We start from the raw sequence: 57,671 nt of genomic DNA, 5'->3' as shown, positions 1-57,671 counted from the left end.
CCAGGCCAGACGCCGATCGACCTCCGAAGGCGCCGGCGACGCTTTTTGGGGCGGCGCATCGTCGGCGATCACCGCCCGGTCTCCCGCGACCAGACGCATCGGAGGCTCGGCCCCGCCCTCGCGCCAGGCCTCGACCACGCCTTCGGTGACGAGCACCTCCGCGCCGTCGGGATGTCGCCGCACGGAGAAGGCCGTCCCGACTGCCCTCACCCGCGCCGGTCCCGCGGAAACGATGAAGGGCCGGGAAGCGTCCTTGGCCACCTGGAACCAGGCCTCGCCTTGATCGACGGACACCGCTCGCTCCCTATCAGCCAGCGCGACCTTGATGCGGCTATCGGTGTTGATGGCGGCGACGGATCCATCCTTCAGAGGCACCCGTCGGATCTCGCCGAGCGCGGTGTGATAGTCGTCGCCGCGCCCCAGCCAGAAGAAACCTGCCCCCAGGCTGGCCGCCAGAAGGCCTCCGGCGCCCGCCAGCAGACGACGACGCGGCATGCCGCGGGACGGCAGCGGCGAGGCCTCGGGTTCAGGAGACGCTCCCGCATCCTCCAGGGCTCCGATGCTGCATACGGGGTCCAGCAAGGCCCAGGCGGCTTCCGCCTGCAGGAATGCGCCGCGCCGCCGGGCGTCGCCATCCAGCCAATCCTCCAGGGCTTGGCGGGTTTCCGCCGCGCCGCCGTCGGCGTCCAGACGCAGCACCCAACGGGCGGCGTCCGCCTCGATTTCATCGGCTGTTTCGCGCTTGCTCATCAGCATAGTCCTTGTCCTGGCGCGAATGCTCGGCTTGGCGCAGGCCCTTCAGGATCAATCGAAGGCCCTTCGCGCCGTCGTTCTCGACCACGCTCTCTGTGACGCCCAGACGGGCGGCGATTTCTTTTTGTGACAGACCGTGAATCTTCCTCAGCTCGAAGATCCGACGACATCGCTCCGGCAGGCCGGAGATCAAGCCCTGGACCCGTTCGAGTTCGCGCCGGCCCGCGGTGATCCGCTCCGGCGAAGCGTGGTCGTCGTCCGACAGGTTTTCGAGGGCGGCGGCGGTCTCGAAACGGATGATCCGGGATCGCCTCACCTGCTCGATCAACAGATTGCGCGCGATCTGGAAGAAGTAGGAGTCCGGCCTGGCGATATGATCGACGCTGTCGAGCGCGGACATGCGGCAGTAGGCTTCCTGAATCAAGTCATCGACATCGCCTTCGGGCACGCCGGATCGCGTAAGCCAAAGACGGACGCCACGCTCATGGGGCATGACCTCCGTCCCCACCCAACGCACGATCTTGCGGCGGTGATCATCCATCATCGGCCTCGCCGTCCGGCTCCGGCCGAACTCTGTCAAAGCTTAGACGAACGGCAGACGAGTCTCCTTAGGCCGCCGCACATTTTTCTGCGGGCTGAGCGGGACGAACTGTCTCGTGCTCATGACATTCAACAGAAGGATGCTCCATGATTGCTCACCGAAAACGCTCATGGCAGGGAAACAACGCCGCAGGGAAGTTCGCACCGCCACAAGGCGCGTCATCGCCGCCAGACGGATGTGACCTCCGTCGTTCGGGGCGGCGGCCTTATAGTTGAAATGGCAGTCTGCATCGCTTCTGGCGAGCGGGAACATCGCTTGACCCACCTGGCCTTGCCGTTCGGGTCGCAGGCCTCGCCCCACCGTGAGCGTTCAAATCCGAGCGACCCCAACGTCCCCAAGGGCAAGTTAGACCGGCGGCTTCCCATTGTTGCTCTAGCACCCCCTGGCGGCCTGTGTCCGACGGCGCGTTTTCAAATTTGTAGAGACGGAAAAAGCACCGTTATGTTGACGGCCGGGGAAGGCGTGCAATCTGGGGGACGGCGTGACGGAAGACGAGGTTCGGGTCGCCATCGGCGCCATTCACAGCGCGGGCTTTGGCGAAACGCCGTGGATCGACGCGCTGATAACCCTTGCCGAAGTAACCGGATCGATGGGTGCACAACTGGTCGGTTTCGGAAACGACGCCGCCGTACCCTTCAACTGGATGGTCGGATTGGCACCAGAAGCGGCCGATGAGTTCGTCCTCTCCGGTGGGGGAGATCCGCGCATAAACTCGCGCGTTCGCGTAGGTGCCTCGGCGCCCGAACTGGCTGTGTTCGATGAGACGGCCTTCTCCAGCGCGCTTGATGCCCGCCTTTATCCTGAGTACGGTCAGTGGTTAGATCGATACGATCTGGCTTTTTGCTGCCTATCGCCGCTGCGCAGACAAGACGAGGTGCTGATCGGGCTGGCCTTGATGCGGAACACCGCGAACGGCAACGTTAGCAGCGAACAGAAGCGGGCCTTCGCCAAGATCACCCTTCACGCCAGAACTGCTGTGCGAACCCAGTTGGCCATAGGCGCGCAGAGCTGGCGCTTGGCCTCGGGATTATTGGATGCCCTGTCCCTGGTCGTCATCGTCTGTAATAGGCATGGCCGCGTGCTCGATCAATCAGGCGCGGCTGATGATTTTCTGAGCGGCGATTCCCGTCTTCTGGTTCGACGCGGCTCCTTGACCGCCGCGAGGGATGGGGACGCCGTTCGACTTCAGGCGGCGCTTGGTGTTGCGGCGAACGTCGGTCTCGACGGCCCGCCCCAGCGGCCGGTGGTCCTGCGAAACCGGGACGGAAAGGACCCGCTGCTGGTCGAGGTGCATCCCGCTCCTGCCGCCTACGCCCTGCATCACCGGGGCGCGGCCATGGTCATAGTTCGCGCGGCGCCGGAACGTGAGAGCCGATGCGTGGCGGCAGGCCGGGACCTGTTCGGCCTCACCCCCGCCGAGGCGGTCGTGGCCGCGCGCCTGGCCGATGGCCAGGGCCCGCAGGCCATCGCCGAGGGCCTGCAGGTGCGGGTCGGCACGGTGCGCACCCACATCCGTCGAATCTACGAGAAGTGCGAGGTGAACAGCCAGATCGAGCTGGTCGCCTTGCTGGCGCGACTGTGAGTTCTGGACAGGAGCCGCAAAGTCTTGCGTAGTTCAAGGCTGTTGGGCGAAGCGCCCGGATGATCGGGGAACGGCGGGATAATCTTGGCTTTGGGACTGGCGGAGCCCGATCTGGTCTGCTCAACGTCGATACCCGACAGATCTCGCCGCCACGGGGGCGGTCAAGGACCTGGCCCATCTGATCCGCTTCTTCCAGGGGGGGCGAGACACGGCCTTATCAGCCGAACGGATGGCGGAGGAGGCGGGGGCCCGACAGGACAGCTTGGACGCGCGGTCGCCTTGGGACGCTTAAAGCGGCCGGCAGAAGCCATCGCCGTGATGGAGTCCTAGTTGGTTCCAGCAAAGACCTGTCAGGGGCGGAAATCAATCGGCCTGATAAAACCCGCATCTGTGTCATGTCCAAGGTTTCGGGCCGCCGCATGGCGGCAGCCCGCAATCCGATTACCAGCCGTATTTGAGCCCGACCATCCCGCCGTGGCTGGTGCTGGCGTCACCCAGCATGCCGCGATAGCCGAGGCTCAGCATCAGGCGGTCGCTCAGCGACCATTCCGCGCCGAGGTCAAGGTTGAGAGCGTCGCGCGACCAGCCGTCCAGCGGGACCAGATAGGTCGGACTGGCGGCCCAGTCGGCGTAGCGGATGCCCTGAGTCTCGATGTCCTCCAGTTCGTGCGACCATTCCAGACGCGCGGTCGGCCTCAGGACGCCGAAGCGGCGGCTTTCGATCGTCCAGCGCCACGACGCGCCCAGATTGACCGACAGGCCGCTCTGATCCAGCGCATCCCAGGTCAGGGCCGACAAGCCGCCGCTGGTTTCGGTGAAAGCGTCCAGAGCGATGTCGCGGCCCTCCATGCGGACATAGAGGTCGGCGGCCAGGCCCTGACGGCGCAAGGTGCGTCCGACCGAGGCCGAGGCGAAGCGCACGTCGCCCGACCGCTCGCCTTCGGCATAGCCGTTCGTCTGACCCAGCAGGCCCACGACCCAGCGACGGGTGTCGAAATCGAGCCGGGACAGCCCAACCACGCCGTCGACGAACCAGCCCTCGGCCGGTCGCCAGCTGGCGTAGAGGGCGCCGGTCGTGGCCTTGCCTCTGGAGGTCGATCCGTTGTCGCCGATCCTTGTCTTGTCCTCGCTATAGCCCAGGCCGCCGCCCACGATCAGGGTGTCGTTCAGGCGAATATCGAGGCCCGCCGTCACGCCTTGCGTCGTGAACCGGCTGTCACGCAGGCCCTTGGCGTCCTGACGACCCCAATCGACCGAACCCGAGGTCCAGACCCCGACGGGTCCACCGCCTTGGGTCGCGCCCTGCCCGGCCGACGCCGCGTTCAGCTGGCCGCCCGGGCGCGCCGCCGGCTCGGCCGGCGGTGCGCGATCGGACCCGAAGTTCAAGCCCAGCATGTCGCGATCGCGATCATCGCCCAGCGCGCCGGGATCCAGACGCTGATCCTGGCCCAGCTGACGCCTCAGGGCGACGCGGGGGTCGCGGTCGTCCTGACCGCCGACGCCGCCGACGTTCAGGCTAAGACCGTTGCGCGATTCGTTCGACCCGTCGCGTAGGCCTTCCAGACGGCGCTGGAAGTTGTCGACCTGCGCATCGGAGAACCGGCGAGCGGCCGTGACCTGAGCCGAGGCGACGCCCCGAACGTCGGGATCCAGCGACGGATCCGGACGCGCCGCGACCGTCACCGTCAGGGTTCCGGTCGAGGTTCCGTTGGCGTTGGTCAGGGTGAAGCTGATGACCGCCTGGCCCGAGAACGTCCCTTGCGGCGTGAATGTCAGGTCATAGATTCCGCCCGTTCCGGTGATCGCCGCCGATCCGGCCGAGGTCGGTGAGATCGAAGCGACCGCCGCGCCGGTGAAGGGACCGCCGGCCGCATTGCTGATGCGCACCGTGACCGGATGGCCCTGGACCGTGTCGGCGACCAGCGCCTGAGACGCCGGGACCTGGCCGACCGTGAGATCGAGCCGGCCCGCCGCCGAAGAACCGAACGGCAGGTCGATGACATAGTCCAGCGAGGTCGATCCACCGTTGGCGACGCCGGGCGTGAAGACGATGTTCAACCCCTGGACCGTCGCCGCGCCGAAGGTCGGCTGGCGTGTGATCCGCAACGCCTGGAACGGGCCGCCGACCAGGGTCGCCGTGGGCGACACGGTCAGGGTTGCGCTGGAAGCAATGCTGTTCGACAGATCCGGCGCCTTACCCGCCACCTGGAAGGTGAAGGTCGCTGGCGCAGAATCGCCGCCCGGACCGAAGGCCACTACTGTCACAGTGTCCGTGCCGATGAAGTTAGCGGCGGGCGTATAGACCAACAGGAAGGTCTCCGTCGCCTGCGATCCGGCCGCGCTGGACCCAACCGACTGCGATGTCGTCGTGGCGCTGGACGAACGGATCACGCCAGACCCGAACCGGGCGTCGACCGTGATGCGATAGCCGTCCGTCACCCCTTGTGTGCGAGCGCCCAGATCAACCGAGATCGGCGCCGTGTCGCCGCCGCTCGCAGGCGGCACGATGATCGCAGCCGGAGGCGTGACGGCGGGCGGTGCCGGCGTCGCCACCGTCAGCGACACGGTCGCTGCGCTGGACGTCCCGCCCGGACCCGTCGCCGTATAGGTGAAGCTGTCCGCGCCATAGTAGCCCGGCGCCGGCGTATAGGTCACGACCGAGCCGGACACGCCGACCGTCCCGTGGGCCGGAGCCGTCGCCACCGAGATCGACCCGTAGACGCCGCTGATCGAGGCCGACAGATCGATGGCTTGACCGGAGCTGTCATAGGCCACCGCCACGCCGGAACGGTTCGACGCCGTCGGAGCCGAAGGCGTCGCCACCGTCAGCGACACGGTCGCTGCGCTGGACGTCCCGCCCGGACCCGTCGCCGTATAGGTGAAGCTGTCCGCGCCATAGTAGCCCGGCGCCGGCGTATAGGTCACGACCGAGCCGGACACGCCGACCGTCCCGTGGGCCGGAGCCGTCGCCACCGAGATCGACCCGTAGACGCCGCTGATCGAGGCCGACAGATCGATGGCTTGACCGGAGCTGTCATAGGCCACCGCCACGCCGGAACGGTTCGACGCCGTCGGAGCCGAAGGCGTCGCCACCGTCAGCGACACGGTCGCTGCGCTGGACGTCCCGCCCGGACCCGTCGCCGTATAGGTGAAGCTGTCCGCGCCATAGTAGCCCGGCGCCGGCGTATAGGTCACGACCGAGCCGGACACGCCGACCGTCCCGTGGGCCGGAGCCGTCGCCACCGAGATCGACCCGTAGACGCCGCTGATCGAGGCCGACAGATCGATGGCTTGACCGGGGCTGTCATAGGCCACCGCCACGCCGGAACGGTTCGACGCCGTCGGAGCCGAAGGCGTCGCCACCGTCAGCGACACGGTCGCTGCGCTGGACGTCCCGCCCGGACCCGTCGCCGTATAGGTGAAGCTGTCCGCGCCATAGTAGCCCGGCGCCGGCGTATAGGTCACGACCGAGCCGGACACGCCGACCGTCCCGTGGGCCGGAGCCGTCGCCACCGAGATCGACCCGTAGACGCCGCTGATCGAGGCCGACAGATCGATGGCTTGACCGGAGCTGTCATAGGCCACCGCCACGCCGGAACGGTTCGACGCCGTCGGAGCCGAAGGCGTCGCCACCGTCAGCGACACGGTCGCTGCGCTGGACGTCCCGCCCGGACCCGTCGCCGTATAGGTGAAGCTGTCCGCGCCATAGTAGCCCGGCGCCGGCGTATAGGTCACGACCGAGCCGGACACGCCGACCGTCCCGTGGGCCGGAGCCGTCGCCACCGAGATCGACCCGTAGACGCCGCTGATCGAGGCCGACAGATCGATGGCTTGACCGGGGCTGTCATAGGCCACCGCCACGCCGGAACGGTTCGACGCCGTCGGAGCCGAAGGCGTCGCCACCGTCAGCGACACGGTCGCTGCGCTGGACGTCCCGCCCGGACCCGTCGCCGTATAGGTGAAGCTGTCCGCGCCATAGTAGCCCGGCGCCGGCGTATAGGTCACGACCGAGCCGGACACGCCGACCGTCCCGTGGGCCGGAGCCGTCGCCACCGAGATCGACCCGTAGACGCCGCTGATCGAGGCCGACAGATCGATGGCTTGACCGGGGCTGTCATAGGCCACCGCCACGCCGGAACGGTTCGACGCCGTCGGAGCCGAAGGCGTCGCCACCGTCAGCGACACGGTCGCTGCGCTGGACGTCCCGCCCGGACCCGTCGCCGTATAGGTGAAGCTGTCCGCGCCATAGTAGCCCGGCGCCGGCGTATAGGTCACGACCGAGCCGGACACGCCGACCGTCCCGTGGGCCGGAGCCGTCGCCACCGAGATCGACCCGTAGACGCCGCTGATCGAGGCCGACAGATCGATGGCTTGACCGGAGCTGTCATAGGCCACCGCCACGCCGGAACGGTTCGACGCCGTCGGAGCCGAAGGCGTCGCCACCGTCAGCGACACGGTCGCTGCGCTGGACGTCCCGCCCGGACCCGTCGCCGTATAGGTGAAGCTGTCCGCGCCATAGTAGCCCGGCGCCGGCGTATAGGTCACGACCGAGCCGGACACGCCGACCGTCCCGTGGGCCGGAGCCGTCGCCACCGAGATCGACCCGTAGACGCCGCTGATCGAGGCCGACAGATCGATGGCTTGACCGGGGCTGTCATAGGCCACCGCCACGCCGGAACGGTTCGACGCCGTCGGAGCCGAAGGCGTCGCCACCGTCAGCGACACGGTCGCTGCGCTGGACGTCCCGCCCGGACCCGTCGCCGTATAGGTGAAGCTGTCCGCGCCATAGTAGCCCGGCGCCGGCGTATAGGTCACGACCGAGCCGGACACGCCGACCGTCCCGTGGGCCGGAGCCGTCGCCACCGAGATCGACCCGTAGACGCCGCTGATCGAGGCCGACAGATCGATGGCTTGACCGGGGCTGTCATAGGCCACCGCCACGCCGGAACGGTTCGACGCCGTCGGAGCGGTGCTCTGGATCGTGAAGACATTGGCGGCAGAAGCAGGCGACACATTGCCGGCAGCATCGGTCGCGGTGGCCGTAACCGTGTGAGCGCCGACGCCAAGCGCGACGGGCAGCGTGAACGACCACGCTCCGCTCGCGTTCGCCGTCGTCGCTCCGATCCACGAATTATCGATCAAAACCGTGACTGTAGAGTTGGCTTCAGCCATCCCCGTCACGGCGGGCGACGGATTTGTCGTCGTTGAACCGTTCGCCGGCGCCGTCACGACCGGGGCCGAGGGCGCAGTCGTATCAACGGTCCATGTATAGATCGTGCTCTGACTGCTCACGCCGCGGTCGGAGGATCGGAACGCCACCGTATAGGTGCCCTCGGCAAAGCCCGTGTAGGTGATGGGGCTGGTCACCTCCACAAATGCGCCCGCGCCTCGTTGTGCGATAAGCGTCGTGCCCGGCGCCGGATTGACCGTGAAGGTCGCCGAGGTCGAGTTGGTCACCAGGGGCGGCCCGGACACGATGGTCGGCGGCGCAGGCGTAGCGATATAGGTGTAGAGGTTGGCGGACGCCACAGCACTGACCCCATAGGGGTTGTGAACCGTGACATTGACTGAACCCGGCGTGCCGGCCGGCGCGATGACCCGCATCGACGTCGCAGAGTCTACGGCCACGATCGTCGCCGGCGTCGAGCCGAAATAAGCAGCCGTGACGCCTGTGAAGTTTGTACCCGCCAAGTAGATCGTCGCTCCGCCGGCGACGGGCCCTTGGCTTGGGTAGATACTGGTCACTGTCGGCCCGCCGGAGGCGATGGTCAGGGTCGCCTGGGCGGATCCGGTATAGGCTCCCGCCCCGGTTGAACTGTCTGTCGCCTGTACGCTGACGTTGAAGCTTCCCGCTTGGGTGGGCGTGCCCGAGATCACGCCGGAGGCGCTCATGCTCAGGCCCGCCGGCAATCCCGTTGCAGAGAAGCCTGAATAGGGCGGCATCCCGCCCTCCATATGCACAGGTTGCGCGCCGACATTGTAGGCTTGGCCGGCGGCGCCGGTGTAAGCGGGCAAGGTCACGAAGTAGCTGGGGCTACCGATCATCACGGTCGCCGTAGCGCGAGCGGACGTGCCAGCGGCGTTGGCGGCGGTCCAGGTGAAGCTGTCGTTGGCGCCGCGAAAACCGACGGGCGGCGTATAGGTCGCCTGCCCCGTTGCATTGACGCTGACAGATCCGCCCTGCGCCGTAGTGGTGTTGCCGACCCCATAAACTGTCGTCGATCCAGTCGTCGCGACCGACAGATCGAGCAGGGTCGGGACGTTGCCGCCGTCGTTGTAAGCGACGATCGAGCCGTAGGTGAAGCTGCTGGCATCCGGCGGAGCGATGAAGGTGTAGCCATTTGCCAGGGTCGCGGTCCCGCCAGGGGTAGTAACGGCCACGTTCACAACGCCCACGGCGTGTGCCGGCGTCGTCGCGGTGATCTGTGTCGCGCTGTTGACCGTGAAGCTCGCTGCCGTACCGCCGAAGATAACCCCTGTTGCGCCGGTGAAGTTCGTGCCGCTCAGGACGACATAAGCGCCCCCATCCATACTCCCCTCAGCGGGTGAGATCCCTGAAATCGTCGGTGATTGAGCCAGCGCCGCCGACGCGCCGAAGAGCATCACGAAAAGACCCAAGACGAACGACGACCTCGACCAAGCGCCTCTTGCGTCAAATGCGGCCGCCCAACGTTTGAAGTTCGCGCAACGCAACGCCGGCGCCTTGGGTGCGCGCATTCCTAGGCTGATCAGAAACCCTCTCATATCCCACACGTCCCCCCTCGCGTGGCCCATTCATTAGGACCTCGGCCGAAGACAGAGCTAGCCTGAGCCGTCCTCGTCGCGCGTCATCAATATTGTATAGAATGCCTATTGCGCCAAACGACGACGGCCGCCCTATACACACTTTGTAAGCTAGCAGGCGTGATTCCCACACCGAACAACGGAGAAGTCTCGGGATGTTCGGATACGACCTTATTCGGGCTGTTTGTGCAGGCCCCTAGGCTCAAGACACATTGATGTGAGGCGCTCGATCTGATTCAGATTCCTGAGGAGTTTGGATATGAGTGACCTGTACTGGCTGACGGACGAGCAGATGGCTCGGCTGACCTTGTTCTCTTCCGCCGTCTCCCCTCACAAATCGTCTGGAGCGCCGTCGGCATAGTCCTCGAACGCATAGTCATTGAGAAACTGCCGTCGCCATAGGAACGTCCGGTCGACCTCGCTCAACTCCGCCTCTTCACAAACCTCGCCCCACCCGGCCCGAATGCCCGCGATCTGGCTCGCAATCACATCGCGTGCGTCCGCATCACCCAGCAGGAAAGACGAAGCCGAGAGTCGGCAATTCTCCAGCAGGCTACGGCGATCCTCACCATGAACCGCCATCGCCTGGTTCGTCTCGCGGCCGGTTCGGGCCTGCGGGCAGAGGTCATAGGCGGGGGTTAGAGTCAGATTCGCGCCGTCCCAGAAGGCGGCATGGTTGCGGGCGTGATCGTCGCTGTTGCCGGTCAGCACATTGAACACCATGCGCGCGAAAAGTTCGCGCAGGGTCGCTTGCGCATCGGTGAAGCGCGCACGCACGATCTCGGCCAGCTCGATATAGCTGGCGTAACGCGCCTGCATCTCGCTGAGGCCGAGCATGGTCAGGGCGGAGACCATGCCGCGACGTCGCCAGGCGCCCTCGCGATATTCGCGATCGAAGCGCTGCACAAGCAAGACGTCCTTGCCGTTCGCCTTGGCCAGTCGCACCGGCGCGACCTGCAATCCCACCTGCGAGGCCAGACGCATCGCGACATATTCGGCCTTCACGACCGCATAGGTGTCGTTGGTCGCCGAGAACTTGGCGATGAACCTAGTGTCGCCGTCCTGGATCAACGCCTTGGGCCGTGCGCCGCCGATCGAACTGCCGTGGAACAGCGCCCTGTCGAGTGCGGGCGGAACGGGCTCTCCCCGTTCGACCCGCTCGGCGGCCTCAAGCAGTTCCTCAAGCGTCGCATTCTCCGGCTCGCGCGCGACATAGCGCTCCGCCGACGCCTGGAAATCGAGCGCGCCGATCCGGTCGGAACCGGAGTGGAGCATGAAGGTCAGTTCGTCGAACTCGACGTTCTGCGCCGCGGCGCCGCCAAGCCCGGTCAGGCGATTGATGATGACGCGCCGTCCCCAGGCATCAGGCGCCCCGTCGCGCAGGCAACTGGCCATGTCGAGCGGCGGCGTGGGCGTGATCGCACCCCGCCCAAGGGGAAGCTCGGGCAGATAGATCGGGACTGCGTCGGCCCGCTCCAGGTAGGAACGGCCATAGTTGAAGGCATATAGACTGCCTTCCGGCGCGATCCGGCCAGCCACGACCGGCTCGACCGCTCCGGGCAACCATATCCATACATAGGCTTCATCCGCCGGGCGCCCTTGTCCGGCAGGCTTCGGTTCAGAAGTCATCCTTCACCTCCGAGCGGCGCCGGCGAACGGCCTGGGGCAACAAGGCCAACTTGTCCTCTATCCGCTCGATCTGGGCGGTGAGCCGAGACGGCTCGGAGACGAACAGCGGCACGCCCACGAGCGTCGCGGCTTCGAACACCAGACCGATCTCCACCTTCGCATGACCTTTTTCGATCAGTTGTAGCGTGCTGCGCGAGATGCCGATGCGCCCCGCCAGATCGGCCTCGGACATCTTGCGCTGTTTACGCGCCAGACGGATTTGCCCTCCCATCAGGATGAGCGCCTCCCGGGTCGTGCGCGAATAGGTGCGAATATGCGTTCCCATACTCAAATCGCCTGTTCTGGCGGTCACAAATTCAATTCATGACCGTTATATCGGTCATCTTACATGTCTGGCCTTAATGATCAACAAACTGACCGACAGGGCAGCGCTGAAGGCCTTAAGGCCGGCCATAATGGTCAAGTGATTATTTCAACTTCAGTGATTACGGAAGCTTCGAAGGCAGTGGGTCCGTCGCCGAAAAGCCAGACAAGGGCGTTGTCAGGGCAACTTTCTTAAGTTGACCGTACTTCCCTTACGGCCTTCCCAACTGGCGAATATTCTAGGCATTGTCCGTGTTGCGACGCACAATGGATGGCGTACGCACGGGGGCGTTCGGCATGAGGGCGGCAGGAGATCGGGCACGCTGGTTGGCGCGAGAAATCCTGCCCCACGAACGCAGCCTGCGCTCCTGGCTCGGCAGACGCATGCCCGCCACCGACGTCGATGACATTGTGCAGGAGGCCTATGCCATACTCGTCGGCATCGCCTCCGTCGATCATATCCAGAGCCCCAAGAACTATCTCTTTCAGACCGCACGGTCACTTGTGCTTCAACGCGCGCGCCGGGAGCGGGTCGTCCGCTTCGAGGCCTTGGGACCCAGCGACTTCGAGGCTGTGTCCGACAGCGCATCACCGGAAGACGTGTCGCTCCTGCGCGACGAACTGCGTCGTGCGGACCGCCTTCTGGCGGCCATGCCGTGCCGGGTCCGCGAAGCCTTCATGCTGCGCCGCGTCGAGGCTCTGAGCCAGCGCGAGATCGCACGACGGATGCAGGTGTCCGAAAACACGGTCGAAAAGCACATCGGCAAGGCGCTCAAAATCATCATGCAGGCCGTAAGTGCGCAGGGCGATGGCGGAAACGCGGGCCTTCACGTATCTACGGAAGAAGAAGACACCCGTCGTCGGCCGAATGGCGGTGTTACTGGGAACCGGCGCGGAAGTTCAGGCGAATGAACGCAATCGACGAAGCGGCCGCCGAATGGGCGGCCCGCACCGACGGCGCGACCCTGGCGCCGGACGAGACGGCTGAACTCGAGGCTTGGCTGGCCGATGATCCACGTCATGCTGGAGCCTATGCGCGCGCCCAGGCTCTTGCCCTCGCCTATGCCGACGCCATCGGAGCGGCCCAGCTCCCGCATCGGAACTCGCGGGTTGTATCGCGTCGGTCGCTGCTCTGGGGCGGCGGGATCGCGGCCGGCGTCGGCCTCGCCGCCACAACCGGCTTCTGGTTCTCCGGGGCCGACACGGCCTACGCCACCACACGCGGAGAGACGCGCACCATCACCTTCGGCGACGGGCTTGAAGCGCGCCTCAACACGGAGACCCGCGTCGAGGTCGGACGGAGCGGTCGCCTTCCGCGCCTGCGGCTCATCGACGGAGAAATCGCTGCAAAGGGTTTGGGCGAGCCTTATGTGGTTCAGGTGGGCGATGTCCGTCTGTCGACCGACATGTCACGTTTCTGCCTTCGCAAGACGAACGGGGGAGCCCTGCTGACGGTGGAACGCGGCCGCCTGATCGTGGTCGAGGGAACGGGCGAAGGCCAATCTGTCGGGCCTGCGGAACAGGCGGTCCTGTCCGACGCCCGCATCGTCTCCATCCGCAAGCTGAGCGCCGAGCAGATCGAGAACGCTACGGCCTGGACGTCGGGACTGATTGCTTTCGAGAACGCCACCCTGTCGGAGGCCGCCGCCGAATTCGCGCGGTACAATGCGGTTCCCATCGTCATCGGCGATCAGCGCGCCCAGGAGCGTCGCATCACCGGCCTTTTCGACGCCCGTGATCCCGCCGGCTTCGCCCGGTCGGTGGCGGTGACTTCCGGACTGAAAGCCCAGATCGCGAGCGACAGGATCGTGCTGTCCTCCGCCTTGCGGTGACGTCGCACGCCGGCTCTCGCCACGCCGGTTAAGTTTTTTTGACGGAGAGATGGCGGAACCGGGGCGTCCCCGCATCCGGGTCTCCAGTCGCGGTCGCAATGGGCGGCGGCGATGAGGGGATTTCAGATGATCAAGTTCGCCAGTCGGCGCGCCCGCCTCTGTTGCGGCGCCGCCACCGCCTTCGTACTGCCTTTCGCCATTCCGCCCGCCTCGGCCCTGGCCCAGACGACGCCGTCCCAGGACGACGCCTCCGTGGTCGACGAGGTCGTGGTCACGGCCCTCAGGCGCGAGACCCGACTTCAGGACACGCCGATCTCGATCACAGCGGTCTCGGGTCAGACGCTCGAAAACATGGGCGCCTCGACCGTTCAGGACATCGTCAGTTCGGTGCCGGGCCTCAACCTCACTGAAGGCCAGACCGGCCAGCGCCGGATATCGGTGCGCGGCGTCCAGAGCGCCGGGGAAAGCACGGTCGGTCTTTATCTGGGCGACACCCCCATCACGGGCCCCAACTCCGCCACCTCCGATCCCAGCAGCATCACGCCGGACCTGAACATGTTCGATGTCAGCCGGGTCGAGGTCCTGCGCGGACCCCAGGGCACGCTCTTCGGGTCGGGCTCGATGAGCGGCACCTTCCGCGTCGTCTTCAACGAGGCTGACGCCTACGACTACGAGGGCGCCGTCGATCTGACCGCCAACACGGTCCGGAGCGGCGGCCAGGGCTACGCCGGGCGCGCCATGGTCAATGTGCCGCTGATGGAAGGCCGCCTGGGCGCCCGTCTGGTCGTCTACGACGAACTGCGCCCAGGCTATGTCGACAATGTGCGCCTGGGCCAGGAGGACATCAACGAGGCGCGCGCCTACGGCGGCCGACTGATGCTGAAGTTCACCCCGACCGAGAGCCTCAAGATCACCAGCCTGCTGACGATCCAGAAGCAGACGGCGAGCGACAACAGCGGCTGGTATCCGGCTCTGGGCGACTACAAGACCGACACCTATACCAAGCTGCCCTTCCCCAACGAATTCCGACTGTTCAACCTGGCGGCCGAGTGGGATCTGGGCTTTGCGACCCTCAACGCCTCGACCTCCTACTACGACTGGGACTCGACCAAATATATCGACGGCAGTCTGTCGGCGCTTCAGGTCCGGGCCGCAGGCACCTACTGCGCCCGCTACAACGGCATCACCGGTGCCTGCAACGCGACCCAACTCGCGGCCTATCGAGCCTATATCGACTCCGTCTTCCCGCTCAGCGGCTATCAGCCGATGATCGTGGAGTCCCGGGTCAACGAGGTCCGGCTGACTTCCAACGCCGACGGACCCCTGACCTGGACAGTGGGCGCCTTCCAGGAAAAACGCGAGGACGAGGCGACCAGCTCAACGGTCGAGGCCGATGCGGCGACCGGCGAGGTCTACTGGCCGATCGTCTACAACTTCTCTCGCTTCGTCGGCGTCGACCTGACCCAGACGGCCTTCTACGGCGAGGCCAGCTATAAGTTCCTCGAACGATTCACCCTGTCGCTCGGCGCCCGCGCCTACGAGTACGAAAAGACCTCCCGCTCCCAGGTCCTGTCGACCAGCTACATCAACGCCTCCGTCGCCGGGCCGTTGAGCACCTACGACAGCAGCGCCGACGGCTGGGTCGGGCGCGCGAACCTCAGCTACGACGTCACTCCCGACGCCATGGTCTACGCACAGTATTCCGAAGGCTTCCGCCCCGGCGGCATCAACAACACCCCAGGGCTGACCCCCGACCTGATCCCCTACACCTCCGACAGTCTGGAGAATTATGAAGTCGGGGCCAAGACCACCTGGTTGGGTGGCAGGCTGACCGCCAACCTCTCAGCCTATCAGATCAAGTGGTCGAACATGCAGATCGCGGCCAGCATTCCGAACTTCAGCTTCATCGCCAATGTCGGGGCCGCCACCATCAAGGGACTGGAGGTCGAACTGGCGGCCCGCCCGATCGCCGGCCTGTCTTTGACGGGGTCCATGGGTTTCGTGGACGGCAAGCTGGATGTCGATCAGACCACCGGCCTGATCGTCGCCGCCGGCAAGGCGGGCGACACCATTCCCAACGAGCCGGACTTCAAGGCGGCCTTCTCGGCGGAATACGTCTGGCCGATCGCCTCGGGCTTCGACGGCCTGGCGCGGCTGGACTACGCCTACACCGGCGAGTCGACCTCCACCTTCCGCCCGACCAGCCCCTACTACGAGACCATGGGGGACTTCGCCAACGTCAATCTCCGCCTGGGGATACAGGGCGAGACCTGGGGTGCCTTCGTCTTCGCCAACAACCTGTTCGACGTCGTGGGCAAGGTGAAGGTGGCGTCCCAAGCGACCTATGAGCAGCAGACCTACAGCATCCCGCCGCGCACCCTCGGCGTGAACGTCCGCCGCCGTTTCTGACCGCGCCTGAACCGGCGTCGCCTGCAGGCGACGCCGGCCTATCTCAACTCTCAGAGGGCTGACCCATGCAAGGCTTCACACGCAAGGACTTTCTCCGCTTCTCGGCCGCCTCCACGGCCGCCGTCTCCGCCGGCCTGGGCAACGCCACGGGCGCCCAGGCTGCTGCCGCGCCCCGACGAACCCAGAGCCGACGGATGCTCGTCAAGGGCGCCGATCTGCTGACCATGGATTCCCGGCTCGGCGAGATGACCGCCACCGACGTCCTGATCGAGAACGGCCAGATCGTCGCCATACAGCCGGGAATCGCCGCCGGCGACGCCGTGGTGATCGACGGGGCCGGGAAGATCCTGATGCCGGGGATGAATGACGGCCATCGTCACGTCTGGGAATGTATCGAGGCCGGACGCCTCGTGAAGACCCATCCGGCCGCCTACAGCACCTACCAGAGCTGGAAGATGAAGGTGATGGCGTGTCTGACGCCGGAAGACCATTACTGGGCCAACCATATCGGCGGGCTGCAGTGCATCGATTCCGGCGTCACCGGGGTGCTGGACTATGCACACGGCCAGCAGGATGAGGCCCGGGCCCTGGCCGCCGCGCGCGGCTTGAAGGATTCGGGCGTCTCGGGCTGGTTCGCCTACCAGGACTCGCACACCATCAACTACGGACCCGGCGACACCTTGCCCCTGGCCGATGCCGCCGCGGGACGCGAGGAGTTCACCACCGATCGGCATTGGCGCACGATCGAGAAGGTGATGTCCGATGTGCTCTCGGACGCCTCGGCCCCGCTGCAGATGGGGGTCGCCATGTCCAACTCCAGCTATGGTCGACCGATTGAACTGATCCGCGACAAGGAGATCGGTCGCGCCCGCAGCCTGGGCCTGAAGCTGATCGCCTGCCATGCGGGTCTGCCCAAGCGCCCGATCCCCGCCGGCTGCTACGGGCATCGCGGGAGCGGTATCGTCGACCTGCACGAGGCCGGGCTTCTGGGGGACGACTACCATGGCTCGCACGGCGCCCAGATCACCGACGAGGAGTTCGCCCTGATGGCGAGCGTCGGCGCGATGCATTGCTCATCCTCGATGGGGGAATTCCCGTACCGCGCCGCGGGGAACGGCCTGTCCAGCCACTGGCGAGCCAGCCGCGCCGGGGTCTCGACCGGCATCGGCATCGATGTCGGCGTCGCCCTGACCGAGGACTACTTTGAACATGTCCGCGCGTCGTTTTGGAGCATGTACCTGTCAGACGAAGGGGCGGCGGAGGCGGCGAAGTACACGTCCGAGGACGTCCTCGATTACGCCACTCGACTGGGCGCGCGCGGCATCAAGAGCGGCGACAAGACCGGAACGATCGCCGTCGGAAAACGGGCCAATCTGGTCTTGCTCTCCACCGGCCGTTTCAACTTCCCCCACATCGGCGGTCTTGCGGATCGGGTGGTCAACTTCGCCCGGATGTCGGACATCGACAGCGTGTGGGTCGCGGGCCGGCTGCTGAAGCATGACGGACAGATGGTCGGCATCGACTGGCCCGCCCTTAAGCGCAGGATGACCGAAATCCAGACCCGGGTCTGGGCCCAGGCCGAGACCATCACCTTCACCTGACGGGCGACTGTGGCCCGATGGTGACGTTCGGCCGAGCGCGAAGCTCCGCGCGCATCTCGCACTTGCGAGATGCGCGCGGTCTGCGACGATCCTATGACAGGGAGCGGTCGGCTTGCAGCGGGCTGTTCCGGGGATCGTGGGGACACGCGGGATGAGCCGCAGAGTCTGGAGGTCAGGCGTGAGGCTCGCCGCCGGCTTGGCGGCTGGGCTCGTCCTTTGCCTTCCGGACAGGAGCCACGCCGAAGTCCGGCACTTCTCCATTCCCGCCCTGCCGACGGCGCGCGCCCTGCCGATCTTCGCCCGCCAGGCGGGGATCCAGGTTCTCGCTCCCTCCGAAGGCCTCGGTCGCGCCCGTTCCCCCGCGCTGAACGGTCCCTTGGACGCACGGGTCGCCCTGGCCCGGCTGATCGACGGCAGCGGACTGGAGGTCGCGTCCGACGATGGACGGATCATTCTCTTGAGACCTGTCTCGGAGAGCCGCGAGCCGCCGGTTCGCCTCGTCGACGGCGAACCGGCCCTGGTGGATGAGGTCGTGGTCACGGCGCTCCGGCGTGAGACAACGGCGTCGCGCACGCCTATTTCCCTGGTTGTGATCGACGCCGACGATCCCGGCGCCTCTGGTCTATCCAGTCTGTCGCAACTCGGCGGTCTGGCCCCGGGGCTGATCCAAACCGAGCTCAATACGGGGCAGCGGCGCCTTTCCCTACGAGGGGTGCAGAGCGCCGGAGAAAATTCCGTCGCCCTCTACATTGGCGACACGCCGGTCTCGGGGCCGAACTCCGCCACCTCCGACCCCAGCAGCATCACCCCCGATCTCAGCCTCTTCGACACGCAGAGGCTTGAAGTCCTCAAGGGCCCTCAGGGCACGCTGTTTGGGTCCGGCGCCATGAGCGGCGCGGTGCGAATATTGTACAACCGGCCTGATCTCGAGAGGTCCGACATCCGGCTTCAGTCGTCCTGGGCCGCCGCGGCTGGAGGGGGATCTGCGGGGTCGGTCGCCGCCCTGGTCAACGCCCCCGTTTCCGACACTTTCGGCGGCCGACTGGCGGTGTGGTCGGAAGGCGTGCCCGGTTACATCGACAACCCGCGCCTGCGCCTCGAAGACGTCAACGCGGCCCGCAAGACCGGCGCGCGCGCCGCCTTGAGGTGGTTGCCCGGAGCCGGCGCCGTCTATGACGCCACGGTGATCGTCCAGGAGCAGAAGGTCGAGGACAGCGCCATCACCGATCCCGCGCTAGGGGGGCGACGGCTCGGTTCCTACGCCCGGCTGCCGTTCCCGAACCGCTTCCGGCTCGGAGCACTGACGGTCGAACAGGCGATGCCGAGCGCGCGCCTGACCGCCAGCCTGTCGCACTATGACTGGCGGGCGACCAAATATATCGACACCAGCCTGTCTGCGCTCACCGCCCGCCGAAACGGTCTTTATTGCCCCCGTTATGTGGGGGTCTCGACTACCTGTGACGCGGATCAACTGGCGGCCTATCAAGCCTATGTGGACTCCATCCTGCCGGTCGTCGGCTATCAGCCGATGGAGGTGAGTTCGACGGTCGCAGAGGCGAGGCTGGATTCCGCGCCCAACCCTCTTTTGAACTGGACGCTCGGCGTCTTCCGCGAGAATCGCCGCGACTATTCCGTCAGCAGCACCGTTCTGGCGACCGTCGAGGGCGGGGTTGCGCGGCCGCTGACCACCGTGTTCACACGCAGCACCGGCGTGGATCTGATCCAGACGGCCCTCTATGGCGAATTCGCTCTATCGCCCTGGTCGAATCTGACCCTGCGCCTGGGCGCGCGTCGATACGAATACGACAAGATTTCCCGGGCCCAGGTTCTTCAGACCAGTTACCTGAACGCCTCGGTTCAGGGCCCCGAAGCGGTGAACCATAATCATGAGTCGGGCTGGGTCCGTCGCGCCACCGCCGCCTATCGGTTCAACGCCCACGCCATGGTTTTCGCGCAGTACGCCGAGGGATTTCGTCCAGGCGGGGCGAACAACACCCCTGGACTGGCCGACGCCTATGTCGCCTATCGGCCGGACGGCGTCCGGAACTTCGAGCTCGGCCTGAAGACCACGGCCGGCAACGGACGCCTCCTGATCGACGCCGCCGTCTTCCAGGTGCTCTGGTCGGACATGCAGGTCGCGGCGCGCATTCCGAACTTCAACTTCATCACCAACGCCGGCGAAGCCGCCATCCGGGGATTCGAGGTGGAAGGCCGACTGGGACTGACATCCAATCTGCGGGTGCGCTGGTCCCTATCCCACACTGATGCAAGACTGACCAAGGCATCGACGTCCACGACGTTCGATGTCGCGGGAAAAGTCGGCGACCGCATACCCTATGAGCCGGATCTGCGAGCTTCAGCTGCTTTGATCGGCACGTTTCGCCTGCCGCGGGACCTTGAACTGAGTCCCCGGATCGAGTTCGTCCACCGGGGATATGCAGGGTCTGTTTTTGATCGCCTGGACCCCTACTACGAACATCTACCCGCCTCCACGCTCGTGAATGCGGGGATTGATCTGAAGAGCGGCGCGGGAGCGCTCGGCCTGCAGATCACCAACGCCCTGAATTCGAACGGGGTGACATGGGCGGCCTCTCGCGCCGAGTATGAGCGCTATGTCGTCGCTTATGCTCCCAGGACGCTACAGCTTACCCTACGCCATATTTTCTAAGCCGCAGCTTGCCCGATGGTGAAGGTGGTATTCCTCTAGATTGGCGCCGACACGACGGGCACCCTATCCAAGTAGGGCCTGCTGACTCAACCTCTCAACATCCTTGAGACTTTCGACCAATGCAACCGTCGGCGGGACGATGAAGGGGACGCCCGCTGCGAAGGTCTGCCGACGTCACCCCGCCATGCCTCCTTGCTGACGCTCTACATCATGACCACCGCGGGACGCTCCATCCATGTATGAGTGATGCCCTACAAGGCCCTAAGATCTGACATTGGCGGCACCGGGAGGGTTCAATCCGGATAAGCGGAATAGCTCCAGCGAGCGCCGGAACCCGGAAGACTGGACACGGCACAGAGTTCGAAACGCCTCCACGAAAGGGAGCCACTTCTCGGATTTAAGTTTTGATTTTCGTAGAAGATTTTCTTCCTAAATCAGAGCAACCCGCAAGGCCGCCTCCAAACGCGACGTCGCTCGGCGGGCTCATCCACAGGTTTTCAGCGGATTGTCGGATTGACCCGCCTGCTGAGACCGCGGCTGGGAAATGTCCCCAAGCGTCGCGCCAGCAGTCAGTCCGTCCCGCCGTTCCGGACGCCCTGCGTTCCCTGAGGTTTCGCCCCTCTTGCGTCGGCGGCCTCCATCATCGCCAGAGAGTTTGCGGCTCTCTTCCTCACTGTGCGCAGCGATCTCCTATGGCTTCGGTCACGCTCCCTCAGCCGCCAGCCATCTGGCGACTCCGCCGCGCCGCCCATCCGCATGGTCATACGCGCATGAACCTCGGGATAGACGACGTGCACAGCAGTTCCTAGAGGCACGCTCAGGGCTGGGCCGTTTCCCCGGCGGGACCGGCCAGGATGACCTCCAGGGCCAGGCCGGTCGCCTGTTTCGACATTTCGACCCAGACCTCGGCCCAAGCCTCGTTCTCCGGTGCCTCTAATGTGGCGAAGGCCACATCATTGATCTGTCTGCGGGCCCGGCATGAGGTGCGAACCCAGATCGTAGCGCCAAGTCCGGAACATGTTATCGGCCCGGCCTAGCGACACCGTCCAAGAAGACTTCGGCGAATGTGTCCAGGCCTTCGAACACAAACTCAATCACCTGCGCGACGTCGTTCCAGTGCGGCACCGTGAAAGCCGAGCGCAACTCCCATTCGCGATCGCGCACCCGGGCGGCGTCGGCTTCGTTGCGCTTTTCGAACGGGTGCTTCAAGCGACCGGCGGCGACGAGCACCTCATACACATCGCCCGGGGCGGAAATATTCATCCAGCCTGTGGCCGACTTCGACGGTTCCCGCTCGCCCGGATCGACGTCGTGAATCGGCGTTCGCCCGATCCCCGTCGGCCACGAAATAGTTGTGTCCGGCGTTTGTTTGATCCCATGGTTTGATGGTGTGTTTCGTTGGAATGGAAGGATGCCTTATGGGACAGGTTCGTCACGAGAGCGCCACGACCACGCACGCCGTCCGAGCAGCAATAAAGCGATCGCAGGCTTCGCTCTCGACGTTGAGCCGGGAGTTGGGGATCAACCCCAAGACGGTGGCGAAGTGGCGCAAGCGGACTTCGGTCGAAGATATGAAAACCGGGCCGCGGGAGCTGCGCTCGACCGTTCTGAGCGAAGCCGAGGAGCGATGGTGGTCGCGTTCCGGCGGCATACGCTCTTGCCGCTGGACGATTGCCTTTACGCCCTTCAGCCTTCCATTCCGCATCTCACCCGGTCAGCGCTGCACCGCTGCCTTCAGCGCCACTACATCTCGCGCCTGCCCGATATCGAAGGCGACAAGCCCAAACGGCAGCGCTTCAAGCGTTATCCGATTGGCTTCTTCCACATGGATATCGCCGAGGTTCAGACTGCGGAGGGCAAGCTCTATCTGTCGTCGCCATCGATCGAACCAGCAAGTTCGCCGTCACCCAACTGATCGACAAGGCCGACAGACGAACAGCGTGGCAGTTCCTGGAGTACCTGCTGCGGGCCGTGCCGTATAGGATCCACACAATCCTGACGGACAACGGCATCCAGTTCGCCGAGCAGCCCCGCAACCGCAACACCGCTTTACTCTCGTCAGATGCGCTTCGACATGATCTGCGACGCCAACGGCATAGAGCACCGGCTGACCAAGCCGAACCACCCGTGGACCAATGGCCAGGTCGAACGGATGAACCGCACCATCAAGGACGCCACCGTCAAGCGCTTCCATTACGACAGCCACGATCAACTGCGCACCCACCTCGCCGACTTTATGGCCGCTTACAACTTCGCCCGCAGGCTCAAGACCCTCAGCGGCCTCACACCCTACGAATACATCGCCAAAATCTGGACTCCAGAACCAGAGCGATTCATCCTCGATCCGATCCACCAGATGCCGGGACTGAACACCTAGACCGGCCCAGCGTAGCTGGCAGTCGCACGGGGCGATGCTGTTCAACACCTGGCCCTGCGCATCACGCACCATGATCGTCGGCGCATCGCCGGCGGTCTCTACGCCGCGCTGGATCGAATTAATCGAAACGATGCGCTGTACCGTCGGATCCAGCGCCAGGCCGCCATACGGGTGAAGCGTCTGGGGGGCGTCCGCCGCAACTGAAGTGGAGGCCAGCAGGCCAGCGGCGACAAGGGACACGAACATCGAAACGGCTCCGAAAGGACGATCTTGAACAGAGCCGGACAGAGGCGAACCGACAACTACAACACAAGCGCTCCGGTCAGATCCCCCGGCGGTGGACCGCCGCCGGCGATCATCGCCTGCTCGCGCTGCACCAGGCCGGGCAGAGTCTCCAGGTCGAACCGGCGGATCACGAAACGGGCGATCGAGCCCGTGTCGTAAAGGGTGTGATCGACCGCGCCACGGCGCGCGAAAGGCGAAACGATCAGGGCCGGGATGCGGCTGCCGGGGCCCCAACGGTCGCCTTTGGGCGGAGCGACGTGATCCCACCAGCCGCCGTTCTCGTCGAAGGTGACGACGATCAGCATCCGCGCCCATTGGGGGCTGTTTCGCAAGGCGTCGATTACGCGGGCGATATGTCGGTCGCCGGCGTCCACATCGGAATAGCCGGCGTGCATGTTGAGGTCGCCCTGGGGCTTGTAGAAACTGACGGACGGCAGACGACCGGCCTCGGCGTCGGCCAGGAAATGGTTGGTGCGCGCGGTGTCGCCGACGCCGCCGTCCTTCAAGTGCGCGCTCCGTTCGTCCGTGTCGGGCGCAAAGCGCGCAAAATAGTTCAGCGGCTGGTGATGCGGCTGAAAATTGGGCCTGGTGGGGAAGTCCCCGTTGGTTCCTTGTCCGGCCAGGGCCAGAGCCCAGCCGCCGGCGTACCAGGCCCAGGCGATCCCCTTGTCCGACAGCCGGTCGCCGATGGTGGCGTGGGTCTGTGGCGGCAGGGTGTGTGCGCTGGTCCAGTCGGCGTAGCCCGGCCGCGCCTTGTCCAGCTCATAGGTAGGCGCATAGGGCGGGGTCAGGGTATTCACCGCCCAAAAGTCGGGGGTGAGCGAACTCGGCACGAACTTCGGAGGGCCATCCAGGGCGCTAGCGGGCGAATCCGCCTTCAGACGAAGGCGAATTCCGGCGAGGTCGTCGCCCTCGACCCTGGCGATCCTGCCCTTCGCCGGGCTGTGGTCTGCGTCCGGATAGAAGGGCGGCCGGGCGGCCACGAGATACTGATGATTCAGGAAGGAGCCGCCGAAGGCTCCCATGAAGAAGTTGTCGCACAGGGTGAACTCGCGCGCGATCGACCACAGGCGCAGATTGGCCGCGCCGTCGGCGTAGCGGCCCATGACCAGAGCGCCGGAATCCCCCCAGGCGACGAAACCGTCGTTGCGCCCGCCGTTGATCTGCAACTGGTTCTGGTAGAAGGCGTGAACCAGATCGCGGGTCACGATGCCGTGGGGCAGCGGATCGCCCTCGGGCGTTTGCAGGGCGAAGGGGCCGTTGGCGATCTCAGGCAACTCGTCGGGCCCGATCTTCCAGGTGCGATGCTCGACTACCTGGCTGTCGGGAACCAGGCCTTCCCAGATTTTCGGCAGACGCGGCAGGATGCGACCGTCACGGTCCCGTTGCAGCAGGCGCTCCGCCGGCTCTGCGGACAAGGGCCGCTCCAGGCCGGGGAAGTCGGCGAACAGATTGTTGAAGCTGCGGTTCTCCGCATAGATCACCACCACCGTGTCGATGGCCTCGCGCAGGCGCGCGTCGGCGGCCGGTCCCGAGCCAAGCCCTGGGTTGGGCGCTGGGCCGGTCATGGACGAGGCTGCGGCGGCCCTTTCTCCCTGGACCGCCGCCGCACCGGCGACGAGCGCCAGGCCGCCGAGCAGCCGGCGGCGGTCGGGACTCCTGGGATCGTCGGCGTCGGGCTTGAGGCTCATGTCTCTCTCGTCCGCCTCAGCCGGCGGTTCGGTTGTTGTCGTCGCGATGGCTGTCGGGCAGGCGACGGTCAGGGTCCACGGTGGCGGACACCACCGCCCCATGGCCCGCGAAACGGAAGGCGTGGCTTGCACGCTGAAGCCAGGTCTCGACCGGAATTCTCTGGTCGATCTGCGAACCGTCTGCGAAGACGACCCTCAACATCGCCGGCAGCACGAGCTTGTCCCGGTTTTCGACCACCACGTCCGCGCCCTTGGCGGGATCGCCGTCGATAGGCGTGATCGCCGTGACCGCCAAATCGTGCTTCCAGTTATTCAGATACCAACCGCGCCAGAACCACGACATATCCTCGCCGCCTGCGCTCTCCATCGACCGGAAGAAGTCGCTCGGCTTGGGGTGTTTGAAGGCCCAGTCGGCGATGAATTTGCGGAAGGCCGGGTCGAACCGTTCGGGACCCAGAATGTCCTCGCGCAGCAGGGTCAGGCCGAAGGCGGATTTGAAGTAGGTTACTGGGTGCCGGTATTTTTCCTGGATGGCGTCGGCGCGCGTCATGACCGTCGGCGCGGCCGCGTCTTCCAGAAGGGCGGCGATCTGCTCTGCCGGAGTTCCTTGCCCCGGCGCATATTCTCCGTCGCGCTTGGGCCCATAGACGCCGCCCTCGAAGGCGTCGGATTCATAGACGTCGATGAAGGTGTTGAACCCTTCGTCCATCCAGGCGTCGCGGCGCTCGTCGAAACCGACGATCATCGGGAACCAACTGTGGCCGATCTCGTGGGCAGTGATCCAGAACAGGGTCTTGCCCTCGTCCTCCACCCCGTCGAAAACGATGCCCGGATATTCCATCCCCGCCGCCGGTCCGGCGACGTTGATCGCATTGGGCCAAGGATAGGGATACCAGGTCGAGAAGGTCTCGACCGCGTGTTTCAGATATTCGGTGGAGCGGCCCCAGCGGCCCGGGCCCACGCTCTCGATCGGATAGACCGACTGGGCCAGCGCTGTCTTGCCGCTCGGCAGATTGATGCGCGCGGCGTCCCAAACGAAGGCGCGCGAGGCGCTGAAGGCCACGTCGCGGGTGTTCTTCATGTGAAAGCGCCAGGTCTTGGTCGCTTGGCCCGCAGGCGCGGCCGACACCTCCTCCGGCGTTCGGATCATCACGGTGCGGTCGCTGGCGTGGGCCTGGGCCAGACGGCGACGCTGTTCGGCATCCAGCACCTGATCGGGATTGGTCAGTTCGCCGGAACCCGCCACCACCATGTCGGCCGGAACCGTCACGGTGTAATCGAAATCGCCGTACTCCAGATAGAATTCGTTGGCCAGGAACGGCAACGTGTCCCACCCCCGCACGTCGTCGTAGACGGCCAGGCGCGGATACCATTGAGCGATGCTGAAAATGTCGCCGTTGGCGCTGGACATCCAGCCGGTGCGGCCGCCGAATTCGTCGGACGGCACGACATAGCCATAAGTCACCCGCACTTCGACCTGACCGCCCTTGGGCGACAGGGCCGTCGGCAGGGTCACGCGCATGCGCGTGTCGTCGATCAGCGGTTGGACCTTAACCCAGCCGCCGTCCTGTTTCACCTCGACCCGCTCAATCCGGTAGCCATCGGTGGAACCGCGTCGTGGACGGGCCGAAAAGGCGACCGCTCGCGCATCGGTGCGATAAAGGTTCTGGTCCAGTTGCAGCCACAGCACGTCCAGAACGTCGGGGCTGTTGTTGGTGTAGCGGATGACCGCCTGGCCGTTCAGGACGCGGCTGACAGGATCGAGGCGGGCGTCGATCGAATAGTCGACCCTGTTCTGCCAATAGGCCGCGCCGGGTGCGCCGGAGCCCGACCGATAGGCGTTCGCCGGCGTCGGCAGGGTCAGGGGCGCGAACGTCTCCAGCGGCCGAAAGCCGTCATTCGCCTGGGCGAGCGCGGGGGTGGACGCAAGACTGACGGCCAAGGCGCCGAGCGCGAAGGTCAGACGCATGAAGGTCTCCACAATAGGCGCATGGGCGCGCACCGCCATCGCGGAGCGATCATTCGATGCGCTGAACGATGCGACCTTCTGCCGCATCCATGACGAAGAACAACCCCTTTTCGCCATTGTCCGCGAGTTGGAGCACGCCCGAGACCTCGACCAGGTGATAGCCGGCGGCGATGGGTCGGCGTAGGCGCACCTCGACGATTTCGTTCGGTTCGGCCGGTGGATGGAAGAAGCAGACCGGGGTGTAGGGCGAGATCAGGAAGTGGGCGGTCCGGTCGTCCGCCTCCAGCGGCAACATATAGCCGCGCAGGGTGAGCCGACGCCCCGCCAGGGCCCGAACCTCGGCCGGATGGGAGGCGTGGTAGAGCTGGGACTTCTCGTCGATCGATATCCGCGTCTTGCGCAGAATCGCCCAGATCGGACCGTCGGCGGTAGGCAGGTTACGCTGTGCGGCGCGTTCGGCCTTGACCTCGTCATCGAAACCGCCGACGGCCTGAGAGGCCATGGGACCGCCGCCCTGGTCGCCGCTTGTGGTTTGCGCCCACGTCCGGTCGAGCTCCGCCGGATCCGTCATCTGCAGACGGCCTTCCATGTCTGCATCGGGTTCAGCATCCAACGCCGCCTTCGTCTGATCCGCAGTCGGCTCCCCCTCCCCTCCTGCAACCGAGGTTTGAGGCGCCCTCTTTGTTGAGGAGGCCGCGGCGGAAACGTCTGGGGTGGCGGACCTTTCCGCGCCACGATCACCGCACGCCGCCAAAAGCAGCAGTACGACGAGGGCGGCGACGAGCCGTGTCATCGGCCGGACCGCATCAGCTCTGACGGCGCTCCGGTTCATCGATTTTCCGACCATGGCCCCTAGCTTCGGAAAGAAATGTTACTATATAACGTATATAGCTTAGCAGGGAGGCGAAACCATGGCGATACACAGGACCGGCGATGCGATGGGGATCAGTCTTTCGGGACTGTGCATGGTCCACTGTCTTGCCCTGCCGCTGTTGGTCTCTCTGTTTCCCCTGGCAGGCGCCTGGGCCGAGGCGCCGTGGGTGCACTGGGTCTTCGCCTTTATGGCCGGCCCCCTGGCCGCCTATGTGTTGAGCCGGCCCGATACTGCGGGGCGGCGCGATTGGCTCCTGATCGCCGCCGGCGCGCTTGGCGTGGCGCTGCTCTTTTTCGCCGCCGCCGAGTTGCCGACGCACGAAGCCGAGACGCCGATGACGGTCGCCGGGGGCCTGATCCTGGCCGGCGCCCATATCGTCAACTGGCGCAAGCGGAACCACGCCCACTAATCGGCGGCGGCCCGATGGCTTTGCGTCAATGAATAGCCATAATTCGTAATAATATAACGTTACACGTTTCTGTAGCCTCGCTGCTCTCGATCGATGATGACGCCTCCTATATGGTCCCTTGCGCTTGTCCTGGGTGCGGCCTTGTCGGCTGCGCCCGCGGCGGCGCGAAACCAGCCATTCAAAGCCATGACGCTCGGCGGACTTTCGGTGAGCGCCGACAGCCTAGGCGGCGCACCGGCTGTGGTTCTGCTATGGCGCAGCGATTGCGGCGCCTGTCTGGTCGAGTTGGACGGATTGGCTGGCCTCCGGACGGCGACGAGGAACGGGCGCCTGATCGCCCTGGCGCTGGAGGATCGCGCCTCCGCGGGAGCCGCAGTCCGAGCGCGCGGCTATCCCGAGGCCGCCGTATGGACATCGCCGGAAGCGCCGGCGGCGGTGTTGACCCGCCTGGGCGGCGCCCCGCCCCGGCTGCCGCTCGCAGTCGCGCTTAGGCCGGACGGGCGAATCTGCGCCGTCCATCACGGCATTCTTGGAGCCGACCGCGCCCGAAGGTGGATTCAGCAATGCTTATGACACGCGATCTGGCGGTCGGTCGAAACGGCGTAGCCGTCGCAACACCAGGCGATCTGCAGGTGGACGCCGGGGACAGCCTGTTGCTGCTCGGCCCCTCCGGCTCCGGCAAATCGACGCTTCTTTTCACGCTCGCCGGCCTCTTGACGCCCATCGCCGGCGAAGTCCTCCTGGATGGTGGTCCGTTCAGCATCCTGCCGGCCGGCCGACGTGATCGCGTGCGGGGCGAGCGACTGGGTCTGGTCTTCCAGGACGTCCACCTTCTGGCCGGCCTCAGCGTGTTGGACAATGTCTTGCTGGCCCCCTTCGCCGCAGGCGCCGCCCAGAACCCGGAGCGCGCCAGGACCCTGGTGGAGGAACTGGGACTCGGCTGGGCGCTGCGACGTCCTGCCGAGACGCTTAGCCGGGGCGAGGCCCAGCGGATCGCCATCGCCCGCGCCATGTTGATGAACCCTTCGGTGATCCTGGCCGACGAACCGACCGCCAGCCTGGACGACGACAACGCCGCGACCGTGGCGAGTCTCCTCCGGCGCGCCGCCGATGAAGCCGGCGCGGCCCTGGTCATCGCCACCCATGATCAACGCCTGAAGTCCGCCTTTCCCCGGCAAGTCCATCTGGCGGCGCGTCGGTCGGAGGCCGCATGACCCTGTTCAAACTGCTCGCCGCCTTCATCCGTCGTCGACCCGTCACATGGGGCTTCTATGCGGCGGTGCTGGCCATCGCCGTCTCCGTCACCGCTTCGGTCCTGCTGCTCGAACAAGCCGCCGGCGACCGGCTCCGGCGCGATCTTGGCGGGATCGATCTGGTGATCGGCGCGAAGGGCAGCCCGCTGCAACTGGTGATGTCGACCGTCTTCCAGGTCGATGCGCCGACTGGCAACATCGCCTTGGCCAAGGCGCAGCGGTTCGCCGCCAATCCCATGGTCCGCCAGGCCATTCCGATCTCCATGGGCGACAGTGTCGGCGGCCTGCGCATTGTCGGCAGCACCCTGGACTATCCGGCCCTCTATCAAGCGCGGTTGAGCGCGGGCGATTGGTGGTCGAAGCCGATGCAGGCGGTGCTCGGCGCTACGGCGGCCGAGCGCTTGAAGTTGAAGGTCGGCGACACCTTCGTGGGCGAACACGGCCTGATGGAGGGCGGCGAAAAGCACAGCGCCTCGCCCTATCGCGTCGTAGGAGTCCTGGCGGCGACGGGGGCCGTGGTCGATCGGCTAGTGCTGACCGACTATCGTAGCATCTGGGAGGTGCATGCCCACCATCATCACCACGACGGGGGCGCAGCCGGCCAGGTCGATCAAGACGGGGACCAAGACGAGGCCGAGGACGCCAAGAAAGGGCCGGAGATCACCGCGCTTCTGGTTCGCTATCGTTCGCCGCTCGGCGCCGTTATCCTGCCGAACCAGGTCAAGGCCACGCCCGATCTTCAACCCGCCTCCCCCGCGCTGGAGGCCGCCCGACTGAATCAGATCGCCGGGGCGGGCGCCGACGCGATCCAGCGACTGGGCATAGCGCTGCTTGGCTTCTCGCTGGTCGGATTCGTGGTCGCCCTGACGGCCGCCGTCCTGGCGCGGCGGCGCGAGCTGGCCCTGCTGCGCGCCCTCGGCGCCCGACCGTCGCTGCTGATCGCCCTGACCGCGCTTGAAGGCGTCCTGCTGGGCCTGGTCGGCGGTCTTCTCGGCCTGGCGGCGGCGCGGGTCGCCGTCCATCTGATCGCCGCCAGCGCCTCCGCCTACGCCCTGCCCATCCCCCCCATCGGCATGACCGACGCCGTGCTGATGGGGCTGTCAATCCTTCTTGGCCTTTTGGGCAGTCTCGGTCCCGCCGTCGCAGCGGCGCGGACCAATGTTCCCAACGTTCTTGGAGGGGCCTGAGCATGTCCCTTTTCCTGTCGCGTCGCGCCTGCCTCATGGGCGCCTTGGGCGCCGGCGTGTTCGCGAGTCGTCCGGCCCAAGCCCAGTTCTTCGGTCAGCCCGCCGACCACACGCAGGTGCTCAGCCCGGACCCGATGTGGACGCGCTTCGCCGCGACGCCGATCCAGCTGGACCGGCGCACAGGCGCCTACACCGCTACGTTCCGTCCGGATGTCACCTCGCTCGCGGGCAGGACGCTGAAGATTCTGGGCTTCATGCTGCCCTTGGAGGCGGGACGGACCACGACCCACTTCGGGCTGATGCGCAAGAACCACCAGTGCGACTTTTGCCCGCCCAGCCTGCCGACGGAAGCCATCGAGGTGCGGTTGCTGCACCCGCGTCAGAACACCACCGATCTGATCGAGGTTTCCGGCGTCCTCAGCCTGCACGCCAGTAGCGATGCGGGATTCTTTTTTCAGATCGGCCGAGCGACCGCGGCCTGAGCATGAGGCGCCGCCGTCCTTTTCGGGTTTCCTTGCGCACCATCGACGTCACAAGATAACGCACGGGACGTTCAGGGGAGGATCGCTTTGTCGCTTTTTAAAATTCCGGCCGTCATGAACGGCCTCGTCATGGCTGCTGTCATTACAGCCAGCACGACCGCCTCGGCCCAGCAGACGCCGGCGCCCCTCGCCGAGGCGGCCACGGCGTCGCAGAGCGAAATCCCCGACAGCTTCCGTCCGGCGACGCCCGACTACAACTATGTTCGCCGGGAAGTGATGATCCCCATGCGCGACGGGGTGCGGCTGCACACCGTCATCATCATCCCGAAAGGGCTGAGCGATGCGCCGATCATTCTGAATCGAACGCCCTACGACGCCAGCAGAGTCACCAGCGGCGCCAACAGCACCCATGCGGAGATGCTGGTGCGCCAAGGCTTCGCCACCCTGCTTCAGAACGGCTACATCCTGGTCTCGCAGGACGTGCGCGGCAAGTACGGCTCGGAGGGCGACTATGTGATGAACCGGCCGATCGCGGGACCGCTCAACACCACCGGGATCGACCACGCCACCGACGCCTACGACACCATCGAATGGCTGGTCCACAACGTGCCGGAAACCAACGGCCGCGTCGCCACCATGGGCAATTCCTATGACGGCTTCACCGTCACCCAGAGCCTGATCAATCCCCACCCGGCGTTGAAGGCCGCCGTGCCCATGATGGCCATGGTCGACGGCTGGATGGGCGACGACTGGTTCCACAACGGCGCCTTCCGCTGGCTGGGCGCGATCAACTATTCCCTGGGCCAGGAAGGCGGGCGGTCCGGCGGGCCGGCCTGGCCGAAATCCTGTTACGACGACTATGTCTGTGCGCTTCGATCCGGGTCCGCCGCCGAGCTGGCGGAACGGATGGGCGTCGACCAGACCGGCTTCTGGAAACAGGTGCTGCGTCACCCTTCGTATGACGGCTGGTGGCAGGCCCAGGCCGTCGACAAGATCCTGGCGAAACAGCCGTTGAAGGTGCCGACCCTGTGGGTCGACGGCCTGTGGGACCAGGAGGATATCTACGGCACGATCGCCGCCTATCGCGCCACCGAGGCAAAGGATGTCAACAATGACATGAACTTCCTGGTCGCCGGTCCCTGGATGCATGGCGGCGCCTATCGCGACACCGGGGCCAATATCGGCCCGGTCCCGTTCGACAGTTCGACCTCGCTCTATTTCCAGCGCCATATCCTGCTGCCCTTCCTGGACGCCCACCTGAAGACGACCGGCGCGCCCGCGCACATCGCGCCGGTCAGCCTGTTCGAATCCGGCGTCAACGAATGGCGCTTCCTGACGTCCTGGCCGACCGACGCGCCGACGCGCCGCCTCTATCTCCAGGCCGGCGGCGGTCTGGCCTTCCAACCGCCCGCCAGCGGGGCCAAGGCGTTCGACGAATACACGTCCGATCCCGCCCATCCGGTCCCCTACATCCCCCGTCCGGTCCGCGACGATGCCTGGCGGACGTGGCTGGCCAGCGACCAGCGCCCCTACAGCGACCGCGCCGACGTCGTCACCTATGTTTCGGAGCCCCTGACCGAACCTGTGCGGATCTCGGGCAATCCGCAGGTCCATTTGTTCGCCTCGACGACCGGCACGGACTCCGACTGGGTCGTCAAGCTGATCGACGTCTATCCGGACGAATATTATCTTCAGCCCGAGATGGGTGGCTATCAGTTGGCGGTGTCGATGGACATCTTCCGCGGCCGCTATCGCGAAAGCCTCAGCACGCCCAAGGCGATCACGCCGAACCGGCCGCTGGAATACAAATGGGCCCTGCCGGCGGCCAGCCACACCTTCCTTCCGGGGCACCGGATCATGGTGCAGGTGCAATCCAGCTGGTTCCCGCTGTACGACCGCAATCCCCAGACCTTCGTGCCGAACATCATGTTCGCCAAACCCGAGGATTATCGCCGTGCGACGCAGCGCGTCTATCACGACGGCGATACGGCGACGTTCATCGAACTGCCCGTCGCCTCTTCAACCGCCGCCGATCCGCGGCCGTAAGGCTGCAGATCGCCTGTCCGAGCCCGACCCGTAGAGTCGCCCCTGTCACCTCCAGGGCGAACGCGCCCAATGGAGGTTCGCCTGAGCGTCGGCTGTCAGGGTCAGGCCCTTATCGCCTGGACCCGACCAACCGGACGGCCTCTGGACAGATCTGCAAATGACAGCAGTTTTACGCTGGACGCCCCTTTTGCGCGGCTGCGCGTAGGGCGTCCAGCGCCTGAACGGAGCCTCAGAAGGCGTAGCTCAGCGTCGCGAATATCTGACGGGGCGCCGAGGCGTGGAACACCACGACGCTGCCCGTCGCATCGTCCGGCGCGAAGACGCTGCCGTCGAAGTTGGAGGCATAGCGTTTGTTGGTCAGATTAGTGACGTTCACCGCGAACTTCACCCCGGTCGCGCCGACTTCGCTCAGGTCATAGTTGAGGCCCAGATCGAAGGTCGTATAGCCGCCGAAGCCCTGGTCGTTGGTATAGGTGTAGAAGCGCTCGCCCGTGTATTTGCCCATCAGCGAGCCCGAGAAGCCGTGCCAGTTCACCGTCACCACGCTGGACAGCATTTCCCTGGGCGTATCGACCTGCTGCTTGCCGGCCGTCGCCTTGACCACGCAGGTCGTGGTGCACCAGTTCAGATCGTCGTCATAGGTCGTCTTGCTGTACGAGGCCGAGTTGTACCAGTTGAACCAGGGGGTCGGCTTCCACAGCACGCCCAGTTCGACGCCCGTGCTGGTCACGCTGCCGGCGTTGTGGAAGGAGTTGCCGCAGCCGGGGTTCTGCTGCTGGTTGGTCGGGCACGGATTGTACTGCAGCAGGCGGTCGTCGAACTTGACCCGGTAGGCCGCCAGGGCCACCTGAAGCGGGCCGCTGATGTAGCGATAGCCGGCGTCGAAGCTCTTGGACGTCTCGGGCTTCAGATACTGGCCTTGCAGGTCCCAGATCGTCTGCGACACCGATTGCGGCCCCAGTTTGAAGCCGCCCTGGAACATGGCCATGTTCTCGGCGTAGCTGGCGTACAGTTCATGACCCTCGGCGACCTGCCAGTGGACGCCGATTTCCGGCAGGAAGTTGTCCTTGGCCGTCAGACTGCCGCTGGCGAACTGGCTGGAGCTGGGCGGCGGGGCCAGGGCGACGCCGTCCACGGCCCGGGCGTCCGACTTGGCGTAGGTGCTCTTGAAGCCGAAATCGACCGTCACCGCATCGTTCAGCAGCGACAGCGTGTCCTGAACATAGAACTGGCGCGTCTCCCAATCCGTTTCCTGGACCCACTGGGCGCGGGCCGGCTGGCCGTCCAGATAGTGCGCCAGGCTGAAGGGGCCGGTGACGTCGGTGCGGATGTAGCGCGCCGCGCTGGAGGTGTTCTCATCGAACCAGAACCCGGCCTGGACGTGATGCGGCCCGAAGGTCCAGCTCAATCCGCCCACCACGCCCGAGCGGTCGATGGTGTAGCGGGTGTCGCGGATCTGCACCGGCACGTCGTCGGCCGTGGTCGTCGTGCCCTGGGTGGACCAGCCGGTGATGAAGTTGTTGCCCGCGCCCTTGTTCGTGTGGCGATAGACCTTGGCCTCGACCTTCAGGTCGTCAGTCAGATCGTATTCGCCCGCCAGATAATAGAGGTCGTCGTTGCGCAGGATCTGACCATTGGTGAAGGTCACGTCCGAATTCTTCTGGGGCGAGGGCGCCGCGACGCAGTTGGCCGTCGCCGTCGGATTGCTCACGCCGCAATATGCGACGCCCAGATACGACTGCCAGTCGGGCGCATAGCCGGCCCAGTCCCAGCCCAGGCCGGTTCAGCATGTCCTTGGACAGATAGGCGTCGTCCGCCTGATTGGTGCGCGACAGATCGGCGAAGGCGGTGACGGCGCCGCGGTCGAAGCGGTACATGGCCTTGCCGTTGAACTGCCGGCCCCAGGAGGTCTTGTAGTCGCCCTGGTTCACGAACAGGTCCTGTTCGCTGTACTGGCCGGACACATAGGCCGAGAAGCCGTCATGCTCGCCCGTGTCCACCCGCAGGAAGCTGCGCCTGGACGCCTCGCTGCCGAAGCCCTGGCTGGCCGCCAGGCCGAACGAACGGCTGGGATTGCGCGAAGTGTAAATCAGGGCGCCGCCCAGATTGCTGGTCGACGGAATGGCCAGACCGGCGATGCCGGTCGCCAGGTCGGCGCGGCCCAGGTTCTCGGAGATCAGCGCGCGGCTGATGGTCAGGCCGTTGTAGTTGTTATAGGCGCCGTCGCCCAACGGCACGCCGTCCAGCGTATAGCCCAGGTGGGTCGTGTTGAACCCGCGCACCTGCAGGGTCAGCGACTGCTCGTTCACCCCCAGGGCGTCGATCGACTGGGCGCTGACGCCAGGCAGGAAGTTCAGCGCCTTCTGGACGCTGGTTCCCGGCGGCAGGGTCTCCAGGTTCGCCGGCGTAAGCGTCGAGACCGAACGGGTTTGGCCCGATCCGATCACCACGATCTCATCCAGTTGATCGACTGAAGATTTCCGCGCGACCTGATCGGCCGTGGAATCGACGACGGCGGTCTGGGCCAAGGCCGCTCCTGCCCATCCCGTCATGGCCGTGCCGACCAGCAGACTTGTGATACTCAAACGCTTGAAATGTGACGTCATGACGCAGACCCCTCTGATTAGGGGCCCGCGTCTAAGCCGTTCCGGCCACGCTAAGGCTAAGCTTTGATTACAACTTCAAGACAAGAGCCGGGCGCTCGGGTTCGGGTACGTCCCTGATATGCAAGAGGGACTGAAGGGCTTGACGGGATGATCTGCGGGGTCATGCCCGACAGTCTTGGCGGCGGTTCTTGCCGCCTTGCTCACGGATACGCCTTGCAGAGGAAGAAACGGCGGTCTGCCTTGCTGGAGGCGCTCGCGTTGGCGCATTCGCCCCGTCCCCCGGACAGGAGACGGGGCGGTTCAGACTCAGAAACTATAGCGGAGGCCGACGCCATAGGTCGCCGGCGCACCGACCAGTCGAGCTGCGCCGTTGAGTTCGGGGAAATAGACCGCGTCGGTGAGGTTCCGTCCGTAAGCATAGACGGTCCAGTTGGCGGCCGTCTGCAGGTCGAGGCGAGCGTTCACAAGCGTATAGGCCTCTGCGGTGTTGGCCGGCGTCGCATTAAGGCGGTTCGACTCTTCCCCGTGATGCGACACCGACAGCCGCGAGTTCAGCCGCCAGCCGTTGGCGAACGTCAGTGCGTGGTTCAGCGCCGCCGTCGCCGTGACGTCCGGCGCGCCCGGCAGGGGATCACCGACTGTGGACAAGACATCGGCGACGCGGGCCGAGCTGAAGGACAGGATCTCGGTGTCCAGGAAGGCCGCCGCCAGGTCGAAGTCCAGACTCTGGTTCGCCGTCTCGAAGACGACGGCGTTCAGCGCGAACTCCAGGCCCTTGCTTTCGGCCTCGCCCACATTGGCGCGGCCATTGGTGTCGTTGGCCAGCCGCGTCGTCGCCTGCAGTTCCTTGAAGCGATAGAAGAAGGCGTCCAACGACAGACGCAGGCGCGGCGAGGCCCAGCGCACGCCCGTCTCATAGGCGACGACCGTCTCCGAATCGAAGGGCAGGGTCTCGGCCTGGGTGAAGATCGAAGTGCCGTCGAACCCGCCCCCGCGATAGCCGGTCCCGGCCGAAACGAAGGCGTTCAGATTGGGGGTGAAGATGTACTTCGCCGTGACCCGACCGGAGACATTGTCGTCTTCGAACGTGCGATCCCAGATGAAGGGATTGGTCGTCGCAAAGGTGGTCGTGAAGGTGGAGATTCCCCACGGGTTCAAGTCGTCGTTGCGACCGCTGAACGTCGCTTCGTCGCGGGTGTAGCGCAGGCCGCCCGAAAGAGTCAGCCTGTCCGTCAGATCGTAATCGACCTGGCCGAACAGGGCGAAGCTGTTGCGGCTCTGCTTGTGAAGATTGTCGTACTTCGTCCGGGCGGTGTAGCTGGTCCAGTGGGTGTCGAAGTCGATGTCGTCGGCCACATAGAAGGCGCCCGCGATCCAGTCCACGCGACCGCCGGTTTCGTCGCCCAGGCGAACCTCCAGCGACTGCTGGTTTAGGGTCTCGTCGGCGTCGAAGCGTGACGCCGGATAGGGCGAACCATCGCCATTGCCCTGGACCGACCGGGTCGTGCCCTGGCTGTTGCCGATCACGGTCAGGTTCAGATTGTCGGCCAGACGGTGCGTCAGGATGGCCGATGCGCCATAGATGTCGATCCTCTGGGTCGGGTACTCCGAGGAGTAGAATTCGTAAGGATCATCGTTCTCCCCAGCGTTGGCGATACTGGTGTCCAGGGCGTTGGAGATACGGTCGTACTGGCGCGTGTCGCCGTGATCGCGGCTGCCGAACAGTTTCAGCGTTAGCCGGGTTTCGGGAGCGACGACTAGGGCCACCGTGGCGCGACCGGCGACCAGATTCTTGTCACCGAAACCTTCGCGCCGGCCCGGATCGACGATGGGCGGAACCTGGGTCTGGGTCACGCCGCCGATGATAGGACGAAAGCCCGCCAGCTTGCCGGCTCCCGCCCCTGTCATGAAGCCGCCGCCCTGCTCGGCAAGGACCGCCAGGCGAACGCCGACCTTGTCGTTGAGCGGCCCGCCGACCGCGCTTTCGACGGCGACATAGTCATAGCTGCCGATCTCGAAGCGTCCCGCGCCCTGGGCGGTGTCGCCCGGCCCCTTGGTGATCACATTGATGACCCCGGCCGTCGTGTTGCGACCATACAGCGTGCCTTGCGGCCCCTTCAGGATCTCGATCCGATCCAGGTCGAACAGGGGCATGCCGAGATAGGCGTTGGAGGTCTGATAAACGCCGTCGATGTGCAGGGCGACCGACGGATTGCCATTGGGTTTATAGTCGTCGGCGCCGCCGATGCCGCGGATGCTGATGAGGCCGTAGTTCGTGCCCCCGAAAGCGTAGTTGATCGACACCCCAGGCGTCTCGTCCACAAGGCCGGTGATGCTGTCGACGCCTCGACGCGCCGCGTCGGCCCCGTCGATGACGCTGACGGCCAAGGGCACGTCCTGAAGGCGCTGACTGCGCTTCTGGGCCGTAACGATCACCTCCTCGAGGGTGGCGGCGTCGGCGACTTGGCTTGCGCCCTGCGAAATAGAAAAGGTCCGTTCCCCGACCTGGGTGGCGACAAGGCCGGAGCCCGCAAGCATCTGACGCAGGGCCTCGGCCGGCGGCATCAGGCCGGCCACGCGGTTGGCCTGTTTGCCCCGAACCAACTCGGGGGAAAAGACCACCTGCACGTCGGCCGCACTGGCGAAGCGCGTCAGGGCGGTCTCCAGCCCCTGGCTGTCGATCGCAAAGGCGACCGCCCGCGAGGTTGCGGCCTGGGCCAAGGCGGGCGAGGTTGCGGCCAGGACGGCGAGGGCACCGCAGGTCATCAGGCCCGTTCGAAGCCCTCCTCTGAGGCCCCCGCTCAGACGCTGTCCCAAGCCGCGCGGAATCGAGAAGGATTTGGTCATGGATCGCCCCTGAATGATCGGACCGGCCCTCAGCCGGCTCGCTTTCAGGAACGGAAGCCCGCGTGCGAATCCCCACTCCGTCTTTGAAATTTCATCGAACCGTAGCCGATCCGTCAGGCGTGTGGATGCGCCAGACGCCGTCTCTCGTCCGCTTCACCGACAGGTTGAAGCCCGAGGCCAGAGCCAGTGCGAACTCTCGACCGCCATCATAGCGGAAAGACCCCGATATCCGCGTGTCTCCGGCGGCGCGGTCCTCGATGACGAGGTGTTCGACCGAGTAGTGATTGAAGGCTGCGACAACCTCCGACAAGGGCCGATCCCGCACCACCAGCCGACCCGTGCGCCACGCGGTCTCGACCTCGACGTCCGCCGTCTCCGCCTTCAAGCCGTCCCGTGTCAGGGCGCTCTTCTGGCCTGACGAAAGTCGTGTCCCAAGCTTGCCGCCCGTGCGCCTGTACAGGGTCAGGTCGCCCTGTTCGACCACGACGTCTGGCCGCCCGTCCAGCAGCGTCAGTTGGAATCGACCGCTATCGGCGGCCAGAACATAGTCGCCGGCGCGGAGGACAAAGGGCGTCCCTCCGTTCGGCGTCAGATCGAAATAGGCCTGCCCCTGTTCCAGGACGGCCGCCCGCCTTCCATTGGCGAAATCCAGCCGTAACCGCGTGGACGGCGCCAGGACCGCCTCCGAGCCGTCCGGCAGCGCCGCGTTCAGCCGCTGCCCCGCCTGGGTCGAGATCAGGGCGCGCGCCGGAGAGGCCGCGCCCATGACCCAAAGTCCGGCGCACGACGCCGCGACCGCCCCGCCCGCCAGGCCGAACACCGCCCGACGCGACAGTCTCGCCGCCGGCTGTTTCAGCGCGGCCGCCCGCAGGGCAAGGAGGTCGGGCTCGGCCGCGCTCTCGCCCAGCATCCGCCACACCCTCGCATAGTCGCGGTAGGCGGCTGCATTGGTCGGGTCCGAATCCAGCCAGAGACGAAAGTCGGCTTCTTCGATCACGTCCGTCGTTCCACCCGCATTGCGACGGGCGAACCACACGGCGGCGGCTTCGGCGGGTTCGTCAGAGGCGGAGGCTTTGATAGGAAACATCAGTGCGTTTCCTCGAACAGGCCGTGCTTCAGCGCCGCCATAGCCCGCACCATGTGTTTTTCGACCGCGCTGACCGAGATTCCCAGTCGCTGGGCGATCTGGGGATAGGTCAGGTTCTCCAGGCGCCTCAGAATGACGATGGTCCTGGCCCGCGGAGGCAGGGCCTGCAGCGCCGCCAGCATCCGTTTCAACTGTTGCTTCCCGTCAAGAACCTGTTCGGCGCTGGGAGCATCGCTCGGCGCCGCCAGATCGTCGATGTCCACATGTCGCCCGTGTCCCCTCGCCTGATCGTAGCGGCCGCGATCCCGCGCGACATTGGCCGCCGCCTCGAACACATAGCCATCGACATTCTCCAGGCTGAACAGGTCGGCGCGGCGCAGAAGCCTGACGAACAGGTCCTGGACCATCTCCTCGGCGTCCATCGGAGAGCCCGCGCGACGCCGGAAGAATTGCAGAAGCGGCCGCCGAAGGCGACGGGTCAGGTCGGCGAAGGCGGCCTCGGTCGAACGACCGCCGGCGCGCGCGTCGTTCGGACCTGGAGCAACAAGCGGCTGGGACATGGACCGCCTGATGCCGCCCCAGCATCACGGCCAGATGTCGGATGCGCGACAGTTCGATCTCGGATCGACAGGCCCGGCGTCGCGCAAGCTTCACAAATCCGGCGCCGGACGAGGATAGTTTCGCGGCGTCGGCGCCCGTTACGAGGCGTGATCGTTTTTGGCGCGCCTAAAGTTCGGTCGCCTGTCCTTCCCCTCCCGTGGCGAGCGCATGATCCGCTTTCGACCTTTCCTGACCAGCCTCGCGGCCACCGTCACCCTGTTCGGCGCGGCCGTCGACGCCCGCGCCGAAGTCTTCACCGTGGCGGTCGTATCCGACACCCAGCACTATTCGAACATCCAGGCCGCGCAGCCCCGCGGCGAAGACACTTTCGTGCAGCAGATGACCTATCTGGCCGACACACGGCACGAGAAGAACCTGGCCTTCGTCACCTTCGTCGGCGACATCGTGCAACATGGCGACGGCCAGTTTCGGACACGCACGGATGCTCAAGACGGCGTCTATCAGACCTTCGACACCCGCGCCGAATGGGACATCGCCAATCGCGCGATCCAGCGGCTGGCCGAGACCGGCGTGCCCTTCGGCATGGTTCCCGGCAACCACGATTACGACAGCGCCTACTGGTGGAGTGAGAACGGCGGCCGGGGCGAACCGCGTCCCCTCAGGGGCGGACGGGTCTGGGGGCTTTATTTCGGGCCGGAGTCCCGCTTCTTCGCTGACCGCCCCTGGTACGGCGGCGCATCGCCGAACGGTCTGAACAGCTACCAGACGTTCAAGTTGGGGGACCACGCCATCCTCCATCTGTCGCTGGAGATGGATCCGCCGCCGGCCACCCTGGACTGGGCGCAGGGCGTTCTTGACGCCCACCCCGGCATGCCTGTCATGATGACCACCCATGAGTGGCTGAGGCCCGACGCCGCCGAGCGGTCGAATGGTCTGGCCGACAATTTTCCAGGCGCGCCCAATCTCTCGCCCGATCAGGTCTGGGACCGATTCATCCGACGCAACCCGCGCATCTTCATGGTTCTGTGCGGCCACAACTACACTCGCCCCATTGATGGGGTTTCCAACGGCGAGAACCTGCGCATCGACGCCAATGACGCCGGCGACCCCGTCTATCAGTTGATCCAGGACTATCAGGGCAACACCCGTGGCCCCGACGGCGCAGCCGGATCCGCTAACGGCGGCGCAGGCTGGCTGCGCTTCATGGCCTTCGACACCGAAGCCAAGACCATTCACTTCTACACCTACTCCACCCTCCTCGACCGCTATGCCGGACGCAATGGCGAGGCGACGTTCGGGGTCGAGCCTCAACGGTCGGACTTCACCCTGCCCTTCCCGCCCCAGCTCCTGAAAGCGCTGTCGGATTAGCGACTGTGGTACCCCGCTCGACTATCCCGACAATCTCAGCCGCCCGGCATGGATATCTCCGGCAACCGGCCGGCCCGTCACTCTTGTCGATGCGGGTGTGCGATTGTTCAACTGATCGACGCGCAGTCTGGCCGTGACCGATGCCGGACGCGCCTTGATGGGCCGCGTCGGCCCTGCGCTCGACGAGATCGACGCCGCAGTGGCCGACGCCCGCGATAGCGACGCCGCGCCGCCGCGCCGCCGGGGCCGGTGCGGATCACCTCGACGCCCTTGTCCGCGCACGCCCTGTTTGCGCCGGATCTCGCCGCCTTCGTGGAGACCTATCCCGGCATCACGCTCGACCTGGTGATCGACGACCGTTTCGTCGACACGGTGGCGGAGGGGTGCGACCTCGGTGTGCGATTGGGTGAGACGCTGCGTCCCGACATGATCGCAACCCGTGTCGGCGGTGGCCTCACCCGCCTATCTCGCACACCATGGGCGCCCGCGACATTGGAAGACCTGGCCGGACGTCGCTGTCTGCACCGACGTCCCGGCGCCGGCGTATATCGCTGGGAGGTGACGCGCGAGGGGGCGGATCTGGTCCTCGACGCGCTGCCCCACCCTGATCGTCAACGAGGATGCGCTGCTGAGGGGGCGGTGTGCGACGGGGCAGTCGATTTTTTCGTTGCGGCCAACCGTGTCGACACGACAAGCGAAACCGCACGCTCGGAATGAATCGCCTCACACGCTTTCGCCCAGCCGCTCCACGAGGAAGTCGATCAGGACGCGCACGCGGGCCGGCATGGTCGCTCCCCCCACGAAGAGAAGATGGAGCGGTTCGCGGTCCTGCGGATTGAACGGTTCGAGCAACGGGATCAGCCGACCCTCGGCGATCTCGTCCATAACCGCGAACATCCCGATCCGCGCGATGCCGACGCCGGCCAGCGCGAGTTGTGCCAAGGATTCACCGCTGTTGGCCTCGATCGAACCGGTGACGGCCAGCGCCATGTCAACGTCCGCGCGGCGAAAGGGCCAGCCCGGCTCGGCGCGCCGAAAATTGAAGCTGAGGCAGTTGTGCCGGAACAGGTCTTCGGGCTGCTCTGGCGTTCCGTGGCGCGCGAGATAGGCGGGCGAGGCGACCACTACCCGGCCGGTTTCCCCGATGCGGCGCGCCGTCAGGGGGCTGTCGACCAGCTGTCCGAACCGGATGGCGACGTCGGCCTGACCGCCGAGCACATCGACCACCCTGTCGCTGAGGTTGAGGTCCACGAGAATGTTCGGATAGCGGGCGGTGAACTCCGCCAACAGCGGCACGACATAGAGACGGCCATAGGCGAGGGAAGCCGTCAAGCGAACGCGCCCGCGCGGCGAAGCCTGGTCGGCAATGGCCTCCTCCACCTCCGTCAGGTCGGAAAGAATGCGACGGGCCGCGCGCAGATAGGCCTGACCTTCGGCGGTCAGGGATAGGGCCCGGGTCGTCCGAATGAGCAGCCGCACCCCCAGCCGGGCCTCGATCCGCGCAACGACCCGGCTGACTGCGGAGGGAGTCAGGTTCAAAACGCGGGCCGCGGCCGACAGGCTGCCTTGGTCCATGACGGTGGCGAAGACCATCATCTCACCTGATCGGCCGCTGACATCCATTCGTGCTTCCATGGCAAAGCTGCTTGTCTGAATTGAGGACTACACAGCTTATCCGCCAGTCGCCATTCCATCTGAGGCAACGATGGAGATCGACATGCGCCTAAACCCCTCTCTGTTAGCGCTGGCGACGGGCGCCTTCGGCATCGGCGTCACGGAGTTCGCTCCGATGGGGATGCTGCCCTCGATCGCGACCGATCTGCGTATCTCCATCCCCGTGGCCGGGCTGCTGGTCAGCGCCTACGCCATCGGGGTCATGGTCGGCGCGCCGTTGATGACTTTGACCACGGGGCGCATGAACCGGCGCACGCTCCTCATCGTACTGATGGGCGTGTTCACCCTCGGCAACCTGCTGTCGGCGCTGGCGAGCGGCTATTGGATGCTCATGGCGGCGCGGATCGTGACCTCGTTCAACCATGGCGCCTTCTTCGGCGTGGGATCGGTGGTCGCGGCGAGCCTCGTCGCGCCGGACAAGCGCGCGGGTGCGGTGGCGGCGATGTTCACGGGCCTGACGATCGCGACGATCGGCGGTGTGCCGCTCTCGACCTGGGTTGGTGAGGAACTGGGCTGGCGGGTCGCCTTTGCCGGAATCGCGGGTATCGGCGCCTTGGCGATGGTATCGCTGCGGTTCGCGCTGCCGTCGCTGCCGCCTTCAGAGGACGTCGATATGCGCGCGGAACTGGGTGTGCTGACGCGCAGGCCAGTGCTGTCGGCGCTGGCGCTCACGGTGGTGGGGGCCAGCGCGATGTTCACCGTCTTCACCTATATCGTCCCGATCCTGCGCGCCGAGACGCAGGCGTCGACCGGGTTCGTCACGGCGATGCTGGTGCTGTACGGGATCGGTCTGACGATCGGGAACATGGTCGGCGGCAAGCTGGCCGACCGCTCGATCGAGCGAACCCTGGTGGGCAGCTTCATCGTCCTCGCCGCAGTGCTGGTCGCGTTCGCCGGCGTTATGCACTGGCCAACGCCAGTCGCCATCGCAATCCTGATTTGGGGCATCGCCAGCTTCGCGATCGTACCGCCCTTGCAGATGCGTGTGATGGAAGCGGCGCGCGAAGCGCCGAATCTCGCTTCGGCGATGAACATCGGCGCCTTCAATCTCGGCAACGCCATCGGCGCGGCGCTGGGCGGGGGCGTGATCGGGGCCGGATGGGGCTATCCGGCCGTGTCGCTGATCGGAGCGATGATGGCCGCATCCGCGCTGGCGATGCTGTTCGCCTTCCGTTTCGGTCGAACCGCCGTCGTAACCACGGCGTAGCGCCCTGTCCCAACCGTACTCATCCGCATTTCAACATCAAAGGGAGACCTGACATGCGCGCTATCGGATTCAAGGAGACCGGGCCTATCGACCGGCCCGGCGCACTGGTCGAACTCGAACGTCCCGATCCCATCCCGACCGGCCGCGAACTGCTGGTCGAGGTGAAGGCGGTTTCGGTCAATCCCATCGACGTGAAGGTACGCGGCGGCATGGTTCTGCGGCAAGATGGCGAGCGCGTGATCGGCTGGGACGCCAGCGGCGTCGTCCGCGGCGTTGGTCCCGACGTTTCGCGGTATCGCATCGGCGACGCGGTGGCCTATGCCGGCGAGATCGGGCGGTCGGGCGCGAACGCCGAACTGCACTTGGTCGATGAACGTCTGGCCGGCCCCAAGCCCTCCGGCCTCGACTGGGCCCAAGCGGCGGCGCTGCCGCTCACCAGCGTGACCGCGTGGGAAATGCTATTCGACAGGCTCGACGTGCATCGGCCCGTCGCCGGCGCGGCGCCCACCATGTCATCGACCATGCGCAGACCTTGCCGCCTCAGGTCGAGGCGCTAGCCATCGGCGCGCCGGCCTTCGTCTTCGCGACCACCCATTCCGATCAGCATCGTCTCGCTATCGCGGAACTGATCGCGGCGGAAGGGCGGTTCGGACTGATCGACGACCCTGACACCTTCGACATCGTGCCCTTCAAGGCGAAGTCCGTCTCGATCCATTGGGAACTGATGTTCACCCGATCCAACCCGCCTGGCACGAACAGGGCGCGTCAGGGCGAGATATTGGGTGAGATCGCGCGGATCGTGGAAGCGGGTCGTATCCGGTCGACATTGACCGAGCGGCTGTCTCCCATCGGCGTACAGACGCTTACCGAGGCACATCGGAAGATGGAAAGCGGCGCCATGCGCGGAAAGGTCGCGCTGGAAGGATGGACATGATGACCGGCGACCTCGGGAAGCGCCGATGCTTTTACGAGGGGGAGGCGCCAATGCAAATCGGATCGTCGCCTGATCAGGGTCGGATGTCGGGCAGCCAGGTCGTCTGGTGTCCCTTGGGGGCGACAGGGACGGTCAGCAGCCAGCCCTCTCCAGCTCTCCGCATCGTCAGGCTGCCCCCCCCGTTCAGGTCGGGAAGCGAAAAGACGTGGCCGTCGACCGTTAGGCTTCTGGCCCCGGCGTCCGAGGACATGGCGCGCCAGGCGTGACCGCCGCCCGCCCAGACGCGCGCCCGGACGCCATCGACAACGACGGTGGGCAGGCCGCCGCTGGACTGTCCTGAGGCCGCCAGGGCTTTGCCGTCGAAGTCTACCGTTTCGAGCAGGCCGTGGGCATCCAGCCGTGTCGAGGGCTGGCCGGCGGCCACCAGCGCGACAGGCCCCGTTCCGCCCTGAACGATGACCAGGGTTTCAGGAGCGACGGCCGCATCCTCGCCGACCTGGACCTCGGGCCGGAACAAGACGTCGCCGCTCAGTGCAGGGAGACGAAGTTCGAACCGCCCCGCCGCATCGGCCGTCCCCGCGACCGCCTCCCCGTTGGCGCGACGCAGAACGACGCGAGCGTTCGGCCCGGCGCCGCCTCGGACGATCAAGGTCTGGCCGTCGCGGGACAGGCCGTCGATGTGCGGCGGCTGAACCCAGGCCGAGGGCTCGGCGGCGTCTGCATCGTCGGCGACACGCCGCCCGCCGTTCGAACAGGCGGCGACCATCAGGCTCAAGGCCATCCAGACGATGATCCGACATTTCATCCTGCGCCTCGACGATATAGGACTGGCGACCCAGCGTTCGGGAATCTGTTAGCCCGAGCGCCGCCGGTTTGACCATGTCGGATCGTGCGATCGTTCAGGTTCGAGGCCCCATGTCCCTGCCCCCCGTCTCCATCCAGCCGTTCGACGGCAAGTCCGTTTGCCTGTTCTGCGGCTCTTCCGATCAGTCGGATCCGGCCTACACAGTGGCGGCCCAGGCGTTCGGCGCCCAGACGGCGGCGGCAGGATGGCGACTGGTGTACGGCGGCGGCGGGGTCGGCCTGATGGGAGCCGCGGCGCGCGCGGCTCACGCCGCTGGCGGCCGCGTTCTGGGCGTCATGCCCGGCTTCCTGCGCAGCCGCGAGCGCCTGTTCGACGATGTCGAAACCGTGGTCGTGACCTCCATGCATGAGCGCAAGACCATCATGTACGACCAGTCCGACGCCTTCGTCGTGGCCCCCGGCGGGGTCGGCACCCTGGAAGAAGTGATCGAGGTGCTGTCGTGGAAACGGCTGGATCTGCACCACAAGCCGGTGATCTTCCTGAACATCAACGGATTCTGGGATACACTGCTGGCGGCCATCGAAACCGGCATCGAACAGAAGATGACGCCCGCGACCTTCCGTCAGGCCTACAGTGTCGTGAACACGGTCAAAGAGGCCATCGCCCTGATGCAGCAGGCGGACGACGCGCCTCGGCTGAAACATGATCGTCGATAACAGATCGCCGGCAACAAATCGCGGCGGGTCTATTGACAGTTTTTATGGAAAACTGACACTGGGATGACGGCGTGAGGCCGTTCTTCAATTTCGGAGACTTTCCATGCGCGCCCTGATCATCGCCGCCGCTCTGTTCGCCGCCGCTCCTGCTGTCGCTCAAGCTCCGGCCGCCACCAGCCTGACTTTGGCCGACGCCGCCAAGGCCCCGACGCGCGCCACCATCATCGACGGCGCCCGTTGGTCTTGCGAGGGCGCAGTCTGCACGGCTTCGGGCGGCGCGGCCCAGCCGGCCACGCGCGCCTGCCGCCGCGTGGTGGCCAAGTTCGGCGCCGTCACGGCCTTTTCCTACAAGGGGGTGCAGTTGAGCGCCGAAGATCTGGCGGTCTGCAACGCCTGATCGGCCCAAGAGGCGGGTCTGAGGACCGTCAGGCCGCCTCGCCGCGCAGTCGCCGCTGAATCGTGTCGCGTCCGATCAGCGGCGCCAGGGCCGCCATGTCCGGTCCGTGAGCTTGCCCGGTCAGGGCCAGACGCAACGGCATGAACAGGGCCTTGCCCTTCGCGCCTGTCTCGGCCTTCACCGCATTGGTCCAGGTCGACCAGGCGCTCTCGTCGATCACCTGAGGCAGTAGACGCAGGGCCGTTTCGGCGAAGCCGGTGTCCTCGATCACAGGCTGGATCGGTCCGCGCACGATGGCGGCCAAGTCGGCGACATCGGCGAAACGGTTCAGATTGCCCCGAACCGTCGTCCAGAAACCTTCCCCCAGGTCGGCGTTCAGCGCTCGAAGACGGGACTGAGCCGTCTCGTAATCCATCGCATGCAGGGCCTGGGCGTTCAGACGATCCAGATCGGCCGTATCATAACGCGCCGGCGAACGACCCATCTTGGAGAAGGCGAAGCTCTCGCCCAGGGCCTGGACCGAAGGCGCGACCTCCAGATTGTCCGAAGTGCCGATCTTGCCCAGATGGCTGGTGATGGCGATGGGCTCGTAACCCTGATCGCGCATGTCGCTGATGGACAGGGAGCCCAGACGCTTGGACAGGGCCGCCCCGTCCGCCCCGACCAGCAGCGGCATATGCGCGAATCCGGGAACCGTCGCGCCCAGCGCCTCGAAAATTTCGATCTGGGCGCCGGTGTTGGTGACGTGGTCCTCGCCGCGGATGATGTGGGTGATGGCCATGTCGATGTCGTCCACGACCGACGGCAGGGTGTAGAGGAACAGGCCGTCCTCGCGGATCAGCACCGGGTCAGACATGGAGGCGGTGTCGACCTCGGCATGACCGCGCGACAGGTCCTCCCAGGCCACACGTTTGCCGTCCAGCTTGAAGCGCCAGTGGGGGCGACGGCCTTCGGCCTCATAGGCCGCCTTCTGTTCGTCCGTCAGATCCAGGGCGGCGCGGTCGTAGATTGGGGGCAGGCCCCGCGACAGTTGCACCTTGCGGCGGCGATCCAGTTCCTCGGCGGTTTCATAGGCGGGATAAAGTCGGCCCGAGGCCTTCAGTCGCTCGGCGGCCTCTTCGTAACGGTCGAAGCGCTTGGACTGGTTGTAGCGTTCGTCCCAGGTCAGCCCCAGCCAGGTCAGATCATCCTCGATCCCCTGTTCGAACTCGGCTGTCGAGCGCGCCAGATCGGTGTCGTCGATCCGCAGCACGAACGAACCGCCCTGCCCCTTGGCGAACAGCCAGTTCACCAGCGCGGTGCGGACATTGCCGACGTGTAGCTTACCCGTCGGCGAGGGGGCGAAACGAACCTTGACGGACATAGGAGATCAGGACCTTGAAAGCGAGGCGGCTAGGTCGCGCCGCCACCCGGCGAAGTCAAGGCTTTGGCTCCCTGAACTTTAGTCGTCGCGGTGAACGCGCTCGCGGCGTTCGTGACGCTCCTGAGCCTCGACCGACAGGGTCGCGGTCGGACGGGCTTCCAGCCGCCCCAGGCCGATCGGCTCGCCGGTGTCCTCGCAATAACCGTAAGAGCCGTCTTCGATCCGGCGCAAGGCGTCGTCGATCTTGGAAATCAACTTGCGTTGACGATCGCGGGTGCGCAGCTCCAGCGCCCGATCCGATTCCGACGAGGCGCGATCCACCAGGTCGGGATGGTTTTCCGTTTCGGCCTTCAGATTGACCACGGTGCCCTTGGACTCGCGAAGGATCTCATCCTTCCAGTCCAGCAGCTTCTTCTTGAAATAGGCAAGCTGCCGTTCGTTCATGAACGGCTCATTGTCGGACGGCCGATAAGACCCGGTTTCGTCGGACACAACGGACGCCAAAGCGTTCATCGCACTCACGCTCTCTAAGCACGCCCCCCTGTGGCGTAGAGGCCGTATAGTCACCGGCGCGAGTCGCGGCAACGTGGTTCTCGCTTCCGTGATCGACCGACGGGAGCGCCAGGGTGATCCGTGACATTTCGTCCTCAGTCGAACGGCTTAGCTCTTCTGTTTTCCATGGGTTTTTTGGCGTTACCGTCCAGTACGGCGCAGCTCGGCCTTGGCCATTTCGACCGCTGCGCGAAGATCGATCTGGTCCAAGACCGCGTTCAACCTCGGATCGTCGTCGTGTGGACGCTCCTCACGCATGACGCGCCCTAGCCGGTCCATTACCGCGGCATCCGGCTCACCCGACAGCAAGGCCAGCTTCAGCTCGTCCAAGCGATCCAGCAGTCCGCCGCCGCGTTTGACGGCGCGCCTGCGTCGCTCCAGCGGTCCCTCGACACCCTGAAGCGCCATCAGGGCCGAGACATCGGCGACCCCGGCGGTCGCAGCGCTGGCCGCCGCCGCGGCAGGCGCGGAAGCGGTCGAGGTCTGCCCCAATGTGAAGCCGGACGCACTGCGGACCGGCTTGCTGGCGGAGGACCCGCTGGGCCCGCTTGTCCCGTTGACCTTCATTGACGGATGCTCCGGCTCATAGGCTGATGAATGGTCGGCGGGCGTGACTGTTTGGTTAACGTCCAGGCAAAAAATGCCGATCAGCATCCGACGCTACGGGCCGCAGTTTAGTTAATTCAATCGGTTATATGGCGGCATGATCCTCGCAGTCTTTTGCTCGCACCGCCGCAAGGACGACCGACCGATGCAGAATTTGCTTGCCCGCCTGATCGCTCCGATCGCCCTGATCGGCGCCGTGGGCGTCGCCGCCGCTCCTGCCTGCGCTCAGTCCCGCATAAAGGACATCGCCTCCGTCGAGGGCGTGCGCGGCAACCAGCTGGTTGGCTATGGCATGGTCATGGGCCTGAACGGCACCGGCGACAGCCTGCGCAACTGCCCCTTCACCCGCCAGTCGTTGGAGGGCATGACCGAGCGTTTGGGCGTCAACATTCGCGGCTCCAACGCCAACACCAAGAACATGGCCGCCGTGATGGTGACGGCGGAACTGCCTGCCTTCGCCACATCGGGCTCCAAGATCGACGTCAACGTCTCTTCGATGTGCGACGCCAAGAGCCTGCTGGGCGGTTCGCTGGTCGTGACCAGCCTGCAGGGCGCCGACGGGCAGGTCTATGCGGTGGCGCAGGGTTCCATCCAGACCGGCGCGGTCTCTGCCTCGGGCGGGTCCGGATCTTCGGTGACGCGCGGCGTCCCGACCGCCGGCCGCATCGCCTCGGGCGCCGTGGTCGAGCGCGAGACCGGCTTCGAAATGGCCAATATGAACGAGGTGCGCCTGAACCTGCGCAATCCGGACTTCACCACGGCCCAGCGCGTCGCCGCCGCCGTGAACGCCGCCTACCCCGGCACGGCGCTGGCCGAGAACGGCACGGTCGTCGCCCTGCGGGCCCCCGGTCAGTTAGGCATGGCCGGTTTCATCAGCCGGGTGGAGAATCTTCCGGTCACGGTGGACACTCCGGCCAAGGTCATCATCGACGAGGTCAACGGCGTCATCGTCATGGGTGACGCGGTACGCATCTCCCGCGTGGCCATCGCCCAGGGCAACCTGACCATTTCGGTGGACGAGCAGCCGCTGGTCAGCCAACCCGCCCCTTTCAGCCAGGGTCGCACGGCCGTCGTTCCCAGCAGCCAGGTCAACGTCGAGGAAGATCTGGGCACCCAGATGCGGATCGTCGGCGGGGGCGCCAGTCTGGCGACCCTGGTCAACGGCCTAAACGCCCTGGGCGTCAGCCCACGCGACATGATCAGCATCCTGCAGGCCATCAAGGCGGCTGGAGCGTTGCAGGCCGACATCGAGGTGATGTGACCATGACAGACCTGACCGCCTCTCCCGATCTGCTGCGCCCTGCCCCCGGCTTGGGCGTGCCGGCGCCTGGCGCCTCGAACCAGAAGCTCAAGGAAACCGCCGACGCCTTCGAGGCTTCCTTCCTGTCGCAGATGTTGAAGCCCATGTTCGAGGGGCTTTCGACCGACGGCCTGTTCGGCGGCGGCCAGGCCGAGGGCACATGGCGATCCTTCCTGCTGGATGAGATCGCCAAGAAGACGGTCGCTTCGGGCGGAATCGGCCTGTCCAGCAGGGTCATGACCGAAATGTTGAAGATGCAGGAGAAGGGACAGTGAGCGACGGCGACATGGCTCATGCACGCCTTCGGCAAATGGTCGTGCTGACGACGCAACTGACCGAGCGGCTGTCGGCGGAAATGGCTGCGTTCGAGGGGGGGCGTCCCCAGGATGTCGCCCACGGCCTGGCTAAGACGCAGGAAATGGCCAACCTGTATCGACGCGACGCCGCCCATGTGAAGGCCAATCCGCAGCTTCTGGCCGCAGCGCCTGTGGCTGATCGCCAAGCCTTGGTGAAGGCGACCGAGACCTTCAACGCCGTGCTGGAACGCCATGCCCGGGCGGTCGAGGCCGCGCGCACCATTTCCGAAGGACTGGTTCGAACCATCGCACAAGAAGTCACGGCGGCCCGCACCCCGGCTTCTGCCTACGGCGCGGACGGCGCAGCGGCGCAGGGCGACGGCCGCGCCGTCGCTCTGAACAGGATGGCGTAGCGAGGTCGGATTTCGGCGTTGCCGTTTTTTTAAGCGGCTTGGTGCATAGGTTTGGTCATGTCCCTAACCACCCGCCTTTTGGGTCTGGCCTTCGCTTCGGCTGACGCCCTCGTCGAGATCGACGCCAAGGGCGTGGTCAGCTTCGCTATCGGCGTCGGCGCGGACGCTGGCCAGGACGCGGGCAAGGTCTGGACAGGCAAGCCGTTCGCCAACCTGTTTTATGAAGGCGGCGCCGCGTTGGCGGCCGTTCGCAGCGCCGCTTCGGGCGAACGAACGGCCTCTTTGCCGGTCCTGATCAACGGGCAGACCGGGCGCGCCCGACAGGCCGCGATCAGGGCCTTCGTCCTGCCGCAACTCGCGCCTTCGGTGTCCTGCGCCATCACCTACGACGGGGCGGCCTTTGACCTGGCGGACATGGAGATCGCGCCGCTGCTGGACGCGGACGCCTTCATGATCGATGCGGCCCGCGTGATGGAATCCGATTCCGCCGTTTCCCTGGCCTTCTTGGATGTGAAGGGGTTGGGCGATCTGTCTGGCGACGAATCCGAACGGATGAACCGCCGGATCGGCGTGACGCTTCAGTCCACCTCGGTCGAAGGCTCCAGCCCGGCTCAACTGACGCAGGAGCGGTTCGCCGTTCTTCGCGCGGCCGAGGATCGCCGCGACATCGCTGCAGAGATCGTCGAGGCGGCGCGCGCCGAGGGGCTGAGTTTGGCGGCGGAATCGTTCGAGGCGCCTGTGCCCGCAGGCTCCGACCGTCTGTGCATTCTGCGCGCCATGCGTTTCGCCATCGAAGGCTGCCTGAAGGACGGCGGGCTGGAAAACCCTCAACTGGCCTTTTCCGACTCGCTGGACCGCACGCTGCGCGAGGCCGAGACGTTCCGAAACGTCGTCAAGTCCCGAGAATTTCAGGTCCACTATCAACCGATCGTACAGCTGTCGTCGCGGGCGGTTCACCATTTCGAGGCCCTGGCCCGTTTCAAGGTCGGGGACACGCCTGCCGGCCCCATTCGCATGGCCGAAGAACTGGCCTTGATCGAGTCCTTCGACCTGGCGGTGGCGGAAAAGGTTCTGCGCCGGATGCGTCAACCCGGCGGGGGCCTGCTCAAGATCGCGATCAACGTGTCCGGTTCCTCTCTCGGCGACGACGCCTATGTCGAGAACCTGCTGCGGATGACGGCAGGCAAGGCCGAGGACCGCAAACGCCTGATCGTGGAAGTCACCGAAACTTCGGCCCTCGCCGATATCGAGGCGTCCGACCGGCGTCTGGCCGCCCTGCGCAAGGCGGGCATAAAGGTTTGTATCGACGATTTCGGCGCCGGCGCGGCAGCCTTCGACTATCTGCGCAAACTGTCTGTCGATGCGGTCAAGATCGATGGCGGCATCATCAAGGACATCGGCGACGACGAACGCTCCGCAACCCTGGTGCGCAGCATCGTCGATCTGTGCCAGTCGATGAAGCTTGAGACGATCGCCGAGATGATCGAGACCGACCCTGTCGCCGACGCCTTGAAGGGTTTCGGCGTCGACTATGGCCAGGGCTGGCTGTTCGGCAAGGCCGAGGCCGAACCGCGCACCCAACTGACCAGCCCCTCGGTCGCGCGCCGCCGCGGCGCCGTCGAGGCCTGGGGCTGAAGCGCCTAAAGCTCAAGCCGGCGCGCGACCCCGATACTGGACAGGAATTCGCTGTCGTGACTGACAACGATCAGCGCGCCGTCATAGGTCTTCAGCGCCGATCAGTCGCAACAGGCTTGTTTTGCTCGCACCTTTGCGCCCCACGACGCCATTTTTATCGGCGCCGAAGGTCAGATTCAGATTGTCGAAGAGCGTAGAGCCGTCAGGTGTCCGGGCGATGACGCCGGTCAGCGTCACGAACGCGGATACGAACCCGTTTGGCCTTGGGTTGGTTGGCATGGAGGATCGCGAGCAGCATGGCGGAAAGGGCGAAACCGGTTCCCAGCGCGCTGATCATGATCGTCTAGCCTCCTGCATGAAGCGTGGTCCTAGACTGGATGATGGGTCTTAACCCGGACCAACGCAACCCCGAACCGACCCAGCCGCTGAACACGGCCGCGTGACCGGGGGGGGGGGGGGGGGGGGCGATCCGCCCAATGGCTTTCAGCGCCAGGGCCGCTAGAAAGCGAGGATGGAAAGCCCATTTCGAATAGACGCCTCGACCGACGCGGCGGCGCGGCGACAGGCTGCGATGGAGCGAATCCGGCGCGAGACCGGCATAGACGGGGCCATGATCGACGCCCTGGTGGAAGGCTTCTACGCCAGGGTCCGCGACGATGACCTGATCGGACCGATCTTCGCCCAGCACGTCCACGACTGGACGCCCCACCTGGCCCAGATGAAGCGGTTCTGGTCGTCTGTCGCCTTGTCGAGCGGGGTCTATCAAGGGCGGCCGATGCCCAAACACCTGCCCCTGCCTATCGACGCCCGCCATTTCGACCGTTGGCTCGAACTCTTCGAGGCGACCGCCCGTGATCTGTGTCCGACGCCGGCGGCGGACCATTTCATCGCCAGCGCGCACCGCATCGCAGCCAGCCTGGAACTGGGCGTAGCCAACTCGAACGGCGTGATGCTGCATCAAGGCGAGCGGTTTTTGCGGCCTGCTCCAGCGTGGACGGCCGACTAAAGCGAACTGGCGCCCTTGCGCAATGTTCCCTTATTGTTCTTGATTTAATTGCGCGATTCATCCCCATATAGCGATGTCTCGCCGGAGCCGTCCGGCCCCTCCCCGCCCCATCCCGCGTTGCCCGGACAGCATGACCGAAAAGCACAACTTCATCCGCGTTCGCGGCGCCCGCGAGCACAATCTCAAGGGCGTGGACCTGGATATTCCGCGCGAGCAGTTGGTGGTGATGACCGGCCTTTCGGGGTCGGGCAAATCCTCCTTGGCCTTCGACACCATCTACGCCGAAGGACAGCGCCGCTATGTCGAGAGTCTGTCCGCCTATGCGCGCCAGTTCCTGGAGCTGATGGGCAAGCCGGACGTGGACCTGATCGAGGGCCTGTCGCCGGCCATTTCCATCGAGCAGAAGACCACGTCCAAGAACCCGCGCTCGACCGTCGGCACGGTGACGGAAATCCACGACTATATGCGTCTGCTGTGGGCGCGAGTGGGCGTACCCTATTCGCCGGCCACGGGCTTGCCGATCGAAAGCCAGACCATCAGCCAGATGGTCGACAAGCTGACCGCCCTGCCCGACGGCGAGCGCATCCTGCTGCTGGCGCCGGTCGTTCGGGGCCGCAAGGGCGAGTACAAGAAGGAAATCGCCGAGTGGCAGCGTCAGGGCTTCCAGCGCCTGAAGATCGACGGCCAACTCTATCCGATCGACGAAGCTCCGACGCTGGACAAGAAGTTCAAGCACGACATCGACATCGTCGTGGACCGCATCGTCACCAAGCCGGATCAGGAAGCGCGCTACGCCGACAGCCTGCAGACCGCGCTGGGCCTGGCGGACGGTCTGGCGACGGCGGAATGGGCGTCCACGAATGAGGGCGAGACCGCGCCGCGCACCTTGGTCTTTTCCGAGCGTTTCGCCTGCCCGGTGTCAGGCTTCACGATCTCGGAGATCGAGCCGCGCCTGTTCTCGTTCAACAATCCGTTCGGGGCCTGTCCGGTGTGCGACGGCCTGGGGGTCAAGCTGGCCTTCGACGCCGATCTGGTCATCCCCGACCGCGACAAGAGCCTGCACAAGGGGGCTGTTGCCCCCTGGGCGCGGGGCCCCTCGCCGCTCTACACCCAGACGCTGCAGGCGCTGGCGCGTCATTATGGCTTCTCTATGGACAAGCCCTGGCGGGAACTGCCGGCCGTGGCGCACAAGGCCATTCTGCACGGTACGGGATCGGAGAAGATCAAGTTCGTCTACGACGACAACGCCCGCAAATACGAGGTCTCCAAGCCGTTCGAGGGGGTGCTGCCGAACCTGGAGCGCCGCTGGCGCGAAACCGACAGCGCCTGGGTGCGCGAGGAATTGGCTCGTTACCAGTCCGAGACGCCATGCGACGCCTGCCACGGCAAGCGGCTGAAGCCCGAGGCCCTGGCCGTCAAGATCGGGGGCGAGGACATCGCCGACATCTCCACCCTGTCGATCTCCAAGGCCTATCTGTGGTTCTCGACCCTGGAAGAGAACCTGAGCGAGAAGCAGATGGAGATCGCCCGGCGAATCCTGAAGGAAATCTGCGACCGGTTGCGGTTCCTGAACAATGTGGGTCTGGACTATCTGAACCTGTCGCGGTCCTCCGGCACCCTGTCAGGCGGCGAGAGCCAGCGCATCCGCCTGGCGTCGCAGATCGGTTCAGGTCTGACGGGCGTTCTCTATGTGCTGGACGAGCCTTCCATCGGCTTGCACCAGCGCGACAACACCCGCCTGTTGGAAAGCCTGAAGGGACTGCGCGACCTGGGCAATTCGGTGCTGGTGGTCGAGCATGACGAGGAAGCCATCCTGACCGCCGACTATGTCATCGACATGGGACCGGCCGCCGGCGTTCACGGCGGCACGGTCTGCGCCGAGGGCACGCCGGAACAGGTGATGGCCAATCCCAACTCCCTGACCGGCAAATATCTGACCGGCGCGCGGGAAATCGAAATCCCCGCCGACGGCCGCCGTCCCATCGACCGCAAGCGGATGCTGAAGATCAGCGGCGCGACCGGCAACAACCTGAAGAATGTTACCGGCGAAATCCCGGTCGGGGTTTTCACCTGCATCACCGGCGTGTCCGGCGGCGGCAAGTCCACCTTCACCATCGAAACCCTGTACAAGGCCGCCGCACGCCGGTTGAACAATGCATCCGACGCGCCGGCCCCCTTCGACCGGATCGAGGGTCTGGAGCATTTCGACAAGGTCATCGACATCGACCAGTCGCCCATCGGCCGCACCCCGCGCTCCAACCCCGCCACCTACACCGGCGCCTTCGGTCCGATCCGCGACTGGTATGCGGGCCTGCCGGAATCCAAAGCGCGCGGATACGGCCCCGGCCGGTTCAGCTTCAACGTCAAGGGCGGCCGCTGCGAGGCCTGTCAGGGCGACGGCGTCATCAAGATCGAGATGCACTTCCTGCCCGACGTCTATGTCACCTGCGATGTCTGCAAGGGCAAACGCTACAACCGCGAGACGCTGGAGATCGTGTTCAAGGGCAAGTCCATCTCGGACGTGCTGGACATGACCGTCGAGGAGGCGGCGACCTTCTTCAAGGCCGTGCCGCCAATCCGCGACAAGATGCTGACGCTGGAGCGGGTGGGGCTGGGCTACGTCAAGGTCGGTCAGCCCGCCACCACCCTGTCGGGCGGCGAGGCCCAGCGGGTCAAGCTGTCCAAGGAGCTGTCCAAACGCGCCACGGGCCGCACCCTCTACATCCTCGACGAGCCGACCACCGGCCTGCATTTCGAGGACACCCGCAAACTGCTGGAGGTGCTTCAGGAACTGGTCGAGGCGGGCAACACCATCGTGGTGATCGAGCACAATCTCGATGTCATCAAGGTCGCCGACTATCTGCTCGACTTCGGTCCCGAGGGCGGCGACGGCGGCGGCGAGATCGTGGCGGTCGGCACGCCCGAACAGGTCGCCGACAACACCGCCAGTTGGACGGGAAAATACCTCAAGGAAGTGCTGGACCGCCACGAACAGCGTCGCAAGGCCCGTGTCTCGGCGCTCGGCGACAGCGTGGCGACCAAGCCTGCCCGCAGCAAGGCGAAGGCGTCGGCCTAAATCGGCGTCGTTTTCGAAAGCGACGACGCAGCGGGCTCCGTCACGCCGTAGTCCTTGCTGCGCCAGCGCAGGGCCAGAACGACCGAGGCGGTCAACAGCACGGCCGTCGTGACGATGCTGCCCTCTGGGCCGAAAGCGGCGCCGGTCGTCCACCAGGGAACTTCGGATCGCGTGGCCAGATCGACGATCAGGGGCTTGGTTTCGATCGCCTGGCCCGACACCTCCAGACCGAAACCCAGGCCCAACAACCAGTTCCACGCGGCATGCCAACCGCACACGCCCCACAACGAGCCCTCGCGCGCGGCGTACAGGCCGATCATCACCCCGAAGAGGACGACGTTGGCGACGCCGACCGCCAGTTCCGGCGACGGCCTGATGTTGGCGGCGTGGAGCAGGCCGAACAGGACCGAACTGAGCCCGATCCCCCA

General features: G+C 65.7%; 46 protein-coding genes and 1 pseudogene (2 of these 47 cut by a window edge). 25 read left to right on the top strand and 22 right to left on the bottom strand.

Going from position 1 to position 57,671, the window contains the following annotated elements; genetic code table 11:
- Both QE389_RS03140 and QE389_RS03135 read right to left on the bottom strand, forming a co-directional pair.
- Nucleotides 1-750 carry the 5' portion of a FecR domain-containing protein gene (locus tag QE389_RS03140; RefSeq protein ID WP_307364579.1) on the bottom strand. Its footprint begins 222 nt before the window's first position, so 750 of the gene's 972 nt are visible here — the first part of the coding sequence; it begins with the start codon at nt 748-750; the stop codon falls past the left edge of the window.
- A complete protein-coding gene (locus tag QE389_RS03135; protein WP_307364578.1) occupies nt 725-1,297 on the bottom strand; it encodes an RNA polymerase sigma factor in 573 nt (190 codons plus the stop codon). Before QE389_RS03135 ends, QE389_RS03140 begins: the two co-directional genes overlap by 26 nt.
- Before the next feature lie 538 nt (nt 1,298-1,835).
- Between QE389_RS03135 and QE389_RS03130 the strand changes: the two genes are divergently transcribed.
- Nucleotides 1,836-2,936 carry a helix-turn-helix transcriptional regulator gene (locus QE389_RS03130; RefSeq protein WP_307364576.1) on the top strand — a complete coding sequence of 367 codons (1,101 nt, stop codon included), beginning with the start codon at nt 1,836-1,838 and terminating at the stop codon, nt 2,934-2,936.
- A 441-nt stretch (nt 2,937-3,377) separates the two neighbouring features.
- Here QE389_RS03130 and QE389_RS03125 read toward each other — a convergent pair whose 3' ends face one another.
- The 3 genes from QE389_RS03125 to QE389_RS03115 all read right to left on the bottom strand — a co-directional run bounded on the left by QE389_RS03125 (nt 3,378) and on the right by QE389_RS03115 (nt 11,673).
- Nucleotides 3,378-9,539, bottom strand: a complete 6,162-nt coding sequence (locus tag QE389_RS03125; RefSeq protein WP_307368881.1) for an Ig-like domain-containing protein — start codon at nt 9,537-9,539, stop codon at nt 3,378-3,380.
- Between the two features lie 510 nt (nt 9,540-10,049).
- Nucleotides 10,050-11,348: a type II toxin-antitoxin system HipA family toxin gene (locus QE389_RS03120; protein WP_307364574.1), complete on the bottom strand. Its 1,299-nt coding sequence runs from the start codon at nt 11,346-11,348 to the stop codon at nt 10,050-10,052.
- A complete protein-coding gene (locus QE389_RS03115; RefSeq protein ID WP_307364571.1) occupies nt 11,338-11,673 on the bottom strand; it encodes a helix-turn-helix transcriptional regulator in 336 nt (111 codons plus the stop codon). Before QE389_RS03115 ends, QE389_RS03120 begins: the two co-directional genes overlap by 11 nt.
- A gap of 305 nt (nt 11,674-11,978) precedes the next feature.
- On the opposite strand from QE389_RS03115, the gene QE389_RS03110 reads away from it, so the two are divergent.
- The 5 genes from QE389_RS03110 to QE389_RS03090 all read left to right on the top strand — a co-directional run bounded on the left by QE389_RS03110 (nt 11,979) and on the right by QE389_RS03090 (nt 20,221).
- Nucleotides 11,979-12,623, top strand: a complete 645-nt coding sequence (locus tag QE389_RS03110) for an RNA polymerase sigma factor (protein WP_307368878.1) — start codon at nt 11,979-11,981, stop codon at nt 12,621-12,623.
- Complete coding sequence (locus tag QE389_RS03105; RefSeq protein WP_307364569.1) at nt 12,620-13,543, top strand: DUF4880 domain-containing protein; 924 nt, start codon at nt 12,620-12,622, stop codon at nt 13,541-13,543. Before QE389_RS03110 ends, QE389_RS03105 begins: the two co-directional genes overlap by 4 nt.
- 126 nt (nt 13,544-13,669) lie before the next feature.
- Nucleotides 13,670-15,952, top strand: a complete 2,283-nt coding sequence (locus tag QE389_RS03100) for a TonB-dependent receptor (protein WP_307364566.1) — start codon at nt 13,670-13,672, stop codon at nt 15,950-15,952.
- Between the two features lie 65 nt (nt 15,953-16,017).
- The gene (locus tag QE389_RS03095) at nt 16,018-17,553 is read left to right on the top strand and encodes an amidohydrolase family protein (protein ID WP_307364564.1); all 1,536 of its coding nucleotides are present in this window, start codon (nt 16,018-16,020) and stop codon (nt 17,551-17,553) included.
- Nucleotides 17,554-17,731: 178 nt separating this feature from the next.
- Nucleotides 17,732-20,221, top strand: a complete 2,490-nt coding sequence (locus tag QE389_RS03090) for a TonB-dependent receptor (RefSeq protein WP_307364561.1) — start codon at nt 17,732-17,734, stop codon at nt 20,219-20,221.
- 817 nt (nt 20,222-21,038) lie between these two features.
- Here QE389_RS03090 and QE389_RS03085 read toward each other — a convergent pair.
- Nucleotides 21,039-21,173 (bottom strand): hypothetical protein, encoded by a 135-nt coding sequence (locus QE389_RS03085; protein ID WP_307364559.1) that lies wholly within the window; start codon nt 21,171-21,173, stop codon nt 21,039-21,041.
- Nucleotides 21,174-21,241: 68 nt separating this feature from the next.
- Nucleotides 21,242-21,484: a hypothetical protein gene (locus tag QE389_RS03080; protein WP_307364557.1), complete on the bottom strand. Its 243-nt coding sequence runs from the start codon at nt 21,482-21,484 to the stop codon at nt 21,242-21,244.
- Between the two features lie 155 nt (nt 21,485-21,639).
- On the opposite strand from QE389_RS03080, the pseudogene QE389_RS03075 reads away from it, so the two are divergent.
- Nucleotides 21,640-22,598 (top strand): annotated as a pseudogene (locus QE389_RS03075) (IS481 family transposase).
- Nucleotides 22,599-22,900: 302 nt separating this feature from the next.
- On the opposite strand, the gene acpA reads toward QE389_RS03075, so the two are convergent.
- The 3 genes from acpA to QE389_RS03060 are packed head-to-tail and all read right to left on the bottom strand — an operon-like array spanning nt 22,901 to nt 27,375.
- The gene (acpA, locus tag QE389_RS03070; protein ID WP_307364555.1) at nt 22,901-24,574 is read right to left on the bottom strand and encodes an acid phosphatase; all 1,674 of its coding nucleotides are present in this window, start codon (nt 24,572-24,574) and stop codon (nt 22,901-22,903) included.
- 16 nt (nt 24,575-24,590) lie between these two features.
- Nucleotides 24,591-26,543, bottom strand: coding sequence for a M1 family metallopeptidase (locus QE389_RS03065; RefSeq protein ID WP_307364552.1), 1,953 nt, complete (start codon nt 26,541-26,543; stop codon nt 24,591-24,593).
- Between the two features lie 49 nt (nt 26,544-26,592).
- The gene (locus QE389_RS03060; RefSeq protein ID WP_307364551.1) at nt 26,593-27,375 is read right to left on the bottom strand and encodes a DUF3299 domain-containing protein; all 783 of its coding nucleotides are present in this window, start codon (nt 27,373-27,375) and stop codon (nt 26,593-26,595) included.
- A 79-nt stretch (nt 27,376-27,454) separates the two neighbouring features.
- Between QE389_RS03060 and QE389_RS03055 the strand changes: the two genes are divergently transcribed.
- The 5 genes from QE389_RS03055 to QE389_RS03035 all read left to right on the top strand — a co-directional run bounded on the left by QE389_RS03055 (nt 27,455) and on the right by QE389_RS03035 (nt 32,794).
- Nucleotides 27,455-27,826 (top strand): MerC domain-containing protein, encoded by a 372-nt coding sequence (locus tag QE389_RS03055; protein ID WP_307364549.1) that lies wholly within the window; start codon nt 27,455-27,457, stop codon nt 27,824-27,826.
- Between the two features lie 563 nt (nt 27,827-28,389).
- Entirely contained in the window at nt 28,390-29,040 is a 651-nt protein-coding gene (locus QE389_RS03050; protein WP_307364547.1) for an ABC transporter ATP-binding protein, read from the top strand.
- Complete coding sequence (locus QE389_RS03045; RefSeq protein ID WP_307364545.1) at nt 29,037-30,266, top strand: ABC transporter permease; 1,230 nt, start codon at nt 29,037-29,039, stop codon at nt 30,264-30,266. Before QE389_RS03050 ends, QE389_RS03045 begins: the two co-directional genes overlap by 4 nt.
- 2 nt (nt 30,267-30,268) lie before the next feature.
- Nucleotides 30,269-30,748, top strand: coding sequence for a hypothetical protein (locus QE389_RS03040; protein WP_307364543.1), 480 nt, complete (start codon nt 30,269-30,271; stop codon nt 30,746-30,748).
- Nucleotides 30,749-30,877: 129 nt separating this feature from the next.
- Complete coding sequence (locus tag QE389_RS03035) at nt 30,878-32,794, top strand: CocE/NonD family hydrolase (protein WP_307364541.1); 1,917 nt, start codon at nt 30,878-30,880, stop codon at nt 32,792-32,794.
- A 229-nt stretch (nt 32,795-33,023) separates the two neighbouring features.
- On the opposite strand, the gene QE389_RS03030 is transcribed toward QE389_RS03035, so the two are convergent.
- The 5 genes from QE389_RS03030 to QE389_RS03010 all read right to left on the bottom strand — a co-directional run bounded on the left by QE389_RS03030 (nt 33,024) and on the right by QE389_RS03010 (nt 39,894).
- On the bottom strand, nt 33,024-34,442 hold the full coding sequence (locus QE389_RS03030; protein WP_307364540.1) for a TonB-dependent receptor: 1,419 nt from the start codon (nt 34,440-34,442) through the stop codon (nt 33,024-33,026).
- Nucleotides 34,369-35,322 carry a TonB-dependent receptor plug domain-containing protein gene (locus tag QE389_RS03025; protein ID WP_307364538.1) on the bottom strand — a complete coding sequence of 318 codons (954 nt, stop codon included), beginning with the start codon at nt 35,320-35,322 and terminating at the stop codon, nt 34,369-34,371. Before QE389_RS03025 ends, QE389_RS03030 begins: the two co-directional genes overlap by 74 nt.
- A 384-nt stretch (nt 35,323-35,706) precedes the next feature.
- Nucleotides 35,707-38,166, bottom strand: a complete 2,460-nt coding sequence (locus tag QE389_RS03020; RefSeq protein ID WP_307364536.1) for a TonB-dependent receptor — start codon at nt 38,164-38,166, stop codon at nt 35,707-35,709.
- A gap of 172 nt (nt 38,167-38,338) precedes the next feature.
- Nucleotides 38,339-39,334, bottom strand: coding sequence for a FecR domain-containing protein (locus QE389_RS03015; protein WP_307364534.1), 996 nt, complete (start codon nt 39,332-39,334; stop codon nt 38,339-38,341).
- Nucleotides 39,334-39,894 carry an RNA polymerase sigma factor gene (locus tag QE389_RS03010; protein WP_307364532.1) on the bottom strand — a complete coding sequence of 187 codons (561 nt, stop codon included), beginning with the start codon at nt 39,892-39,894 and terminating at the stop codon, nt 39,334-39,336. Before QE389_RS03010 ends, QE389_RS03015 begins: the two co-directional genes overlap by 1 nt.
- A gap of 208 nt (nt 39,895-40,102) precedes the next feature.
- Here QE389_RS03010 and QE389_RS03005 point away from each other — a divergent pair, with 208 nt between their 5' ends.
- Nucleotides 40,103-41,263, top strand: coding sequence for a metallophosphoesterase (locus QE389_RS03005; protein WP_307364531.1), 1,161 nt, complete (start codon nt 40,103-40,105; stop codon nt 41,261-41,263).
- 249 nt (nt 41,264-41,512) lie between these two features.
- On the top strand, nt 41,513-41,980 hold the full coding sequence (locus tag QE389_RS03000) for a LysR substrate-binding domain-containing protein (RefSeq protein WP_307364529.1): 468 nt from the start codon (nt 41,513-41,515) through the stop codon (nt 41,978-41,980).
- A 6-nt stretch (nt 41,981-41,986) separates the two neighbouring features.
- On the opposite strand, the gene QE389_RS02995 is transcribed toward QE389_RS03000, so the two are convergent.
- The gene (locus tag QE389_RS02995; protein ID WP_307364526.1) at nt 41,987-42,886 is read right to left on the bottom strand and encodes a LysR family transcriptional regulator; all 900 of its coding nucleotides are present in this window, start codon (nt 42,884-42,886) and stop codon (nt 41,987-41,989) included.
- Between the two features lie 82 nt (nt 42,887-42,968).
- Here QE389_RS02995 and QE389_RS02990 point away from each other — a divergent pair, with 82 nt between their 5' ends.
- The 3 genes from QE389_RS02990 to QE389_RS02980 are packed head-to-tail and all read left to right on the top strand — an operon-like array spanning nt 42,969 to nt 45,078.
- Nucleotides 42,969-44,144 (top strand): MFS transporter, encoded by a 1,176-nt coding sequence (locus QE389_RS02990; RefSeq protein ID WP_307364525.1) that lies wholly within the window; start codon nt 42,969-42,971, stop codon nt 44,142-44,144.
- A 53-nt stretch (nt 44,145-44,197) separates the two neighbouring features.
- Complete coding sequence (locus QE389_RS02985) at nt 44,198-44,701, top strand: alcohol dehydrogenase catalytic domain-containing protein (protein ID WP_307364523.1); 504 nt, start codon at nt 44,198-44,200, stop codon at nt 44,699-44,701.
- On the top strand, nt 44,677-45,078 hold the full coding sequence (locus QE389_RS02980) for a zinc-binding dehydrogenase (RefSeq protein ID WP_307364521.1): 402 nt from the start codon (nt 44,677-44,679) through the stop codon (nt 45,076-45,078). The genes QE389_RS02985 and QE389_RS02980 overlap by 25 nt, the downstream gene beginning before the upstream one ends.
- Before the next feature lie 73 nt (nt 45,079-45,151).
- On the opposite strand, the gene QE389_RS02975 is transcribed toward QE389_RS02980, so the two are convergent.
- Complete coding sequence (locus QE389_RS02975; protein ID WP_307364519.1) at nt 45,152-45,883, bottom strand: hypothetical protein; 732 nt, start codon at nt 45,881-45,883, stop codon at nt 45,152-45,154.
- A gap of 110 nt (nt 45,884-45,993) precedes the next feature.
- Here QE389_RS02975 and QE389_RS02970 point away from each other — a divergent pair, with 110 nt between their 5' ends.
- Both QE389_RS02970 and QE389_RS02965 read left to right on the top strand, forming a co-directional pair.
- The gene (locus QE389_RS02970) at nt 45,994-46,599 is read left to right on the top strand and encodes a TIGR00730 family Rossman fold protein (protein ID WP_307364517.1); all 606 of its coding nucleotides are present in this window, start codon (nt 45,994-45,996) and stop codon (nt 46,597-46,599) included.
- A gap of 103 nt (nt 46,600-46,702) precedes the next feature.
- Complete coding sequence (locus tag QE389_RS02965; RefSeq protein ID WP_307364515.1) at nt 46,703-46,996, top strand: hypothetical protein; 294 nt, start codon at nt 46,703-46,705, stop codon at nt 46,994-46,996.
- A 28-nt stretch (nt 46,997-47,024) separates the two neighbouring features.
- On the opposite strand, the gene gltX is transcribed toward QE389_RS02965, so the two are convergent.
- The 3 genes from gltX to QE389_RS02950 all read right to left on the bottom strand — a co-directional run bounded on the left by gltX (nt 47,025) and on the right by QE389_RS02950 (nt 49,565).
- Entirely contained in the window at nt 47,025-48,359 is a 1,335-nt protein-coding gene (gltX, locus tag QE389_RS02960; protein WP_307364513.1) for a glutamate--tRNA ligase, read from the bottom strand.
- Between the two features lie 78 nt (nt 48,360-48,437).
- Nucleotides 48,438-48,872, bottom strand: a complete 435-nt coding sequence (gene dksA / locus QE389_RS02955) for an RNA polymerase-binding protein DksA (RefSeq protein WP_307364511.1) — start codon at nt 48,870-48,872, stop codon at nt 48,438-48,440.
- A gap of 180 nt (nt 48,873-49,052) precedes the next feature.
- Nucleotides 49,053-49,565 (bottom strand): flagellar assembly protein FliX, encoded by a 513-nt coding sequence (locus QE389_RS02950; protein WP_307364509.1) that lies wholly within the window; start codon nt 49,563-49,565, stop codon nt 49,053-49,055.
- A 97-nt stretch (nt 49,566-49,662) separates the two neighbouring features.
- Between QE389_RS02950 and QE389_RS02945 the strand changes: the two genes are divergently transcribed.
- Genes QE389_RS02945 through QE389_RS02930 form a run of 4 tightly spaced genes read left to right on the top strand, consistent with a single transcriptional unit; the run spans nt 49,663 to nt 53,161 of the window.
- On the top strand, nt 49,663-50,778 hold the full coding sequence (locus tag QE389_RS02945; protein ID WP_307364508.1) for a flagellar basal body P-ring protein FlgI: 1,116 nt from the start codon (nt 49,663-49,665) through the stop codon (nt 50,776-50,778).
- A gap of 2 nt (nt 50,779-50,780) precedes the next feature.
- A complete protein-coding gene (locus tag QE389_RS02940) occupies nt 50,781-51,092 on the top strand; it encodes a rod-binding protein (protein ID WP_307364506.1) in 312 nt (103 codons plus the stop codon).
- Nucleotides 51,089-51,526: a flagellar basal-body protein FlbY gene (locus tag QE389_RS02935; RefSeq protein WP_307364504.1), complete on the top strand. Its 438-nt coding sequence runs from the start codon at nt 51,089-51,091 to the stop codon at nt 51,524-51,526. Before QE389_RS02940 ends, QE389_RS02935 begins: the two co-directional genes overlap by 4 nt.
- A 57-nt stretch (nt 51,527-51,583) precedes the next feature.
- Entirely contained in the window at nt 51,584-53,161 is a 1,578-nt protein-coding gene (locus QE389_RS02930) for an EAL domain-containing protein (protein WP_307364502.1), read from the top strand.
- A 202-nt stretch (nt 53,162-53,363) separates the two neighbouring features.
- Here the strand turns inward: QE389_RS02930 and QE389_RS02925 are convergent, their stop codons facing one another.
- Nucleotides 53,364-53,498 (bottom strand): hypothetical protein, encoded by a 135-nt coding sequence (locus QE389_RS02925; protein WP_307364500.1) that lies wholly within the window; start codon nt 53,496-53,498, stop codon nt 53,364-53,366.
- A 174-nt stretch (nt 53,499-53,672) separates the two neighbouring features.
- Here QE389_RS02925 and QE389_RS02920 point away from each other — a divergent pair, with 174 nt between their 5' ends.
- Together QE389_RS02920 and uvrA are read left to right on the top strand one after the other, a co-directional pair.
- A complete protein-coding gene (locus tag QE389_RS02920) occupies nt 53,673-54,167 on the top strand; it encodes a group III truncated hemoglobin (RefSeq protein ID WP_307364497.1) in 495 nt (164 codons plus the stop codon).
- A 130-nt stretch (nt 54,168-54,297) separates the two neighbouring features.
- Nucleotides 54,298-57,243: an excinuclease ABC subunit UvrA gene (gene uvrA / locus QE389_RS02915; RefSeq protein WP_307364495.1), complete on the top strand. Its 2,946-nt coding sequence runs from the start codon at nt 54,298-54,300 to the stop codon at nt 57,241-57,243.
- Here uvrA and QE389_RS02910 read toward each other — a convergent pair.
- Nucleotides 57,240-57,671, bottom strand: the 3' portion of a protein-coding gene (locus QE389_RS02910) for a CPBP family intramembrane glutamic endopeptidase (RefSeq protein WP_307364493.1). The gene runs 525 nt beyond the window's last position; the window shows 432 of its 957 coding nt (coding positions 526-957); the start codon falls outside the window, past its right edge — the gene reads right to left on this strand; the stop codon is at nt 57,240-57,242. The genes uvrA and QE389_RS02910 overlap by 4 nt on opposite strands.

This window comes from Brevundimonas sp. SORGH_AS_0993 (assembly GCF_030818545.1).
Lineage (GTDB): Bacteria > Pseudomonadota > Alphaproteobacteria > Caulobacterales > Caulobacteraceae > Brevundimonas.
Note: the sequence above shows the minus strand (reverse complement) of the source record. Positions and strands in the feature narration are given on the sequence as shown.

What these genes read in the sequence shown, in the direction of transcription:
- QE389_RS03035 (WP_307364541.1), top strand. Translation starts at nt 30,878, where the DNA reads ATGGCTGCTGTCATTACAGCCAGCACGACCGCCTCGGCCCAGCAGACG.
- acpA (WP_307364555.1), bottom strand. Translation starts at nt 24,574, where the DNA reads ATGAGCCTCAAGCCCGACGCCGACGATCCCAGGAGTCCCGACCGCCGC.
- QE389_RS03060 (WP_307364551.1), bottom strand. Translation starts at nt 27,375, where the DNA reads ATGAACCGGAGCGCCGTCAGAGCTGATGCGGTCCGGCCGATGACACGG.
- QE389_RS02985 (WP_307364523.1), top strand. Translation starts at nt 44,198, where the DNA reads ATGCGCGCTATCGGATTCAAGGAGACCGGGCCTATCGACCGGCCCGGC.
- QE389_RS03020 (WP_307364536.1), bottom strand. Translation starts at nt 38,166, where the DNA reads ATGACCTGCGGTGCCCTCGCCGTCCTGGCCGCAACCTCGCCCGCCTTG.
- QE389_RS03135 (WP_307364578.1), bottom strand. Translation starts at nt 1,297, where the DNA reads ATGATGGATGATCACCGCCGCAAGATCGTGCGTTGGGTGGGGACGGAG.
- dksA (WP_307364511.1), bottom strand. Translation starts at nt 48,872, where the DNA reads ATGAACGCTTTGGCGTCCGTTGTGTCCGACGAAACCGGGTCTTATCGG.
- QE389_RS03050 (WP_307364547.1), top strand. Translation starts at nt 28,390, where the DNA reads ATGCTTATGACACGCGATCTGGCGGTCGGTCGAAACGGCGTAGCCGTC.
- QE389_RS02925 (WP_307364500.1), bottom strand. Translation starts at nt 53,498, where the DNA reads ATGATCAGCGCGCTGGGAACCGGTTTCGCCCTTTCCGCCATGCTGCTC.
- QE389_RS03095 (WP_307364564.1), top strand. Translation starts at nt 16,018, where the DNA reads ATGCAAGGCTTCACACGCAAGGACTTTCTCCGCTTCTCGGCCGCCTCC.
- QE389_RS02940 (WP_307364506.1), top strand. Translation starts at nt 50,781, where the DNA reads ATGACAGACCTGACCGCCTCTCCCGATCTGCTGCGCCCTGCCCCCGGC.
- QE389_RS03005 (WP_307364531.1), top strand. Translation starts at nt 40,103, where the DNA reads ATGATCCGCTTTCGACCTTTCCTGACCAGCCTCGCGGCCACCGTCACC.
- QE389_RS02945 (WP_307364508.1), top strand. Translation starts at nt 49,663, where the DNA reads ATGCAGAATTTGCTTGCCCGCCTGATCGCTCCGATCGCCCTGATCGGC.
- gltX (WP_307364513.1), bottom strand. Translation starts at nt 48,359, where the DNA reads ATGTCCGTCAAGGTTCGTTTCGCCCCCTCGCCGACGGGTAAGCTACAC.
- QE389_RS03040 (WP_307364543.1), top strand. Translation starts at nt 30,269, where the DNA reads ATGTCCCTTTTCCTGTCGCGTCGCGCCTGCCTCATGGGCGCCTTGGGC.
- uvrA (WP_307364495.1), top strand. Translation starts at nt 54,298, where the DNA reads ATGACCGAAAAGCACAACTTCATCCGCGTTCGCGGCGCCCGCGAGCAC.
- QE389_RS03010 (WP_307364532.1), bottom strand. Translation starts at nt 39,894, where the DNA reads ATGTCCCAGCCGCTTGTTGCTCCAGGTCCGAACGACGCGCGCGCCGGC.
- QE389_RS02920 (WP_307364497.1), top strand. Translation starts at nt 53,673, where the DNA reads ATGGAAAGCCCATTTCGAATAGACGCCTCGACCGACGCGGCGGCGCGG.
- QE389_RS03100 (WP_307364566.1), top strand. Translation starts at nt 13,670, where the DNA reads ATGATCAAGTTCGCCAGTCGGCGCGCCCGCCTCTGTTGCGGCGCCGCC.
- QE389_RS03115 (WP_307364571.1), bottom strand. Translation starts at nt 11,673, where the DNA reads ATGGGAACGCATATTCGCACCTATTCGCGCACGACCCGGGAGGCGCTC.
- QE389_RS02995 (WP_307364526.1), bottom strand. Translation starts at nt 42,886, where the DNA reads ATGGATGTCAGCGGCCGATCAGGTGAGATGATGGTCTTCGCCACCGTC.
- QE389_RS03105 (WP_307364569.1), top strand. Translation starts at nt 12,620, where the DNA reads ATGAACGCAATCGACGAAGCGGCCGCCGAATGGGCGGCCCGCACCGAC.
- QE389_RS03110 (WP_307368878.1), top strand. Translation starts at nt 11,979, where the DNA reads ATGGATGGCGTACGCACGGGGGCGTTCGGCATGAGGGCGGCAGGAGAT.
- QE389_RS02990 (WP_307364525.1), top strand. Translation starts at nt 42,969, where the DNA reads ATGGAGATCGACATGCGCCTAAACCCCTCTCTGTTAGCGCTGGCGACG.
- QE389_RS03125 (WP_307368881.1), bottom strand. Translation starts at nt 9,539, where the DNA reads ATGCTCTTCGGCGCGTCGGCGGCGCTGGCTCAATCACCGACGATTTCA.
- QE389_RS02950 (WP_307364509.1), bottom strand. Translation starts at nt 49,565, where the DNA reads ATGCTGATCGGCATTTTTTGCCTGGACGTTAACCAAACAGTCACGCCC.
- QE389_RS02930 (WP_307364502.1), top strand. Translation starts at nt 51,584, where the DNA reads ATGTCCCTAACCACCCGCCTTTTGGGTCTGGCCTTCGCTTCGGCTGAC.
- QE389_RS03015 (WP_307364534.1), bottom strand. Translation starts at nt 39,334, where the DNA reads ATGTTTCCTATCAAAGCCTCCGCCTCTGACGAACCCGCCGAAGCCGCC.
- QE389_RS02975 (WP_307364519.1), bottom strand. Translation starts at nt 45,883, where the DNA reads ATGAAATGTCGGATCATCGTCTGGATGGCCTTGAGCCTGATGGTCGCC.
- QE389_RS03080 (WP_307364557.1), bottom strand. Translation starts at nt 21,484, where the DNA reads ATGAATATTTCCGCCCCGGGCGATGTGTATGAGGTGCTCGTCGCCGCC.
- QE389_RS02965 (WP_307364515.1), top strand. Translation starts at nt 46,703, where the DNA reads ATGCGCGCCCTGATCATCGCCGCCGCTCTGTTCGCCGCCGCTCCTGCT.
- QE389_RS03065 (WP_307364552.1), bottom strand. Translation starts at nt 26,543, where the DNA reads ATGCGTCTGACCTTCGCGCTCGGCGCCTTGGCCGTCAGTCTTGCGTCC.
- QE389_RS03045 (WP_307364545.1), top strand. Translation starts at nt 29,037, where the DNA reads ATGACCCTGTTCAAACTGCTCGCCGCCTTCATCCGTCGTCGACCCGTC.
- QE389_RS03055 (WP_307364549.1), top strand. Translation starts at nt 27,455, where the DNA reads ATGGCGATACACAGGACCGGCGATGCGATGGGGATCAGTCTTTCGGGA.
- QE389_RS03120 (WP_307364574.1), bottom strand. Translation starts at nt 11,348, where the DNA reads ATGACTTCTGAACCGAAGCCTGCCGGACAAGGGCGCCCGGCGGATGAA.
- QE389_RS02970 (WP_307364517.1), top strand. Translation starts at nt 45,994, where the DNA reads ATGTCCCTGCCCCCCGTCTCCATCCAGCCGTTCGACGGCAAGTCCGTT.